The 56,157-nt window shown below is 65.9% G+C and carries 53 protein-coding genes and 1 tRNA gene (1 of these 54 only partly in view); 25 read left to right on the forward strand and 29 right to left on the reverse strand.

From position 1 onward, the window contains the following. Positions 1 to 359: 359 nt before the first annotated feature. Entirely contained in the window at positions 360 to 1,262 is a 903-nt protein-coding gene (locus tag VFG17_RS04665; RefSeq protein WP_325028307.1) for an EamA family transporter, read from the reverse strand. Positions 1,263 to 1,438: 176 nt separating this feature from the next. Here VFG17_RS04665 and VFG17_RS04670 point away from each other — a divergent pair, with 176 nt between their 5' ends. From VFG17_RS04670 to cobA, 7 genes are all read left to right on the forward strand, one after another. Continuing rightward, on the forward strand, positions 1,439 to 2,020 hold the full coding sequence (locus VFG17_RS04670) for an ANTAR domain-containing response regulator (protein WP_325028308.1): 582 nt from the start codon (positions 1,439 to 1,441) through the stop codon (positions 2,018 to 2,020). Then, positions 2,017 to 3,228 (forward strand): CmpA/NrtA family ABC transporter substrate-binding protein, encoded by a 1,212-nt coding sequence (locus tag VFG17_RS04675; protein WP_325028309.1) that lies wholly within the window; start codon positions 2,017 to 2,019, stop codon positions 3,226 to 3,228. The genes VFG17_RS04670 and VFG17_RS04675 overlap by 4 nt, the downstream gene beginning before the upstream one ends. A 256-nt stretch (positions 3,229 to 3,484) precedes the next feature. Beyond that, the gene (locus tag VFG17_RS04680) at positions 3,485 to 4,714 is read left to right on the forward strand and encodes a nitrate/nitrite transporter (protein WP_325028310.1); all 1,230 of its coding nucleotides are present in this window, start codon (positions 3,485 to 3,487) and stop codon (positions 4,712 to 4,714) included. Further along, positions 4,714 to 7,218, forward strand: a complete 2,505-nt coding sequence (nirB, locus tag VFG17_RS04685; RefSeq protein WP_414712931.1) for a nitrite reductase large subunit NirB — start codon at positions 4,714 to 4,716, stop codon at positions 7,216 to 7,218. The genes VFG17_RS04680 and nirB overlap by 1 nt, the downstream gene beginning before the upstream one ends. After that, entirely contained in the window at positions 7,215 to 7,559 is a 345-nt protein-coding gene (gene nirD, locus VFG17_RS04690; protein WP_325028311.1) for a nitrite reductase small subunit NirD, read from the forward strand. The genes nirB and nirD overlap by 4 nt, the downstream gene beginning before the upstream one ends. Beyond that, positions 7,559 to 10,156, forward strand: a complete 2,598-nt coding sequence (locus VFG17_RS04695; protein WP_325028312.1) for a molybdopterin-dependent oxidoreductase — start codon at positions 7,559 to 7,561, stop codon at positions 10,154 to 10,156. The genes nirD and VFG17_RS04695 overlap by 1 nt, the downstream gene beginning before the upstream one ends. Then, positions 10,146 to 10,931 carry a uroporphyrinogen-III C-methyltransferase gene (gene cobA, locus VFG17_RS04700; protein ID WP_325028313.1) on the forward strand — a complete coding sequence of 262 codons (786 nt, stop codon included), beginning with the start codon at positions 10,146 to 10,148 and terminating at the stop codon, positions 10,929 to 10,931. The genes VFG17_RS04695 and cobA overlap by 11 nt, the downstream gene beginning before the upstream one ends. Before the next feature lie 23 nt (positions 10,932 to 10,954). Here the strand turns inward: cobA and VFG17_RS04705 are convergent, their stop codons facing one another. From VFG17_RS04705 to VFG17_RS04725, 5 genes are all read right to left on the reverse strand, one after another. Then, positions 10,955 to 12,202: an RNA polymerase sigma factor gene (locus tag VFG17_RS04705; protein ID WP_325028314.1), complete on the reverse strand. Its 1,248-nt coding sequence runs from the start codon at positions 12,200 to 12,202 to the stop codon at positions 10,955 to 10,957. Further along, positions 12,189 to 12,590: a YciI family protein gene (locus VFG17_RS04710; protein WP_325028315.1), complete on the reverse strand. Its 402-nt coding sequence runs from the start codon at positions 12,588 to 12,590 to the stop codon at positions 12,189 to 12,191. The genes VFG17_RS04705 and VFG17_RS04710 overlap by 14 nt, the downstream gene beginning before the upstream one ends. A 57-nt stretch (positions 12,591 to 12,647) precedes the next feature. Next, positions 12,648 to 13,076, reverse strand: coding sequence for a VOC family protein (locus tag VFG17_RS04715; protein WP_325028316.1), 429 nt, complete (start codon positions 13,074 to 13,076; stop codon positions 12,648 to 12,650). Between the two features lie 164 nt (positions 13,077 to 13,240). Then, complete coding sequence (locus VFG17_RS04720) at positions 13,241 to 15,064, reverse strand: sodium:proton antiporter (protein ID WP_325028317.1); 1,824 nt, start codon at positions 15,062 to 15,064, stop codon at positions 13,241 to 13,243. Positions 15,065 to 15,175: 111 nt separating this feature from the next. Then, positions 15,176 to 18,145, reverse strand: coding sequence for a DUF2339 domain-containing protein (locus VFG17_RS04725; RefSeq protein WP_325028318.1), 2,970 nt, complete (start codon positions 18,143 to 18,145; stop codon positions 15,176 to 15,178). A gap of 431 nt (positions 18,146 to 18,576) precedes the next feature. On the opposite strand from VFG17_RS04725, the gene VFG17_RS04730 reads away from it, so the two are divergent. Together VFG17_RS04730 and VFG17_RS04735 are read left to right on the forward strand one after the other, a co-directional pair. Continuing rightward, a complete protein-coding gene (locus tag VFG17_RS04730) occupies positions 18,577 to 20,862 on the forward strand; it encodes a TonB-dependent receptor (RefSeq protein WP_325028319.1) in 2,286 nt (761 codons plus the stop codon). A gap of 73 nt (positions 20,863 to 20,935) precedes the next feature. Next, positions 20,936 to 22,651: a sulfatase-like hydrolase/transferase gene (locus tag VFG17_RS04735; RefSeq protein ID WP_325028320.1), complete on the forward strand. Its 1,716-nt coding sequence runs from the start codon at positions 20,936 to 20,938 to the stop codon at positions 22,649 to 22,651. Positions 22,652 to 22,913: 262 nt separating this feature from the next. On the opposite strand, the gene VFG17_RS04740 is transcribed toward VFG17_RS04735, so the two are convergent. The 9 genes from VFG17_RS04740 to VFG17_RS04780 all read right to left on the reverse strand — a co-directional run bounded on the left by VFG17_RS04740 (position 22,914) and on the right by VFG17_RS04780 (position 31,500). Then, a tRNA-Met gene (locus VFG17_RS04740) sits at positions 22,914 to 22,990 on the reverse strand. Between the two features lie 61 nt (positions 22,991 to 23,051). Further along, a complete protein-coding gene (locus tag VFG17_RS04745; RefSeq protein ID WP_325029075.1) occupies positions 23,052 to 23,537 on the reverse strand; it encodes a 2'-5' RNA ligase family protein in 486 nt (161 codons plus the stop codon). Positions 23,538 to 23,768: 231 nt separating this feature from the next. Continuing rightward, positions 23,769 to 24,518 (reverse strand): alpha/beta hydrolase, encoded by a 750-nt coding sequence (locus VFG17_RS04750; RefSeq protein ID WP_325028321.1) that lies wholly within the window; start codon positions 24,516 to 24,518, stop codon positions 23,769 to 23,771. 93 nt (positions 24,519 to 24,611) lie between these two features. Beyond that, positions 24,612 to 25,550, reverse strand: coding sequence for an endolytic transglycosylase MltG (gene mltG / locus VFG17_RS04755; RefSeq protein ID WP_325028322.1), 939 nt, complete (start codon positions 25,548 to 25,550; stop codon positions 24,612 to 24,614). A gap of 128 nt (positions 25,551 to 25,678) precedes the next feature. Beyond that, positions 25,679 to 26,941 (reverse strand): beta-ketoacyl-ACP synthase II, encoded by a 1,263-nt coding sequence (fabF, locus tag VFG17_RS04760; RefSeq protein WP_325028323.1) that lies wholly within the window; start codon positions 26,939 to 26,941, stop codon positions 25,679 to 25,681. A 183-nt stretch (positions 26,942 to 27,124) separates the two neighbouring features. Beyond that, complete coding sequence (locus VFG17_RS04765; RefSeq protein WP_003039428.1) at positions 27,125 to 27,361, reverse strand: acyl carrier protein; 237 nt, start codon at positions 27,359 to 27,361, stop codon at positions 27,125 to 27,127. A gap of 46 nt (positions 27,362 to 27,407) precedes the next feature. Beyond that, entirely contained in the window at positions 27,408 to 28,604 is a 1,197-nt protein-coding gene (locus VFG17_RS04770; protein ID WP_325028324.1) for a serine hydrolase domain-containing protein, read from the reverse strand. 54 nt (positions 28,605 to 28,658) lie between these two features. Beyond that, entirely contained in the window at positions 28,659 to 30,422 is a 1,764-nt protein-coding gene (locus tag VFG17_RS04775; RefSeq protein WP_325028325.1) for a tetratricopeptide repeat protein, read from the reverse strand. A gap of 571 nt (positions 30,423 to 30,993) precedes the next feature. Beyond that, a complete protein-coding gene (locus VFG17_RS04780) occupies positions 30,994 to 31,500 on the reverse strand; it encodes a DUF3617 domain-containing protein (RefSeq protein WP_325028326.1) in 507 nt (168 codons plus the stop codon). A gap of 103 nt (positions 31,501 to 31,603) precedes the next feature. On the opposite strand from VFG17_RS04780, the gene uvrB reads away from it, so the two are divergent. Both uvrB and VFG17_RS04790 read left to right on the forward strand, forming a co-directional pair. After that, positions 31,604 to 33,790 (forward strand): excinuclease ABC subunit UvrB, encoded by a 2,187-nt coding sequence (gene uvrB, locus VFG17_RS04785; RefSeq protein ID WP_325028327.1) that lies wholly within the window; start codon positions 31,604 to 31,606, stop codon positions 33,788 to 33,790. Positions 33,791 to 33,886: 96 nt separating this feature from the next. Next, the gene (locus tag VFG17_RS04790) at positions 33,887 to 35,392 is read left to right on the forward strand and encodes a S10 family peptidase (protein WP_325028328.1); all 1,506 of its coding nucleotides are present in this window, start codon (positions 33,887 to 33,889) and stop codon (positions 35,390 to 35,392) included. A gap of 173 nt (positions 35,393 to 35,565) precedes the next feature. On the opposite strand, the gene VFG17_RS04795 is transcribed toward VFG17_RS04790, so the two are convergent. From VFG17_RS04795 to VFG17_RS04805, 3 genes are read right to left on the reverse strand one after another with little or no spacing between them, the layout of a single operon-like run. Next, a complete protein-coding gene (locus VFG17_RS04795; RefSeq protein WP_325028329.1) occupies positions 35,566 to 36,003 on the reverse strand; it encodes a hypothetical protein in 438 nt (145 codons plus the stop codon). Positions 36,004 to 36,026: 23 nt separating this feature from the next. Continuing rightward, the gene (locus VFG17_RS04800; RefSeq protein WP_325028330.1) at positions 36,027 to 36,635 is read right to left on the reverse strand and encodes a TetR/AcrR family transcriptional regulator; all 609 of its coding nucleotides are present in this window, start codon (positions 36,633 to 36,635) and stop codon (positions 36,027 to 36,029) included. Between the two features lie 10 nt (positions 36,636 to 36,645). Beyond that, positions 36,646 to 37,200, reverse strand: coding sequence for a DUF4287 domain-containing protein (locus VFG17_RS04805; RefSeq protein WP_325028331.1), 555 nt, complete (start codon positions 37,198 to 37,200; stop codon positions 36,646 to 36,648). Positions 37,201 to 37,288: 88 nt separating this feature from the next. Here VFG17_RS04805 and VFG17_RS04810 point away from each other — a divergent pair, with 88 nt between their 5' ends. Continuing rightward, positions 37,289 to 37,996, forward strand: a complete 708-nt coding sequence (locus VFG17_RS04810; protein WP_325028332.1) for an NRDE family protein — start codon at positions 37,289 to 37,291, stop codon at positions 37,994 to 37,996. Between the two features lie 10 nt (positions 37,997 to 38,006). On the opposite strand, the gene infC is transcribed toward VFG17_RS04810, so the two are convergent. Then, positions 38,007 to 38,543: a translation initiation factor IF-3 gene (gene infC, locus VFG17_RS04815; protein WP_037556593.1), complete on the reverse strand. Its 537-nt coding sequence runs from the start codon at positions 38,541 to 38,543 to the stop codon at positions 38,007 to 38,009. Between the two features lie 171 nt (positions 38,544 to 38,714). After that, the gene (locus VFG17_RS04820; RefSeq protein ID WP_325029076.1) at positions 38,715 to 39,851 is read right to left on the reverse strand and encodes a penicillin-binding protein activator; all 1,137 of its coding nucleotides are present in this window, start codon (positions 39,849 to 39,851) and stop codon (positions 38,715 to 38,717) included. Between the two features lie 76 nt (positions 39,852 to 39,927). Here VFG17_RS04820 and rsmI point away from each other — a divergent pair, with 76 nt between their 5' ends. Genes rsmI through VFG17_RS04840 form a run of 4 tightly spaced genes read left to right on the forward strand, consistent with a single transcriptional unit; the run spans position 39,928 to position 42,728 of the window. Then, positions 39,928 to 40,788 (forward strand): 16S rRNA (cytidine(1402)-2'-O)-methyltransferase, encoded by an 861-nt coding sequence (gene rsmI / locus VFG17_RS04825; RefSeq protein ID WP_325028333.1) that lies wholly within the window; start codon positions 39,928 to 39,930, stop codon positions 40,786 to 40,788. Beyond that, positions 40,785 to 41,135: a YraN family protein gene (locus VFG17_RS04830; RefSeq protein WP_295319682.1), complete on the forward strand. Its 351-nt coding sequence runs from the start codon at positions 40,785 to 40,787 to the stop codon at positions 41,133 to 41,135. Before rsmI ends, VFG17_RS04830 begins: the two co-directional genes overlap by 4 nt. Positions 41,136 to 41,145: 10 nt before the next feature. Beyond that, positions 41,146 to 42,096: a glutathione synthase gene (gene gshB / locus VFG17_RS04835; protein WP_325028334.1), complete on the forward strand. Its 951-nt coding sequence runs from the start codon at positions 41,146 to 41,148 to the stop codon at positions 42,094 to 42,096. A gap of 23 nt (positions 42,097 to 42,119) precedes the next feature. Further along, entirely contained in the window at positions 42,120 to 42,728 is a 609-nt protein-coding gene (locus VFG17_RS04840) for a DedA family protein (RefSeq protein WP_325028335.1), read from the forward strand. Between the two features lie 182 nt (positions 42,729 to 42,910). Here the strand turns inward: VFG17_RS04840 and VFG17_RS04845 are convergent, their stop codons facing one another. Then, entirely contained in the window at positions 42,911 to 43,801 is an 891-nt protein-coding gene (locus VFG17_RS04845; RefSeq protein WP_325028336.1) for a tyrosine recombinase XerC, read from the reverse strand. 76 nt (positions 43,802 to 43,877) lie between these two features. Continuing rightward, complete coding sequence (gene hemW / locus VFG17_RS04850; RefSeq protein WP_325028337.1) at positions 43,878 to 45,023, reverse strand: radical SAM family heme chaperone HemW; 1,146 nt, start codon at positions 45,021 to 45,023, stop codon at positions 43,878 to 43,880. 77 nt (positions 45,024 to 45,100) lie between these two features. Here hemW and VFG17_RS04855 point away from each other — a divergent pair, with 77 nt between their 5' ends. Continuing rightward, positions 45,101 to 45,349, forward strand: a complete 249-nt coding sequence (locus VFG17_RS04855; protein ID WP_325028338.1) for a hypothetical protein — start codon at positions 45,101 to 45,103, stop codon at positions 45,347 to 45,349. 1 nt (position 45,350) lies between these two features. On the opposite strand, the gene rdgB is transcribed toward VFG17_RS04855, so the two are convergent. The 3 genes from rdgB to VFG17_RS04870 are packed head-to-tail and all read right to left on the reverse strand — an operon-like array spanning position 45,351 to position 47,539. Next, positions 45,351 to 45,974: an RdgB/HAM1 family non-canonical purine NTP pyrophosphatase gene (gene rdgB / locus VFG17_RS04860; protein WP_325028339.1), complete on the reverse strand. Its 624-nt coding sequence runs from the start codon at positions 45,972 to 45,974 to the stop codon at positions 45,351 to 45,353. Then, complete coding sequence (gene rph, locus VFG17_RS04865; RefSeq protein WP_325028340.1) at positions 45,974 to 46,690, reverse strand: ribonuclease PH; 717 nt, start codon at positions 46,688 to 46,690, stop codon at positions 45,974 to 45,976. The genes rdgB and rph overlap by 1 nt, the downstream gene beginning before the upstream one ends. A 48-nt stretch (positions 46,691 to 46,738) precedes the next feature. Beyond that, the gene (locus VFG17_RS04870) at positions 46,739 to 47,539 is read right to left on the reverse strand and encodes a dienelactone hydrolase family protein (RefSeq protein ID WP_325028341.1); all 801 of its coding nucleotides are present in this window, start codon (positions 47,537 to 47,539) and stop codon (positions 46,739 to 46,741) included. 180 nt (positions 47,540 to 47,719) lie between these two features. On the opposite strand from VFG17_RS04870, the gene hrcA reads away from it, so the two are divergent. Then, positions 47,720 to 48,763, forward strand: coding sequence for a heat-inducible transcriptional repressor HrcA (gene hrcA, locus VFG17_RS04875; protein ID WP_325028342.1), 1,044 nt, complete (start codon positions 47,720 to 47,722; stop codon positions 48,761 to 48,763). Between the two features lie 4 nt (positions 48,764 to 48,767). Continuing rightward, positions 48,768 to 49,328, forward strand: coding sequence for a nucleotide exchange factor GrpE (gene grpE / locus VFG17_RS04880; RefSeq protein WP_325028343.1), 561 nt, complete (start codon positions 48,768 to 48,770; stop codon positions 49,326 to 49,328). A 75-nt stretch (positions 49,329 to 49,403) separates the two neighbouring features. Here the strand turns inward: grpE and def are convergent, their stop codons facing one another. After that, entirely contained in the window at positions 49,404 to 49,937 is a 534-nt protein-coding gene (gene def, locus VFG17_RS04885; RefSeq protein WP_325028344.1) for a peptide deformylase, read from the reverse strand. Between the two features lie 85 nt (positions 49,938 to 50,022). On the opposite strand from def, the gene VFG17_RS04890 reads away from it, so the two are divergent. Then, positions 50,023 to 50,430, forward strand: a complete 408-nt coding sequence (locus VFG17_RS04890; protein ID WP_325028345.1) for a hypothetical protein — start codon at positions 50,023 to 50,025, stop codon at positions 50,428 to 50,430. Here VFG17_RS04890 and recR read toward each other — a convergent pair. Then, on the reverse strand, positions 50,427 to 51,023 hold the full coding sequence (gene recR, locus VFG17_RS04895) for a recombination mediator RecR (RefSeq protein ID WP_325028346.1): 597 nt from the start codon (positions 51,021 to 51,023) through the stop codon (positions 50,427 to 50,429). The two genes, VFG17_RS04890 and recR, sit on opposite strands and share 4 nt — an antisense overlap. 35 nt (positions 51,024 to 51,058) lie before the next feature. Between recR and fmt the strand changes: the two genes are divergently transcribed. Both fmt and truA read left to right on the forward strand, forming a co-directional pair. Continuing rightward, on the forward strand, positions 51,059 to 51,979 hold the full coding sequence (fmt, locus tag VFG17_RS04900; protein ID WP_325029077.1) for a methionyl-tRNA formyltransferase: 921 nt from the start codon (positions 51,059 to 51,061) through the stop codon (positions 51,977 to 51,979). Positions 51,980 to 52,184: 205 nt separating this feature from the next. After that, positions 52,185 to 52,925 carry a tRNA pseudouridine(38-40) synthase TruA gene (gene truA / locus VFG17_RS04905; RefSeq protein WP_325028347.1) on the forward strand — a complete coding sequence of 247 codons (741 nt, stop codon included), beginning with the start codon at positions 52,185 to 52,187 and terminating at the stop codon, positions 52,923 to 52,925. A gap of 157 nt (positions 52,926 to 53,082) precedes the next feature. Here the strand turns inward: truA and VFG17_RS04910 are convergent, their stop codons facing one another. After that, entirely contained in the window at positions 53,083 to 53,610 is a 528-nt protein-coding gene (locus tag VFG17_RS04910; RefSeq protein WP_062182596.1) for a CarD family transcriptional regulator, read from the reverse strand. Positions 53,611 to 53,923: 313 nt separating this feature from the next. On the opposite strand from VFG17_RS04910, the gene VFG17_RS04915 reads away from it, so the two are divergent. The 3 genes from VFG17_RS04915 to VFG17_RS04925 all read left to right on the forward strand — a co-directional run bounded on the left by VFG17_RS04915 (position 53,924) and on the right by VFG17_RS04925 (position 55,935). After that, on the forward strand, positions 53,924 to 54,736 hold the full coding sequence (locus VFG17_RS04915; RefSeq protein WP_325028348.1) for an SDR family NAD(P)-dependent oxidoreductase: 813 nt from the start codon (positions 53,924 to 53,926) through the stop codon (positions 54,734 to 54,736). A 73-nt stretch (positions 54,737 to 54,809) separates the two neighbouring features. Beyond that, a complete protein-coding gene (locus VFG17_RS04920) occupies positions 54,810 to 55,322 on the forward strand; it encodes an RNA polymerase sigma factor (protein ID WP_325028349.1) in 513 nt (170 codons plus the stop codon). Further along, positions 55,309 to 55,935: a hypothetical protein gene (locus tag VFG17_RS04925; protein WP_325028350.1), complete on the forward strand. Its 627-nt coding sequence runs from the start codon at positions 55,309 to 55,311 to the stop codon at positions 55,933 to 55,935. The genes VFG17_RS04920 and VFG17_RS04925 overlap by 14 nt, the downstream gene beginning before the upstream one ends. Positions 55,936 to 56,022: 87 nt before the next feature. Here the strand turns inward: VFG17_RS04925 and VFG17_RS04930 are convergent, their stop codons facing one another. After that, a protein-coding gene (locus VFG17_RS04930; RefSeq protein WP_325028351.1) for a sodium-translocating pyrophosphatase crosses the window boundary here: on the reverse strand, positions 56,023 to 56,157 show its final stretch. Its footprint extends 1,983 nt past the window's final position; the window shows 135 of its 2,118 coding nt (coding positions 1,984-2,118); the start codon falls outside the window, past its right edge; the stop codon is at positions 56,023 to 56,025.

Consider the following 56,157-nt stretch of genomic DNA (forward strand, 5'->3'; position numbering starts at 1 on the left):
GCCGACGGCGCCCGGCGCAGAACATAACCCGCACTCCGCCCGCCTGCCCCCCAGTCGAACGACCAGCTCTCCATGTTCGCACCGCCAGAAAGACGCGACAGGCCAGACAGCGCGCCGGGGCCGGCAAGGCGGGTCATGAAAGCCGAAACAAGATCGGAGAAATCACTCATGCGATCGGCAGCCCACGCACCGCAGGGCTCCGCCGATCTCTCGTAGATATTCCTCGCATTCCTTGCCCTCATCGCTCAGCATTTTACTTAGAATACTAACTATATGCAGCTAATTCGCTCGCGGCAAGTGGGCTTGACGACGGAGATGATGAATGTGAACCGACGCGGTGCCGGCGCGGACGCTCAGGACTAACGCCCGTCGAAGGGCGGCTCGGCGGCCGAATAATCGCCCGCCCCCTTCGCCGTGCCGATCGAGGATATGACGATCAGGCCGATCGCGATCCATTGCATGGGGGTCAGCAATTCGCCGAGCAGGAAGAAACCCATCAGCGCCCCGACCGCGGGTTCGGCGCTGAGCAGCGTGCCGAAACTGTTCGGCGGCAGGCGGCGCAGCGCCACCATTTCGAAGCCATAGGGAATCGCGCTCGAAACAAGGCCGACGACCAGCCCCAGCGCCAATATCTCCGGGCGGAGCAGATCGGCGCCGGCATGGATGATGCCGATCGGCGCCGCGACGACGGCCGCGACGATCGTGCCGCCCGCCGCCGCGGCGGGCCCATGCTGCGCGCCGGCGCGCTTGCCGAGCAATATATAGGCGGCCCAGCAGAGGCCCGCGAACAGCGCCAGCGCGACGCCCCGCCAGTCGAGATGCGCCGCTCCGTCGCGGATGGGCAGCAGAAGCAGCAGGCCGAACACCGCGATCCCGATCCAGAGAAAGTCCGCGCGGCGGCGCGAGGTTAGCACCGCGACGCTGAGCGGACCGATGAATTCGATCGCGATCGCGATGCCGAGCGGAATATAGCTCAGCGCATTATAGAAGCTGAGGTTCATCGCGCCGAGCACGACGCCATAGGCAAGGATCGATCGCCACCCCTCGCGATATTTGAGCCGCCACGGGCGCAGCACCACCGACAGCAGGATCGCGCCGAAGATCAGGCGTAGCGCCGTGGTCCCCGTCGGGCCGACCAGCGGGAACAGGCTCTTCGCCAGCGCCGCACCACCCGTCACCGACACGAGCGACAGGAATAGCGCGCCGAGCGCGAGCAAATCGATCGTTCCGCGGGCGGAAGTCCTAGTGTCGGGGAAGGTCATGGCTGCTCGTCGTTGGACAAGAGCGGGCCAATTCGCAAGATGCGATCGGCGTGCCCACCGGACACCGGCCGGACCCGCAACGAAAATGTCCCGACCGGGCCATCAAGCTATTCTTTCAGCGCCCCGAACATGATGACGCTGGAAGATTCGAATAGCCCCGCGTAAGGGCGCGGGTCATGAGGATCGCGATCATCGATACCAGCACGACGCGCGCGGCGATCATCTCCGATGGTTTGCGCGAGGCCGGACTCGACGATCTGGTGCTGATCGACCCCGCCGGCGCGCTCGCCCGCCAGATCGAGGCGGCCCAGCCCGAAGTCGTCCTAATCAACCTCGAAAACCCCAGCCGCGACCTGCTCGAGGATTATTTCGCCATGTCGCGCGCGCTCGCGCGCCCGATCGCGATGTTCGTCGACCAGAGCGACGCCGAAGCGACCGGGGCGGCGATCGACGCGGGAGTGTCGGCCTATGTCGTGGATGGCCTGTCGAAACAGCGGATCAAGCCGGTAATCGATCTTGCGGTGCGGCGTTTCCAGGCCTTTTCGCGCCTCCAGCGCGAACTCGACGAAGCGAAGAACGCGCTCGCCGAACGCGCGGTCATCGACAAGGCCAAGGCGATATTGATGAAGCGCCGGCAGGTGGACGAGCCCGCAGCCTATGCGCTGCTCCGCGGCCAGGCGATGCGCACCAACCGCCGCATCGCCGAGATCGCCGAAGCGATCGTGACAAGCGAAGCCCTGCTGGGAGACATGGAATGACCGCAGAGATCTTCCGCATCGGTTTCCTGCCGCTCGTTGACGCCGCGCTGCCCATCCTCGCGCACGAGCTGGGATTTGCGGAACGCGAGGGGATCAGGGTCGAGCTCGTCCGCGACATGACCTGGGCGACGGTGCGCGACCGCCTTCTCTACGGTCACACCGATGCCGCGCACATGATCGCGCCGTTGGCGATCGCGACCACGCTCGGCCGCGACCGACCGCCGGTGCCGCTCGGAGTGCCGTTCGTGCTCGGGCTCAACGGCAATGCCGTCACCTTCTCGAGCGCGCTCGCCGCCGAAGTCGGATTGAGCGACGGGCTCGGCGATCCGGCGGATACCGGCGCCGCGCTGCGCGCGGTCGCCGGCGCGCGCAAGGCGGCGGGCAAACCGCTGCGCTTTGGCGTGGTGCACCGCTATTCCAGCCACAATTATATGCTGCGCTATTGGCTCGCGGGCGTCGGTATTCGCCCCGACGAAGATGTCGAGATCGTCGTCACCAGCCCGCCCTTCGCCGCCGACGCGCTCGCGGCGGGAGAGGTCGACGGCATCTGCGTCGGCGAACCGTGGAACTCGATCGCGGTCGATCGCGGCGTCGGCCATATCGCGCTCGCGACCGCGCAAATCTGGCGGCGCGGCGTCGAGAAAGTGCTCGCGATGCGCGAGACGATATTGGACGAACGACGCGAGGCGGTCGAGGCGTTCGTCCGCGCGCTGCACGCTGCCGCGGCGCATTTCGTCGAGCCGGGATCGGCCGAAGCCAGTGCCGACATATTGGCGCGCCCCGAATATCTGGACGCGCCGCGCGATGCCGTGCTGCGCGCGATCACCGACCGGATTCGCGTCGCCCCGGGCGGCACGCCCCTGCACTATCCCGACTTCATGTTCCAGTATCGCGAAGCCGCAAACTTCCCCTGGCGCAGCCAGGCGGCGTGGCTTTATTCGCAGATGGTCCGCTGGGACTATATGGCGTTCGATGCGGCACAGGCGGCGGCGGCGGGCCATGTATTCCGGCCCGACGTGTACCGGCGCGCGCTCGCGGGATCGACGGCGCCGCTCCCGGGCGCCAGCTCGAAGCTGGAAGGCGGGCTCGACGAACCGATCGGCGCGGGCTCGACACAGGGCCGCTTGACGCTCGGCAGCGACCGCTTTTTCGATGGCCGCGCGTTCGACCCCGACGATATAGAGGCTTATCTCGCTGAATCTCCCTGATTTTACCCTGCCGATCAAATTTTGCTGCACCTGCGAAATAACAGGTTGCGGCGTCGGGACGAATCAGGCAGTTTAAGCGAACTCGGCAAGACTGCCGGGGCAGCATCAGGCGGCGACGGCTCCAACGAGGGGGCCGAACCGCAGGCGGACGGGGCCATCTCCCCGATATTCCACAGGCAATGAAGCCGTCAGGATGCGCCCGCATGGCCGCCGTCCTGGCGGCTTTTTTATTGCCCGCCCGCGAAAGGGACGGACGATGACGACAGCGAAGGGCGCCGCGGCGCCCAAATCGAGTTTCTGGGCGAGCGGCCACTGGCCGACGCTCGTGGCCGCCTTTCTCTATTTCGATCTCGCTTTCATGGTCTGGGTCATCCTCGGACCGCTCGCGCCCGCGATTTCCGAAGACCTTGGCCTGACCTCCGCCCAAAAGGGCCTGATGGTCGCGGTCCCGACGCTCGCCGGCGCGGTGCTGCGCGTCGTCAACGGCCTGCTCGTCGACCGCATCGGCCCGAAACGCTCGGGCGCGATCAGCCAGGTCATCGTCATCGCGGGCCTGTTCACGGCGTGGCTTGCGGGCGTGAACAGCTTCGCCGGGACGCTCGCGCTGGGGATTATCCTCGGCTTTGCGGGCGCAAGTTTCGCGATCGCGCTGCCGCTCGCGAGCCGCTGGTACCCCCCCGAGCATCAGGGCAAGGCGATGGGGCTCGCCGGCATGGGCAATTCGGGCACCGTGCTCGCAGCGCTCTTCGCCCCCGCGCTGGCGCAGATGTTCGGCTGGAACATGGTGCTCGGCCTGGCCTGCATCCCGCTGACAATCGTCTTCCTCGTCTATCTCCTCATGGCGAAGGACGCACCCGGTGCGCCTGCGCCCAAGAAGCTGACCCACTATTTCCAGCCGCTGAAGACCGCCGACGCCTGGTGGCTGATGGCCTTTTATTCGGTGACCTTCGGCGGTTTTGTCGGGCTTGCCGCCTCGCTCCCCATCTATTTCACCGACCAGTTCCACCTGACCCCGGTGATGGCGGGCACCTGCACCGCAGCGTGCGTCTTCGCCGGCTCGCTGGTCCGGCCGATGGGCGGCGCGCTCGCCGACCGGATCGGCGGCGTGAAGTCGCTGATGATGGTCTTCATCGTCGCCGCGCTCGCGCTCGCCGCGATCCCGCAGGCGGCCGCCCTCCCCGCCGCGCTCGCGCTGTTCGTCGTCGCGATGCTCGCGCTCGGTATCGGCAATGGCGCGGTGTTCCAGCTCGTACCCCAGCGCTTTTCGGCCGAGATCGGGGTGATGACCGGGCTCGTCGGCATGGCGGGCGGGGTCGGAGGCTTCTACCTCGCCTCCTCGCTCGGTTTCGCGAAGCAGTGGACGGGCAGCTTCGCCCCCGGCTTCACGATCTTCGCGGGGCTCACCGCCGTCGCGCTCGTCGCGCTGACCCTCCTCAAGGGCCACTGGCGCCGCACCTGGGGCGCCGCCGAAGGCGTGCGGATCTGATGACTGCAACCGGACTGGATATTCTGATGGAACATCGCCCCTTGAAGCCCGACGCCGACACGCGCGAACATCTCGTTGTGATCGGCAACGGCATGGCGGGATGCCGCGCGGTCGAGGAATTGCTCGCACGCGATCCCGACCGCTATCGCGTCACGATCTTCGGCGCCGAGCCGCGCGTCAACTATAACCGCATCATGCTCTCCCCCGTTCTCGCGGGCGAGAAATGCTTCGACGACATCGTGATCAACGACGCCGGCTGGTATGCCGACAATGGCATCGCGCTCGTCGCGGGCGACCCGGTGGTGGCGATCGACCGCGAAGCAAGGACGGTGACGACACGCGGCGGGGCGGCCGAAAGTTATGACCGGCTGCTGATCGCGACCGGCTCCGATCCCTTCATCATCCCCGTCCCCGGCAAGGATCTGCCCGGCGTCATCGCGTTCCGCGACATGGACGATGTCAGCGCGATGCTCACCGCGGCCGATGCCGGCGGCGATGCGGTGGTGATCGGTGGTGGCCTGCTCGGGCTCGAGGCGGCACACGGCCTGTCCTTGCGCGGCATGAAGGTCACCGTGCTGCACCTGATGCCGACACTGATGGAACGCCAGCTCGACGAAGCGGCGGGCTGGCTCTTGAAGCAAGCACTCGAAGCGCGCGGCCAGACGATCCTGACCGGCGCCGACACCGCCGAGATCGTCGGTGACGGCAAGGTCGAAGGCGTGAAGCTCAAGGACGGCACGCTCATTCCCGCCAGCCTCGTCGTCATGGCGGTCGGCATCCGTCCCTCGATCCAGCTCGCACGCGATGCCGGGCTCGCGGTCGGGCGCGGGATCCAGGTCGACGATCATATGGTCACCAGCGACCCCGCCGTGCTCGCGGTCGGCGAGTGCGTCGAGCATGACGGGCAGGTTTACGGGCTCGTCGCGCCTTTGTGGGACATGTGCCGCAGCCTCGCCGACGGGCTGGTCGAACAGCCGACCGGCTATCGCGGCTCGGTGACCTCGACCAAGCTCAAGGTGTCGGGGATCGACGTCTTTTCGGCGGGCGACTTCTCGGGCGGCGACGGGTGCGAGGATATCGTGCTGCGCGACGCGAGCCGCGGCGTCTACAAGCGCGTGATCGTCAGGGACGACCGCATCGTCGGCGCCGTCCTCTATGGCGATACCGCCGACGGCAGCTGGTATTTCGATCTGCTCAAGAAGCAGGAAGATGTCTCCGACCTCCGCGACCTGCTTATCTTCGGCCAGGCCTTCGCTGCGGGAGGCGGCGCGGCGGACCCTAAGGCGGCCGTTGCGGCGCTTTCCGACGATGCGGAAATCTGCGGCTGCAACGGCGTCACCAAGGGCCAGGTCGTCTCGTGCATCGCCAAGGGCGCGCACAGCCTCGACGCGGTGCGCGGCACGTGCAAGGCATCGGCAAGCTGCGGCAGTTGCGCCGGCCTCGTCGAGACTTTGCTCGCGCTGACGCTCGGCGACGATGTGCAGTCGGGGCCGAAGACGATGTGCAAATGCACCAGTTTCGGCCACGACGATGTCCGCCGCGAGATCGTGGCGCAGGCTATGCACTCGATCCCCGAGGTGATGCAGAAGCTGCACTGGACGACGCCCGACGGCTGCTCGTCATGCCGCCCGGCGCTCAATTACTATCTGCTCTGCGCGCTCCCCGGCGACTATGTCGACGACCAGCAGAGCCGCTTCGTCAACGAGCGGCTGCACGCCAATATCCAGAAGGACGGCACTTACTCGGTCGTCCCGCGCATGTGGGGCGGGCTCACCAATCCGACCGAGCTGCGCGCGATCGCCGACGTCGTCGAAAAATATAACGCGCCGATGGTCAAGGTGACCGGCGGCCAGAGGCTCGACATCTTCGGGATCAGGAAGGAGGATTTGCCCGCGGTCTGGGCCGACCTCAATGCCGCCGGTATGGTCTCCGGCCACGCCTATGGCAAGGCGCTGCGTACGGTAAAGACCTGCGTCGGGTCCGAATGGTGCCGCTTCGGCACGCAGGATTCGACCGGGCTCGGCGTCAAGCTCGAACGGATGAGCTGGGGCAGCTGGATGCCGCACAAGTTCAAGATCGCCGTGTCGGGCTGCCCGCGCAACTGCGCCGAGGCGACGATCAAGGATTTCGGCGTCGTCTGCGTCGACAGCGGATACGAGCTGCACGTCGGCGGCAACGGCGGCATCCATGTCCGCGCCACCGACCTCCTCTGCAAGGTCGCGACCGAAGAGGAGGCGATGGATTATTGCGCCGCCTTCATCCAGCTCTACCGCGAAGAAGCGCGCTATCTCGAGCGCACCGCGCCGTGGATCGAGCGCGTCGGGCTCGCGCATATCACGGCGCGGATCGTCGAGGATGATGCGGGCCGCGAAGCGCTGCGCGCACGCTTCCTCTTGTCGCAAAGCTTTTCGCAGGACGACCCATGGGCGCAGCGCGCCGAGGGCGCCGAGGCCGAACATCATGCGCCGATGGCGCGCTTCACCCCGCAGAAGGAAATCGCATGATGACCACCGCAGAATGGCTCGACATCGGCTGGATCGACCAGATCCCGGTGCGCGGCAGCCGCACCGTGCAGGTCGCGGGCGGCGACGACATCGCGGTATTCCGCACCGCCGAGGGCAAGGTCTTCGCCCTCCTCGATCGCTGCCCGCACAAGCATGGTCGCCTCAGCCAGGGCATCGTCCACGGCGGCGCGGTCGCCTGCCCGCTGCACAATTGGCGGATCAGCCTCTCGACGGGTGAGGCGCTCGGCGAGGACAAGGGCTGCACCCCGACCGTGCCGGTCAAGATCGACGGCGGCCGCGTCCTCATCTGCCGCGCGAGCACGTTGAAGGCCGCCGCCTGATGCACGAGGCGGTCCGCACCACCTGCGCCTATTGCGGCGTCGGCTGCGGCATCCGCGCGAGAGTGACGGGCGAGCGCATGGTCGAGATCGCGGGCGATCCCGACCATCCCGCCAACCGCGGCCGCCTTTGCTCGAAGGGCACGCACCTCGGCGAAACGGTGGGTCTCGAAGGCCGTCTCCTCCATCCGATGATCGGCGCCAAGCGCGCCAGCTGGGACAAGGCGCTCGACCTCGTCGCAAAGAAATTCCGCGAGACGATCGCGCACCACGGCCCGAACAGCGTCGCCTTCTACGTCTCGGGCCAGCTACTCACCGAGGATTATTATGTCGCGAACAAGCTGATGAAGGGGTTCATCGGCAGCGCGAACATCGACACCAATTCGCGGCTTTGCATGTCGAGCGCGGTCGCGGGGCATATGCGCGCGTTCGGCGAGGATGTCGTGCCCGCGACCTATGACGATCTCGACGCCGCCGAGTTGTTCGTCCTCGTCGGATCGAACACCGCCTGGTGCCACCCGATCGTCTATCAGCGCATCCGCGCGCGCTGCGAGGCGGGCGCGAAGCTCGTCGTGATCGACCCGCGCCGCACCGAAACCGCCGAAGAGGCCGACCTCCATCTTGCGATCCGCCCCGGCAGCGACGTCGCGCTGATGACCGGGCTGCTCCGGCATTGCCGCGAGGCGGGCGTCGTCGACGAGGCCTATCTCGCGGAGCATGTCGCGGTGCCGGAGGGTTTCTGGGACCAGCTCGAAGAGGGGAATGACCTGTGGTCGGTGGCGCGCACTTGCGACGTGCCCGCCGCCGATCTCAGGCATTTCTACGAGCTGTTCACCGCGACGGCGCGCACCGTCACGCTGTTCAGCCAGGGCATCAACCAGTCGACCGCGGGCACCGATCAGGTCAACGCGATCACCAATCTCCATCTCGCGACGGGTCGCATCGGCAAGCCCGGCGCCGCGCCCTTCTCGATCACCGGCCAGCCCAATGCGATGGGCGGGCGCGAGGTCGGCGGGCTCGCCTCGACCCTCGCCGCGCATATGGATTTCGCGCCCGGAAACCGCGACCGCGTCCAGCGCTTCTGGGCTGCGCCGGCGATCGCCGAAAAGCCCGGCCTGAAAGCCGTCGACCTGTTCCGCGCCATCGGCGAAGGACGGATCAAGGCGCTGTGGGTGATGGCGACCAACCCCGCGGTATCGATGCCCGACGCGAACCGCGTGCGCGAGGCACTCGCCGCCTGCCCCTTCGTCGTTGTCAGCGACGTAATCGAAAAAACCGACACCGGCGCCTTCGCGCATGTCCGCCTGCCCGCCGCGGCGTGGGGCGAAAAGGACGGCACCGTCACCAACAGCGACCGGACGATCAGCCGCCAGCGCGCGCTCTTTCCGCTCCCCGGCGAAGCAATGCCAGACTGGTGGATCGTCAAGGAAGTCGGGCGGCGGATGGGGTGGAAAAACGCCTTCACCTACGACCGCGCCGCCGACATCTGGCGCGAACATTGCCGGCTGTCGAATTACGACAATGGCGGCGCGCGGCGCTTCGCGCTGCCCGGCGCGGCGCAGGGCGGCAACGCCGCCTATGACGCGATGGAGCCGTTTCGCTGGGGCGGCGATCATGTCTTTTCGGACGGCCGCTTTTCGACCGAAGACCAGCGCGGGCGGCTAGTCCCCGTCGCGCAAAAACCGCTGCCCGAACCGCTCGCCAACTGGCCGCTGACGCTCAACACGGGACGCTATCGCGACCAGTGGCACAGTATGACGCGCACCGGCCTCGCTCCCAAGCTCGCGCGGCATCGCGAGGAACCGCTCGTCGAGGTCCACCCCGACGACGGCGCGCGCCTTGGCCTCACCGACGGCGGCCTCGCGCGCGTCGATACGCCGCAGGGCGACAGCCTCTACCGCGTCGCCTTCCACGCGGGCCAGCGGCCCGGCGAACTGTTCGTCCCGATCCATTGGACGGACCGCACGTCGAGCGGCGGGCGCACCGGACTGCTCCCCCGCCCGCTCGTCGACCCGCTATCGGGCCAGCCGGGCTTCAAGCGGACCCCCGCATCGATCACCGCGGTCACGCCCAAATGGCGCGGCTTCCTGCTCCTCGTGCGCGAACTGGCCGAAACCCCACGCTGCCTGTGGGCAACGCGCGTCGCGGTGCCTTCGGGCGTGATGTGGGAGGTCGCGGGCAATGGCGACCTCAAGAGCATCGAGATGCTGCTGCCGAAGGGCGAACGCATCGAGGCGCAGGACGCCGCGCGCGGAACGAAGCGCATCGCCGTCATAGCGAACGACCGCCTCGCCGGCGCGCTCTTCGTCACCGAAAGCGGCGAGCTGCCGCCGCGCGACTGGCTGATCGCGCAGCTCGCCGCGCCGGGCGTCGCGCCGACATTGCTCGCCGGCCGCGCGCCCGGCGCGCAGGCCGACCGCGGCCCGATCATCTGCGTCTGCTTCGACGTCGGGCTGAAAACGATCGTCGCGGCGATCCGCGACCAGAGCCTCGCCGATGTCGCGGCGATCGGCGGCGCGCTGGGCGCCGGCACCAATTGCGGGTCGTGCCGCCCGGCGCTTTCGCGCATATTGACCGAGGAGACGAGCGATGCGGCCTGACGATTTCGCGCCCGGCACGGTATGGCTGGTGGGCGCCGGCCCGGGCGACCCCGAATTGCTCAAGATGAAAGCGTTGCGCCTGATCGAGGGCGCCGACATCGTCTTTTACGACGCGCTGGTCGGCAGCGGCGTCCTCGACCTCATCCCCGCGCGCGCCGAGCGCGTCGGCGTCGGCAAACGATCGGGGCGCCATTCGAAGGATCAGCGGGCCATCGACACGATGCTCGTCGCGGCCGCACGGGCGGGCAAACGCGTGGTCCGGCTGAAAGGCGGCGACCCGACGCTGTTCGCCCGCGCGACCGAAGAGATCGACGCGCTCAAGGAAGCAGGCTTTCCGGTCCGCATCTGTCCCGGCATCACCGCCGCGAGCGCCGCCGCGGCATCGGCGGGGATGTCGCTCTCGCTGCGCGGCGTCGCGCGCGACGTCCGCTTCGTCACCGCGCACAGCCGCCGCGGCGCCGCGCTCGACATCGACTGGTCTTCGCTGGCGCGCGGCGGATCGACCCTCGCCTTTTACATGGGCCGCGAGGCCGCGGGCGAAATCCGGCGCGGCCTGACGCAGGCGGGGATGCCGGGCGAAATGCCGGTGTTGATCGCGTGCGAGGTCAGCGCCCCCGGCGAGCGGCGGCTCGTCACCCGGCTCGACCTGCTCGACCTCGCGACCAAATCCTTCGCCGCCGACGCTCCGACGCTCATTCTGGTCGGCGCCGCGGTGATGCTCGCCGGCGACGCGTCGGCCCTGCCCGCGAACAGGTCGCGCACCGCTCTATCTTGAACGCGAGGAACCATCCTATCCGATCACCGGACGACCCCGTGCTCGAGCAGCTCGATCTCGCGGCGGACATGGACAGCCTCGGCGGGCGTCGAGGCAAGCGACATCGCCCTCAACAAGGCGCGCCGCGCTTCCTCCTGATGCCCGATCTCCTTGAGAAAAATGCCCCGAACGCCGTGGTAATAGAAATAGCCGTCCAGCGCCTCGGACAACGGCGCGATCATTTCGAGCGCCGCGGCGGCGCCGCGGAGGCGCGCGACGGCGACCGCGCGATTAAGGGTGGTGACCGGCGACGGAGCATGCCGTTCCAGGGCCTGATATAATTGGTCGATCTGATGCCAGTCGGTATCCGCCGGGCTCTCCGCGCGCGCGTGAAGTGCCGCAATAGCAGCCTGAATCTGGTAAGGACCCGGCGCGCGGTGCCGCATCGCCTTGTCGATAAGCGCGATGCCCTCGCCGATCGCGTCACGATTCCAGAGCCGCCGGTCCTGATCGTCGAGCAAGATCGGGGAACCGCCCGCGTCGAAGCGCGCCGCGGCGCGCGAATGCTGGAGCAGCATCAGCGCAAGAAGTCCCATCAACTCCGGCTCGGCGGGAAACATCTCCAACAACAAGCGAACGAGCCGGATGGCTTCGGCACAAAGGGTTGCGCGGTCGCTGGCCGGGTCGGCGGCCGTGTAGCCCTCGTTGAACAAGAGATAGAGCATTTTGCCGACCGCAGCGAGGCGTTCGACACGTTCGAGCGCCCCTGGCGCCTCATAGGACAGTTCCGCTTTGGCAATTCGCGCCTTGGCCCGCGTGATCCGCTGCTCCATGGCCGCCTCGCTGACAAGGAACGCGCGCGAAATCTGGACGACCGACAGGCCGGAAATGACGCGCAGCGCGACCGCGATCTGCTGCGCGGGCGGAAGATCGCGATGGCAGCAAGTGAAGAGGAGGCGAAGAATATCATCACGAAAATGGCTCTGGTCCAGTCGCTCGATCATGTCTGGTTCGCCGCCGACAGCGGTGTCGGCGACGATCCCGCCTGCCTCGTTCGCGACCTTTTGCTGCCGCCGCAAGGCGTCGACCTGCGCATTGCGGCCGACCAGAATCAACCACCCCGTCGCATCGCGCGGCGGACTATTTCGGGGCCAGGCGGACAGCGCCCGAACGCATGCTTCCTGAAAGGCATCCTCGGCCCGATCGAGGTCGCGAAAATAGCGCAGCAACGCCGCCATCGCGCGCGGACGCGCCGCAGCGAACGTCGCACGATAATCGTCAGTGCGAGCCATCGCGCTGCGCGCCTTCGATCGATTGCACCGGGCCGAACGCCGCGTCGGTGATATAGGCAATCAAGGGGCGCAGCTCATAATTGGCGGTGGGATTGGCCGCGCTGAGATCCGCGACAATCGCAACCGCGTCATCGAGGCCGTCCACATCGAGCGTGTAAATGCCGAGCAGTTGCTCCTTCGTCTCGGCGAAGGGACCGTCGGTCATGACCGCTGCACCGCTTTTCATGTTCATCGCCGTGCTGGCCGGCATCAGCCGCAGGACGGGACGAAACCTGTCGCCATATTTGTCGTGGACGGCAATCAACCGATCGACGACGGCCGATTCCTCGGCCGGCGTCCACGAGCCGGTTATCGCCTCGTCGTGGTAGCATAAAACCGCATAGAGCATATTGCGTGTCCTGTACGATCGGCGACGGCCGGCAGCCGCCGGCCGTCGCGCCTGTCATTACGCCGCGCTCTCCGCCGCGTCACCCATCGCCGCGTCCGGGTTCATCCATATCAGTTCGACCACATAGCCGTTGGGATCCTCGAACGCGCGATTGTACATGAAGCCCAGATCCATCGGGGCGCGCGGATCGGTCTTGCCGCCATGTCCACCAGCCAGCTCGGCGAGACGGTCGACCTCGTCCCGGTCGCTGGCCGACAGCGCAACGAGGAGCTGACAGTCCCCATGCGCGTCGCCGACCGGTTTCGAGGTAAAGGTCTGGAAATATTCGCGCGTGAGAAGCTGGAAGGTGATCTGATCGGACCACATCATCGACGAGGCCGTTTCGTCGCTGAACTGGTCGTTCTTCGTAAAGCCCAGCGCCTTGTAGAAGGCGGTGGATGCCGCGAGATCGGCAACGGGCAGGTTCACGAAAATCATCTTGGTCATTTGAGTTCTCCTTTCGGCGAAGCAAATTCGCTTCGGCGACACAAGGACGCAGACCCGCCATCCATCCCGACACTTCAGCGAAAAAAATCTGACGCACTGGAAAACATCGGACGCACCCCGGCCTCCGATCGCCCTTCCCTCGGTTGAAGGGGAGGCAGGAAGAGCTACTCTTTCACGCGGGATTCACTATCGCGCGGCCTTGGCTTCGATATTTCGGGTGGCACGAAGGTCCATATCGTATCGCCCGCGTCGACGCTCGGCGGATGCTGAGAGGAAAAGATCACGAGGTCGCCCGAAGAGCGGACGACCGCGAGACTGTCGCCGCCCGACTGCTTCATGCGAGCGACGAAATGGGCATAGGTGAAGATTTCGGTGATCCGCGTCCGGCTGAACGTCCATCCGGCCTGCAGCCGGTCGAGCTGCTCTTCGATCGGCGTGCCGGCGAGCGTGAAGACCCGGCCGCGCCGCACATGGCCCTGGCGCGACACTCCGATCATCCGGCTGACCCGATCATGGCCGATCTCGGGCGCCAGTTCGCTGCACACCAGCGCATTGTAACTGTCGTTGTCGGTGGCGGCGATCAGCTGCTGATATTCGCCAAGATCGAGATGATCGTCGTGCGCTTCATCCAGGATGTCGCCATGATAGACGGGCAGGTCGGCGCGACGGGCATGCCGAAGCGCGACCTGGCTCGCGTCGGCGATCAGCACACGCCGCTGCTGTCGCTTGATGAAGTCGGCGAAAGCGATCGTCCAGCTGTTGGCGCCGACGAGCAGCACCCCCTCGCCCTTGCCGCGATCGAGACCCAGCCACCGCGCGAAGGGTGCGGCGGTGAAACCATGCGCGAAGATCGTCGTGATTACGACCGCGAAAGACAAGGGCACCAGAGCTTCGGCGCCCGGCACGCCATAATCGGAAAGGCGCAAGGCGAAGAGCCCGGTAACCGCGGCGGCGACGATACCGCGCGGCGCGATCCACGCTACGAACATTCGCTCCTTGAACGGGATGCGCGTGAAAAGGAGCGCGATCATGATCGTTACCGGGCGAACAACGAACAACAGCAGGATCAGGAAGAGCACGAAGCGTGCCTGGAAATTCGTCACTACTTCCCAGTCGAGCGTCGCCGACAGGATGATGAAGACGCCCGAGACGAGGAGGACGGTCAGATCCTCCTTGAAGCGTAACAACGCGCGGCTCGAATAGGTCTCGCGGTTCGCCATCACCACCCCCATCACGGTGACGGTGATCAGGCCGGTCTCGTGCATGACGAGGTCGGAGAATACGAACACCGCGATCACCGTGGTGAGCAGCACCGGGGCTTTCAGATATTCGGGCACCCAGCCGCGCGGGAAGGCCCAGGTCAGCGCAAAGCCCGCGATACTGCCGATCAGGATCGCGAGAAGGCTGGCGGCTGCGACGTCGATAACGATGCTGGCGCTGTTCGCCTCGGCGCCGCCATGGGTGATGTAGGTGAATATGCCGACCGCCAGCAACGCGCCGATCGGGTCGTTCACGATCGCTTCCCATTTCAGCATATGCTTGACCCGCGGCGTGATGTTCAGCGTGCGGAGCAGCGGAATGATGACGGTCGGGCCGGTGACGACCATAATGCCCCCGAACAGCGCGGCGAGTTCGAAGGGCAGGCCCGCACCATAATAGGCGGCCGCGGTGCCGAGGGCCCAGCCGATCGGCACGCCGAGAAATACGAGCATGAAGACCGCGATCCCGGCCTGCCGCAGTTCGCGAAACTTGAGGCTGAGGCCGCCCTCGAACAGGATGACCGCAACCGCGAGCTTGATGATCGGTTCGCGTAGCGCCCCAAAATCGCGCTCGGGATCGATCAGTCCGAGCACGGGCCCCGCGACGATGCCGGCGAGCAGCATCAGCGCGATGGCGGGCCGGCCGGTCCGCCACGCAAGCCATTGCGCCCCGATGCCGATCACGCCGATCAACGCGATCTTGATAAGCAAAGAATCGATTGCGAACATTTTTCCCGTAACTCCCGGCTGAGCGGCTCGTGTGCCTTGCCGGGTTGAAGTCATCAACCCGCCATACCCGTACCGCCCGTTATTTACCGGTCCCGCGAGGCCGACGATGCTTTAGGAAGCGGGAGTCGCGGGCGCGAGTTGCCGGCTGTACAACCAGCCGATGCCGATCAGGCTGAACCCCAGCGCGGCGAACGACCCGATGCGGAGCAGGCCTTCGAGGCCCGAGGCGTCGAAAAGAAACACTTTCCCGGCGGCCGCGAGCATCAGGACGAGCGACGCGATGCGCCAGTCGCGGCGGCCGACCCGAATTCCCCACAGCAGGAAGCCGATCGCAAGCGCAAGCAGGAGGAGCGAGCGCAAAATATTCTCGGCGGGCGCGACTCCCGTTTCGATCAGCAGGCTGCCGTGGAAGACCTGGCGAAGCGTCGCCCACGCGAAGAGCGCGACGAGCGCCATCGTTGCGATCTGAACGATGCGAACGAAAGTCCCGCTCGGCGGCGCAAAAAGTTCACCAACCAGCCGCATTCCGGCCCATGGCACAAGGAACAGCGGCAGCAGCAGATTGACGAGCGGCCATCCGCCGACGGCCTGCTCGGCCCACAACGGATTATGGAGAAGGATGCCGTACCAGAAAGCGTGCGTCGCTCCGGCTATCGCGAGCGCGCGGGCTCCATTCGGGATGCCGCGGCGCCACAGCAGCCACCCGAGCCCGATGAGCAAGACTTCCCAGACGAGACGCTGCGCAATCCCGGTAGAGACGAAGTCGGCGCCTGCCACCGCAGCGAAACCGAGGCGGTAGAGGCCATGAACCGCGATCAGGCCGATCGCCCCTGCGACGCCGAAGCCGGCGATCGACGCCCAGCGCGGCAATCTGTCGCGCAGAAGCCAGAGTTGCGTTGCGAAAAGCAGCGCCGGTAGCGCCAGGCGGCGGATCAGTTCGGCGGTCGCCAGCATCGCGCCGTCGATCTGCATCGACACGCCGCCGAGCGACAGCACCGCTTTCGTCGTCCACAGCGCCGCCGGCATCGCGGCCCAGGCGAGGCTGATGGCGGCGAACGTCGCGGCGCCGGCATCGATCCGCGCAAGGGGGATCCGTCGCGCCGCGAGAAGCAGGACCGCCCCTCCGATCGCCGGAACGAGCACGAGCATGGCGGCCGGAAGCAATTGCGCCGCGGTGCCGTAGGCGAGCGCCGCTGCAAAGCCTTGTCCTATGCGGCGAACCACCGGGCGCTCGGCGCGCAGCGCGAGGAAGAGCGCGGCGAGCGCGACCGCCGCCCAGCGCAGCGCGGCATATCCCGAGCCCTCGGCCGCCCCGTCCACGAGCCGCGGAACTTCATCGAGCGCCCGCGGCGTTGCGATCAGCGCGAACAGTGCGGCGCCGAAAAACCCGGTCGCCACCCATTCGATCCGCTTGTCATCGGCGATCCGGCCGAACGGCAACAGCGCCGCAGCGACGCCCGCAATCGCCGCCGGGGCGAGCCACAGGGGGAGCAGAAGGACCAGCGCGAGCGAGACCAGCGCCGCCGCGGTCGCCGCCAACCAGGCGAAGCGATTGTCCGCGCCGCGGCCCTCGATACGCCAGCCCCGTGCGATACCCGCCGCCGGCAGGCCCGCGGCGCCAAGAGCAATGATAGCTAGGCCTACGTCCGACATTTCCCACAGCTGCCACTTCGTCAGCGGAACGATCGAGAGCGCGAGCACGCAAAGCTCGATCGTCCGGCGCAAGTCGCGCGGATCGGTCCACAGGCGGGCGAGCAGGGGCAGCGCATGGATCGACAGCAAGGCGATGCCGACCGACGCGAACCAGAAAGCCGAGGCATCGGGCCATAACACAATCAGCAGGACCGAGAGTGCGAGGCTGGTGGTCGGGACGATCGCGAGGCGGCGCTCGCGCCACGCGAGCCACTGTCCCGCCGCCGCGAGCAGCGCGAAAAGCCCCCACTGCAGCGGCGTATAACCCGCCTGCGCGACGAGCAGCGCGAGTTGCAGCGCGCCGACGACCGCCGCCGCCGCGCGCAGCAGCGTGGCGCGCGACCCCTCATAGGCGAAAAGCGGGATGGCGACGCCGAGCAGCAGGACATAGGCGCCGATCGAAAGCGATCCGAGCGTATCGAGCGCGCCGCCGACGAAGATCATCCAGACGCTCCAGCCCGCGCCACCTGCGAGCGCCGCCAGCGCGAGCCACGGCCAACGGCGCATCCGTGCAATCCCGGCCATCGCCGCGATCGTCAGCGCCAGATAGATCGCGAGCAGCGGCACATTGGGTTCGAGCGCGCCGACGAGTGCCGGCGCCGCGAGACCGCCCGCGAGCCCGAGGAACGCGCTCGGCGGGCCGAAACGGAGCGACAGCGCGAGCGCCGACGCGGTCACCAGCGCGAGCGCCACGAAGGCGAACAGCGGCCCGATCAACCCATAGACGTTGGCCGCGACCATGATTGCGGCGTAGAGCGTGGCGATGCCGGCGCCCGACAGCGCCTGCGGCACGCGAACGTCACGCAGTCTGGCTTCATTGCGCCACGCATATTCGGCACCGCCGATCAGCGCGAGACCGAACAAAATCCCGGCGATCACCTGAACCCCCGGCGTAAAAACGCGCGCGAAGAAGCCGAGATCGATCGCATAGAGGACGATGAGAACGCCCGCGATCGCCAGCGTGATCCCGCCGGCCCAGATCGGCAGCGTCTTGCCGAACAGATTTTCGAAACGCGCCGACAGGTTGGCGGCAACAGGAGGCGCGGTGCTGGCCGGCGCAGGCTTTGGACCGGCCGCCTTCTCCGCATCCGTTCCCACGACCTTTTGTATCAGTGCCGGGGCGGGTGTACTCGCCGATGCCGCGGCGCGCGCGGGCTCAGGTGCCGGGCTGGTTTCGGGGACCGCGGCGGGCGTCGTGGGCGAAGGGGGAGACGCCGTTGCGGCCGCCGGTACGCCCGCTTCGGGAACGGGGGCGCCGATATGACGCTGAAGCGCAGCAATCTGTTTCGCCGCTTCGGCGAGATTTGTCTCAGCCCGTTTGAGCCGGCTCCTCACGTCCGCGAGCAGGACGCCGAGAATAAGGACCGCCAAGAAGGCGATAGATTCCAACACCAAGGTCCTTTCGCGACACCCAGACGATCTGGTGCGCCAGAACGGTCGGCAACGCAAGGGCGCGCCAAAGCGATTGCATTGCCGCCCCCTTAGAAATTTACGGCCGATTTGCGGTTCGCCGCGCCGAGCGCCAGGTGGGACAATAGCCCCGGTCGGTCCGAACACTTCGTCGCGACGTTCGCTGCATCGTGTGAAAATATACTTAGCACTTGAAGTATTTTTTTGAGATGGTAATCGGGGGTTCGGGAACGGAGGATACAAGCCTACGAACGCGCCGAGGATCGAAGATGTCCCGCGCCGACGGACGAAAAGGCATTCGCCAAATACACCCCGTCCCAACAATTAAGGCCGGATGCGCGAGCCGCATTTCCGCAGCGCTGTCGCGTGCGGAGAAGCGATGTCTTGCATCCGGAATTTGGGAGGATGTGATGAAGACTGCGACCCTTTTGCTTTCGACCGCGGCCATGGCCCTTTGCGCTGCGCCGGCCTATGCGCAGACGGCCGCGCCGGCGGATGACGCCAGCGCCGCCGAGCCGGCGCCCGCGCAGGAAGCTGCCGCCGACGAAGCCTTCGGCGAGATATTGGTCACCGCGCAGCGCCGCTCCGAAAGCGTGCAGGATGTGCCGATCGCCATTTCGGCGTTCAACAGCGAGATGGTCGAGGCGAGCGGCACCACCAATATCACCAGCCTCAACGGCCTCGCGCCCAACGTCGTGCTCCAGACGCAGGGCCTGGTCGCCAACGTGCCGATGATCTCGATCCGCGGCATGAGCACCGCCGATCCCGATCCCAATGCCGACCCGAAGGTCAGCACGATCATCGACGGCGTCTATATCCCCTTCGTGTCGAGCACGATGCTCGACCTGTTCGACGTCGAGCGCATCGAGGTGCTCAAGGGTCCGCAGGGCGTGCTGTTCGGCAAGAACAACCTCGCCGGCACGATCAACGTCATCACCGCGCGCCCGACCGACGATTTCGGCGGCGAGGTGCGGCTGACCGCGGGCTCGTTCGGGCTTCGGCAGGTCCGCGGCAAGATCAACAGCGGCCGCTTTGCGGGCGACGCGCTTGCCGCCAAGATCGCGGTCAATTTCCGCGATTATGACGGCTACAGCCGCAACGTCATCACCGGCAACCGGCTCAATGGCGCCAACGTCAAATCGGTGCGCGGCGCGCTCGATTTCGATCGCGGCGGCGCCTTCACCTCAACCCTCGTCGCCGACTGGCTGAAGCAGAAGACGACCGGCCCGGCGCCGCACGTCCTCGACAATGGCGATCCCAATTGGGACCTGCTGCCCGACGAAGTAAAAACCGACGTCCGCGAGGCCGCGGTGCCCTTCGATCCCTATGCCCGAACCGAAAGCTATGGCGGGTCGTGGACCGCGAACCTCGACGTCGGCTACGGCACGATCACCTCGGTGCTCGGCTATCGCCACCTGGATTATGTGACGCGCGGCGATTTCGACGGACTGATCACCCCGGCGCCGCAGCTTGATGTCACCCGCGACTTCTCCGGCGAATCGAAGAGCGGCGAGCTGCGCTACGTCTCGCCAGCCGGCGAACCGGTCGATTTCGTCGTCGGCGCCTATTATCAGACCGACAAGTGGCGCCAGTTCAACACGGTGCTCGCGAACCCGACCACGACGACGCTCGCGCAGCTTCGTCAGGATACCGAAAGCTATGCGCTCTTCGCGCTGGTCAACGCGCACCCGACCGACAGCCTGACGCTGTCGATCGGTGGCCGCTACAGCCACGACCGCAAGAAATACGACATCGCCTCGCAGGTGCTGGTGAACGGCGTCCAGCGATCGTCGTTCCAGAGCAGCCTCGAGGCAAGCTGGGCCGAGTTCACCCCGCGCCTGACGGTCGAATATGAGATCGGCCCTTCGGCGATGATCTACGCCAATTATTCGCAGGGCTATAAGGCCGGCGGCTACAACTCGCGCGGCACGATCCCCGAAAATGTCGGCCCCTATGACCCCGAGCGCGTCAACGCGTTCGAGATCGGCGCAAAGACCGACCTGTTCGACCGCCTGCTCCGCTTCAACGTCGCGGGCTTCGTCAACAATTATCGCGACCTGCAAAGCTCGGTGACGAAGATGGGTTCGGTGCGGCCGGAGAATATCACCACCAACGTCGCCGCCGCGAAAATCTATGGCTTCGAGGTCGAAACGCTGCTGCGCCCGTCGGACAATTTCACGCTGGGGGCGAACATCGCCTATCTCCACGCGCGCTATACCGATTTCTGCGCCGACACCGACGGCGTCTTCACCGACGGCTCGCCCGAGCCCGGCCAGTGCGGCCCCGCGGTGCCGGTCCTGCTGGGCGGGGTTCCGAACGGCACCTTCGCGGTGCCGACCGATTCGACGGGGCTCGACCTCGCCAACGCGCCGAAGTGGAGCGGCAGCCTCTCGGCCGACTATGTGATCCCGGTCTCGTTCGGCGAGATCAAGCTCCACAGCGACGCGCGCTATTCGGCGCGCTTCAACACCTGGGGCCGCGACAACGACCCCGGCTATTACCGCAAGGAAGTCGTGCTGCTGAACGCCAGCATCGCGGTCGCGGGCGAGGACGACAAGTGGAAGGTCACGCTTTACGGATCGAACCTGACCGATCAGGACGTGATCTCGGGCGCGATCTCGGCGGGCGCGACGCCGATCCAGCAATTCTACCAACCGCCGCGCGAGTTCGGAGTCGACGTCGCGTTCAAATTCTGACGCGACTCGCGCCCGCGGCGCCAGTCCCCGCGCCGCGGGCCTTCACCGCCAACGATAGGATCGGGAGAGAAAAATGGGTTGGGATGTGAATCGCCGGACATTCGTCGGCGGCATGGGCGCGCTCGCCGCCACCGGATTGGCGCTGCCGACCTATGCGAAGAACGGCAAGAAGCTGAACGTGCTGATGATCGTCACCGATCAGGAACAGGGCATCGCCAGCTACCCCAAGGGCCTGCTCGAAAAGCTGCCGGCGCACCGCGAACTGATGGAACGCGGGATGCTCGTCGAAAATTACCATGTCCACACGACGCCCTGCACCCCGTCGCGCTCGACGATCTTTCAGGGGCACCACACCCAGCAGACCGGGCTGTTCCTCAACAGCGACAATGCCCCCAACCCCGTCGCGGCCGAGGATATGCCGACGCTCGGCCACATGATGCAGGCGGCGGGCTATTACACGAGCTACAAGGGCAAGTGGCACCTCAGCCGGATGAATTTCGAACGCGACTGGAACCGCGTGCCGGGCGGCATCTATCCCAGCACCGAGCGCGCGATGGAGAAATACGGCTTCCACGACTATGGCTTCGACGGCGAAGAGCTGGGGCTGACCTGGGACGGCTACCGCGCCGACATGTATGTCGCGGGCGACGCCGCGCGCAGCATCTTCGACTTCGTGCGCCGCGACAAGGCGGAGGGAAAACCGTGGTTCATGGTCGTCGGGCTGATCAACCCGCACGACATCATGTTCTATGACGCGACGGGCGAGCAGGCGAAGCACCGCGTCCATCCCGACATCCTCGCGCCGCTGCGCCGCGAGCCGGGCGACCCGATCTACGAGGTCGACAACAAGTTCGACCTGCCCGAAAGCTTCTACAAGGACGATCTTTCCACCAAGCCCGAGGCGCATCGCGCGATCGTGCGGCTCAATGACCTCTTCTATGGCCCGATTCCACATGACGACGAGGCGTCGTGGCACCGCTTCAACAATTATTACTATAACTGCCTGCGCGACGTCGACCGGCGGCTCGGGCAATTGCTCTGGGCGCTCAAGGAAAGCGGGCAGATCGACAACACGATCATCATCTATACCAGCGACCATGGCGAACGCGCCGGCGCGCACGGGATGCGGCAAAAGGCGGGTACGATGTACCGCGAGGAAACCAATATCCCGATGATCATCGCCCATCCCGACGTGAAGGGCGGACAGGTGACCAAGGGCCTGATGGGCGCGATCGACATCGCGCCGACCTTGATGTCGCTCGCCGGGCTGTCGGCCGACGAAGGGCGCAATCGCTTTCCCGGCCTGCCGGGGGTCGACGTATCGGCGCTGCTGTCGTCGCCGACCGCGCCCACCGAACGCGACCGGCGCGGGCATTTCTTCAACTATGCCGTCGCGCATATGTGGGAGCCGGCGTCGAAGAGAACCGTCGGCCCGCGTCCGCCGGGCGAGAAAATTCCCGACTATGGCGCGATCTACGACCTGTCGAAGCGGCGGCTGCACCGCGGCGTCCACGACGGACGCTGGAAGTTCGCGCGCTATTTCGCGCCGGCGCATCATCACATGCCGCGCGACTGGAAGACGCTCAATGCGCGCAACGATCTCGAACTTTATGACACCCACGCCGACCCGGGCGAGCTGGTCAATCTGGCGAACGACCCCAAACACCGGAAGACGGTGATGCGGCTCAACGCGATGGTCAACGCGCTGTCGGAGCGCGAGATCGGCAAGGGCCTCGACGACGGGCGCGAATATCCCGGACCGACCGAGATGTACAATCAGCCTGGGTGATCGAACGCCGGATCATCCGGAGTTTCGGCCGTCGAACCGGACCCATGACCGAAGAAAGGTCTATGGGCCACTGGACGACGGGCGGCATTCCGCAACATCGGCACCGTGGGGCGCAGCACGCCACTTTCGATCATTGACCAACTGATCGTGGTGCTCGGCGCGCTGCCAAGCTCGGGAGTAAACCGTGGAAGCGGGGCGACGTTGCGATGGTACAGCAAGCACCGTGACCGGCTCCGGCGACGAACGCTAAGTCATTGATTTCTGGTAGCGGAGGAGGGACTCGAACCCCCGACACGCGGATTATGATTCCGCTGCTCTAACCTGCTGAGCTACTCCGCCCCGAAAGGCCGCCGCATCGGGCGAGCAGCGCCTATAGGCAGGCTCGTCGCGCCGGTCAATATCATCTGCGCACCCCGCGAAAACTGCGCGCGAAGGCGGGCTCCCACGGGCCGCCGCGATAGTGATGCGCCGCGAGTCCGGTGATCGCGAGCGGGCGCGGGCGGAAATCGGATGCCAGTGCCGCGAGCAGCGCGCGCGCCTCGGCCGCGGCGACCTTGTTCTGCACGGTGATGTGGAGCCGCGGCACTCCCCGGTCCTGCGCGGTCAGCATGCCCGCGAAATGGTCGGCGATGCGTGCGCGGACCGCGAGCAAATCGGCGCTCTCGATACGAAAGGCGACGCCCTGCCCCAGCGAATAGACCTCGCGCAGCGTCGCGGCGGGCGGCGGCGTGTCGGCGGCGATACGGCGGAACAGGCGGTCGAGCTCGTCGAGGCACGACGGCGGCAGCTGGTGAAAGAGCGTTATATGCGCGGCGAGATGATTGCGTTCGGGCGGGAAATGCTCGGCGCGCAGCGCGTCGAAAAAGCGCTGGTCCGCCGCACCCATCGTCGCGGTCGCGATGATGGGCACGGCGCCAGTGGTCCGGTCGGGAGGGGGGAGGTCCGGGCCATCTGCTTCGAGTGGGGATGGGCGAGGCAGTTCAGGGGGAGATTTGCCGTCGTCCACGGGACGCCCTTTCTCGATGTCCATTTCAATGCGCCGGATCGACCCGGCGTTCCAATCGATTTATTGCGTCACAATAATCGTGCAAACCGATGAAATAATATTATCCGCGCTTTACAGCCCGTTCCAGAAGGCGCGGAGCGCGGCGGCGACCTCGGTGGGGCGTTCGGCGATCGCCCAATGCCCTGCCCCTTCGATCACCGTCAGCGGCGTGCCGGTGTTCGCGACATAGCGCCGCGCGACCGACAGCTCGACATAGGGATCGCCCTCGCCCCAGATCAGCGCGCCGTTGGCGGGCAGCTTCGGGATGTCCAGCGCCCAGTCGTGCGCGAAGCTCAGCCCCTTGGCCGAACGATAGAGTTTGAGGATCGCGCGGCGCTTGTCCCGGTTCTTCCACTGCTCGGCCTCTTCGCGCGCGATGTCGGCGGGCATGCCCTGCGCCGCGAGCCCCTCGGCGAGCTTGTCGGCCTTGCTCAGCGCCATGAAGATTTCGCCGAGGATCGGCGTGTTCCAGATGCGCGCGATGCGGTGGCCGCGATAATCGGGCTCGATCACCGCGTTCGAGATCGCCCAGCTGCCGATCAGGTCGGGGCGCAGCATCGCGATGCGCTGGGCGATCAGCGCGCCCCAATCGTGGCCGACGATGTCGATCGGGCCGTGCGCGGCGACCAATGTCTCGGCCTGACCAATCGCCCAATCGACATAGGCCTCCTTGGTCGCGGCGAAGCCGGGGGGCAGCGGTGCGGTAAAGCCGGGCAGCGCGGGAACCGCGACGGGCGTGTCGCCAAGCTCAAGCGCGGCGAGCAAGGGTCGCCAGATCGCCGGGCTGTCGGGAACGCCGTGGATGAAGAGTTTGGCGGTCATATGCACTCTCCCGTCGCCCCCGCGCAGGCGGGGGCCGTTGTCGGCCTTGCGCTGCCCCTCCAGCGGCCCCCGCCTGCGCGGGGGCGACGAATATTACTCCATCTCCCCCCGCTCGCGGCGGAGCGCATACCATTTCTGGACATTGGCATTATGCTCGGACAGCGTCCGCGCAAACACATGGCTGCCGTCGCCCTGCGCGACGAAGAAGAGATAGTCGTTCGCCTCGGGGTCGAGCACGGCGGCGATCGACGCCTTGCCGGGATTCGCGATCGGCCCCTTGGGCAGCCCCGCCATGCTGTAAGTGTTATAGCCGTTCACCGCCTGGATTTCGGAGCGCAGGATGCGGCGGCCGAGCGGCTTGCCCTTGGTAACCGGATAGATGATCGTCGGATCGGCCTGGAGCCGCATCCCGACGCCGAGACGATTGGTATAGACGCCAGCGACGGTGCGGCGCTCGGCCGCGACGGCGGTTTCCTTCTCGACGATCGACGCGAGCGTGATCGCTTCGTTGCGGTTCTTGACCGCGGTGCGCGGGGTGCGCTTGGCCCAAAGTTCGTTAAACGCCTTGTCCATCGCCGCCTGCATCCGCTTCACGACCGCGGCGCGGGTCTCACCAGTGGTGAAGGCATAGCTGTCGGGCAATATGCTGCCCTCGGCGGGCACGGGGATTTCGCCCTTGAGGCGCGGCTCGGCCATCAGCCGTTCCCACACCATGATCGAGGGCATGCCTTCGGGGATCATCACGAGCCGCTGGATCGTCTTGCCCGACTGGAACAGCGCGAGGATGTCGCCCGCGTCCATCCCCTTTTCGATTCTATATTCGCCGGGCTTGATCGGCTCGTCCGAGCCGAAGAAGCGCGCCTGATTGCGAAAGCTCGACGCCGAGACGAGCCCGGCGTCCTCGAGAATCTCGCCCGCCTTCGCGATGCTCGCGCCTTGCGGGATCACGACCTCGGCATCCTTCGGCGCGCCCGAGCAGGCTGCGAGGAGGAGAGCGAGCAAGCTGGCCAGCAGGAGGCGCCCGATGGTCATGGAGCTGTCATCCCAATCCGTTTGTGCTGAGCTTGTCGAAGCACTGTTCTTTCTTTCCACGCCAGAGAAGAGCAGGACGGCCCTTCGACAAGCTCAGGGCGAACGGAAGGTTGGCGGGCGGCCGAGCGTCAGTCCTCGACCGCTTTCACGATCAGGCTGGCGTTGGTGCCGCCAAAGCCGAAGCTGTTGTTGAGCGCGGCCTTCACTTTGCGCTTCTTGGCGACCTTCGGGACGAGGTCGGCGCCTTCGGTGCCTTCGTCGGGATTGTCGAGGTTGAGCGTCGGGGGCACCACCTGATCGCGGATCGCGAGGATGCAGAAGATCGTCTCGACCGCGCCCGCGCCGCCGAGCAGATGGCCGATCGCCGACTTGGTCGAACTCATCGACACATTGCCCATCGCGTCGCCGAACAGGCGCTTGACCGCGCCGAGTTCGATCGTGTCGGCCATCGTCGAAGTGCCATGCGCGTTGATATAGTCGATGTCGGCGGGGGTCATGCCCGCCTTCTTGAGCGCCGCCGCCATCGAACGGTACGCGCCGTCCATTTCGGGATCGGGCGCGGTGACGTGATAGGCATCGCCCGACAGGCCATAGCCCACGACCTCGGCATAGATTTTCGCGCCGCGCGCCTTGGCATGCTCATATTCCTCGAGCACGACGACGCCCGCACCCTCGCCCATCACAAAGCCGTCGCGGTCCTTGTCATAGGGGCGGCTCGCCTGTTCGGGGCGGTCGTTGTAGGTCATGTTGAGCGCGCGCGCCTGCGCGAAGCCGGCGATGCCGATCGGGCAGATCGTCGCTTCAGCGCCGCCCGCGAGCATGATGTCGGCGTCATCGTCGCGGATCATCCGCGCGGCGTCGCCGATCGAATGCGCGCCGGTCGAGCAGGCGGTAACGACGGCATGGTTCGGGCCTTTCAGGCCATATTTGATGCTGACCTGGCCCGAGATCAGGTTGATCAGGCGGCCGTGGACGAAGTGCGGGCTCACGCGGCCCGGGCCCTTCTCGGCGAGCAGCAGGCTTTCGCTCTCGATGCCCGGCAGGCCGCCGATGCCCGAACCGATCGAACAGCCGGCGCGCACCTTCTGCTCCTCGGTCATGTCGGTGAGGCCGGCGTCCTCGAGCGCCTGTCCGGCGGCGTCGATGCCGAAAATGATGAAGGGATCGACCTGGCGCTGGACCTTGTGGTCGACACGCTTGCCGGGGTCGAAGCCATATTCGTGATCAGGACCCTTCACCTCGCACGCGATCGTGCATTTCTGGTCCGACGCGTCGAAATGGGTGATCGTGCCGGCACCCGATTTGCCCGCGATCAGATTCTTCCAGCTGGTTTCGACATCGCCGCCCAGCGGCGTTACCAAACCCAGACCCGTCACCACAACCCGGCGCATAATCATTCCTTTCATCGGCCCCCGCCCCCGCGGGGTGCCGCGTCATTACCGTCGGCGCGCTTCTAGAGGAGCCGCGCGCATAAAAAAAGCTCCCCGGTCGCTGCGCGCGGGCGCTCGAGACCGGGGAGCCGGAAATGCGTGGACGGCGTCGCCGCCGCATCCGGCAACGCCGGACAGGCTGAATCAGCCCTTGTTCGCTTCGATATAGTCGATCGCGTCCTTGACGGTGGCGATCTTTTCCGCCGCGTCGTCGGGGATTTCGACGCCAAATTCTTCTTCGAACGCCATCACCAGTTCGACGATATCCAGGCTGTCGGCGCCCAGATCGTCGATGAAGCTCGCTTCCTCGGTAACCTTGTCGGCTTCGACGCCCAGATGTTCGACGACGATCTTTTTAACCTTTTCGGCCGAATCGCTCATGCACAGTTCCTTTTTTCTGACTATGTCGTGAATGTTGAAAATTGCCCTAGTGCCCGTGGGCGGGGCTGGCAAGGGGGCTGGCATCGGCCGATCGGCGAAGCGCCGTGTCGACCAGACTTTCCTCCGCAGCGCTATATGCCGACCGTGTCCCTTTCTGCCCCTCCGGCACCTGCGTGACGAAATAGGCAATGCCATCGCCGGCTTCAAGGTCGAACCACAGACCCGACCGCAATCCATAAGCGTCGCCCGAATGCCCGAACCGCAAGCGTCCGTCGCCGAACAGATCGTCGCGGCAGGCCGGATCGCGCAGCGCCGGGCCGCCGGTGCTGTGCATGGCCATGCCATATTCGCAGAAGAAACCGCCCGTCCCCTCGCCGCTTGTCGGCCGGACGGGTGCCATCGCTTCCAGCCGGGCCAGGCTTTCGGCTTTCAGAAAGCCGTCGCCGCGGCGCAGCAGCATCACGCCGATGCGCGCGAGCCCGTTCGCCGAAATACGCAGTCCGCCCTGCGGGCTGAACCCCGCGCCATGCCGGCCGAGCCGGTAGCTCGCGACGTCGCAGCTGTCGTCGGTGGCGGGCACGACGGGACAGGCTGGCCGCGCACCTTTCAAATCGTCGCGCACGACGCTGCCGTCGGCGCCATAGAGCACGACGGCGCGCGCGACAGCGGCGTCGCTGCACGCCGGCCAGTTGAAACAGGCATCGAGGGCGAGCGGACGAAAAACCAGCCGCGCCATCGCCGCGTCGAACCGCTCGCCGGTTGTCGCCTCGATCACCGCCGCGACGACCGGATAGTTGAAATTGGCGTAGGCGAAATCGCCCCCCGGCGCGCGCGCCTTGTCCCACGCCGTGGGATCGCGGAGCGCGGTTTCGAGGTCGGCGTCGAGCGGCAGCGCATAATCGGTGTCGTCGTTCAGCCCCGAACGATGGCCGAGCAGCTGCGCGAGGCTGATCGGCCGATCGGGATAGCCGGGATGCCGCAGCCGCCAGCCAAGATAGTCCGATACATCGCGGTCGAGGTCGAGACGCCCCGCCTCGACGAGCCGCAGCACGCCCAATGCCACGATCAGTTTGGAAATCGACGCGATGCGCACCGGATCGTCGGGCCCGACCGGCCTGCCGCCCGCACGATCGGCGAGGCCGTCGGCGACGCGCGTTTCGACCTTTCCATCGCGGTCGAAATGCACCGCGACCGCCGCGGGCGGCGGCGGTGCGGCGAGGGCCAGAGCAAGCGCGGACAACATGGCGCCACCCTGCGCGGCATCCCCTATCCGGTCAAGCGCGCGATCGCCGGACGCTCAGGGCGCCGCCTTGGCGACGACGACGCCCGACTCGCGCAGCGCCGCCGAGGCGGCCTGGATCACCGCGGGGGTGATCATGAAGCGGCCGAGCACGGTTTCGGGCGCCGCGTCGGCCGGCTGGCGCGTATAGGCGAGCAGGCGCTTCCACTGCGCGCGCGCCGCGTCCAGATCGCCCTGCCGCGCGAGAACGATCGCGCGCACCATCATATATTGCGGCTCCATATTGCTCGGCGAAGGCATTTGATCGAGGATCCGCTGCGCCTCTTCCTGCTCGCCTCGCTGCGAGACGACAAAGGCCAGCGTGACCCCCGGAACCCCGGGATAGGATGCGTCGAGCTGCAGCGACCGGCGGAGCAGCGCCTCGCCTTGCTCCGCATGCCCGCACGCGAGCTTGAACAGGCCGAGGAAGCCCGACATGTCGGCGTCATAGGGGTTGAGCGCGATCGCCGCGTCGCCCATCGCATTGCCGCCGGCGCAATTGCCCGAATAGAAATTGGCGCGCGCCATCGCGAACAGGCCGGCCGCCGAATTGGGGCTGCTTTCATAGGAGCGCAGCGCGAGCGCGCGCGCTTCGCCCAAGGCTTCGCGGCCCGCCGGCGTCAGCCGCTGCGGTTGCCAATCGCCATATCGCACGAGCGACAGCGCGGTCAGCGCGACCGGATCGCGCGGATTCGCCTCGATCGTCGCGCGCAGGCAGGCGCCAACCCGCGCCGCCGACGCCGCATTGCGCATCTGGCGCATGCGGTTGAACTGCGCGAGGCAGGGATAGCCCGCCGCGAAATTCTCGGGCTGTCGCTGGACCTGGTCGCGCACGATTACGCCATAATCGCCGGCGAGCTGGGCGATCAGCGGTTCGATCGCGGTGAATTCGGGGGTTTGGTCGCTGGTCAGGCGCATCTGTTGCGACCAGATCGCGCGCTGGTCGGCGACGCGATTGAGGACGAGCGTGACATCGGTGTCGCCTTCGACCGTGCGCACCAGCGAGGTATCGAGCCGGTAATCCCCCGTTCGCGCCGTCGCGCCACCCGGCGCTTTCGCGCTCAGCAGGTCGACCAGTTCGAAGCGCCGGAGCCCGTCGCGCAGCTTGCCGTCGAGCGCGCGCGCCAGCGCCCGCGACTGCGCCGAATTGCCTGCGACCGGCGACCTGACTTCGAGCAACGGAACGGGAACCGGATCGCCGACGAATAGCCGGGTGGAGCCTCCACGAAGCGTCCACAAGGTAAAGAGCGCGAGCGCGAGGAGGATGAGCACGACGATCCACCGGCCGAGCCGCGAACCGCGACCGCCGGGGCGCGACGGCCGCGCATGCGCGGTCGTGCGGGCGGAGCCCGATTGGACGGTTGCGGCCTTGACGTCATCGTCTTCCGACGGATCGTCGGCCGATCGCGCCGACGGCGGCGCCGAGCGATATTGGACGACGACCTCATAGCTGCCCTGCGGCACCCGCAGGCGGTGGACCCAGGGGGTGTCGGCATAATAGCGGTCGAGCAGGCTGCGCAAGCGGCCGACCATGACGCGCGGATAGCTGTCGACGGCGGGATCGAAATCTTCGCTGCGCCCCAGCGCCTCGGTGGCGATCGCGTAGGCCTTGGGCGAGCTGCGGCCGCCGCGCAGACGATGTTCGACAAGGAATTGCAGCAGCCGCGACAGCACCGGCGAGCGGGTGAACATCGGGGAATCGAGCAGCGCCCCGAGCTCTTCGGCGATGATCCGGTCGACCTCGCCCGGATCCTGTGTCTCGTTCGCTTTCGCCTGGTCCATGCTACCCTCGAATACCCCTGACGGGCGGTGCGGTAGATACGCCAATCAGCCAGCGCGGCCACCCGTTGTTACTTTGACGTAACGGTAACACGGCAACCTTGTGCCATATCAGAAGAAAATCGCCGCGCCAATCCGCAAGGAAAAACGCGAAATCAGGTTAAGAATTGGTTATCAAATGGCAACATCGCGCTTTGTGACCCCTTGTAACTGCCGCAAACACGAAACTCTGGCATCCTTTTCGACGTCGCGGCATTCCTACGATGACGCGGTGTGAAGCCAAAAGGCGAATGGTGCGAGCTGGTCCCTGGCACCTTTCGATCCCCCTCAGGCTTCATTCAAGACTTCGCCGGGCGGCCCGACAGCCCCACCTGTTCTGTCGCCCGGCAAGTCGACATCCTCTCAATCACCACTTGCTTGTCCTGCCGCCCTGAGCGCCGCGCGCGTTGCCGCCCTCTTCGGACATTCGGGCGCGATGGGCGCAGCCGGACATTCCATCGCCTGACGGGTCTCAACGAGAAGGGGCGCCAGTTTCCACTGACGCCCCTGTCGTTCATTTGAGAAGGAGCGACGCTCAGGTCGTCGTCGCAGCCTTGCACGGCCCGGTATGCGTCTGGGTCATCTGCATGACCATTTCCATGTCGCCGCCGGTCGGCATCTTGCCATTGGTCGTGATCGTCACATCGGTCTTCTTCGCCGCCATCGTGCCCACCATCGCCATGTCGACGGTCTGGCCGTTCTGCGAGCAGGTGCCGGCGACGTCGATCTTGCCGCCTGCGACTTCCTTCTTCGACCAGGTGCATTGGCCGCCGCCCTTGGCAAGCTCGGCCGCGACATCTTCCTTGTCGACCTGCTCCTGCGTGAGGCACTGGTCCATGCCGCTCGCGCCTTCCATCATCTTCGTCATGCCATCCTTCATTTCGGGCGGCATGCCGGGGACTTCGAACTTCACCAGCTTGACGTCGGTTTTCCAGTTGCCGGCCTCGCGCTTCACCGGGCCGGCGGAATTTTCGCCCTTGTCGCTGCAGCCCGCCACCGCGACCAGCGCGCCGATGGCCGCTACCGTCAGAATCTTCTTCATAAAATCATCCTCCTGTTGAGCAAATGGGCGAACCCAGATGCGACCATTTGGTTGCGAACCATTATGTTTGTCGTTGCCCGCAATCGATACCATATTGGCAGCGATGGCAATCCAGATTCGCACCTCGCTCGACGAAATCGACACAGCCGAAGGCTATGTCCCTCACCGCCCCGCCCGTCCCGACAAGGTCGAAGGCGGCAAAAGATTTGAACTGGTTAGCGACTATCAGCCCGCAGGCGACCAGCCGACCGCGATCAAGGAGCTGGTCGACACGGCGCTGGCGGGCGAGCGTGACCAGGTGCTGCTCGGCGTCACCGGATCGGGCAAGACCTTCACCATGGCGAAGGTCATCGACGAGCTGCAGCGCCCCGCGCTGATCCTCGCGCCGAACAAGATCCTCGCAGCGCAGCTCTACGGCGAGTTCAAGAGCTTCTTTCCGAACAATGCGGTCGAATATTTCGTCAGCTATTACGACTATTACCAGCCCGAGGCCTATGTGCCGCGGTCGGACACCTATATCGAGAAGGAAAGCTCGGTAAACGAGGCGATCGACCGCATGCGCCACTCGGCGACGCGCGCTTTGCTCGAACGCGACGACGTGATCATCGTCGCGTCGGTATCATGCCTCTACGGCATCGGGTCGGTCGAGACCTATTCGGCAATGATCTTCGATTTGAAGAAGGGCCAGGTCGCTGACAGCCGCGAGATCATCCGCAAGCTCGTCGCGCTGCAATACAAGCGCAACGACCAGGCCTTCGCTCGCGGCAATTTCCGCGTGCGCGGGGATTCTCTGGAAATCTTCCCCTCGCACTATGAGGATATGGCGTGGCGCGTCAGCTTCTTCGGCGACGAGATCGAGGAGATCACCGAGTTCGATCCGCTGACCGGCAAGAAGATCGCGACCCTCAACTATGTCCGCGTCTTTGCGAACTCGCACTATGTGACCCCCGGCCCGACGCTGAAGCAGGCAAGCGAAGCGATCCGCCACGAACTCGCCGAGCGCCTCAAGGAGCTCGAGGCCGAGGGCCGCCTGCTCGAAGCGCAGCGGCTCGAACAGCGCACCAATTTCGACCTCGAAATGATCGCCGCGACCGGAAGCTGCGCGGGGATCGAGAATTACAGCCGCTTCCTCACCGGCCGCCTCCCCGGCGAGCCGCCGCCGACCCTGTTCGAATATCTCCCCGACAACGCCTTGCTCTTTGTCGACGAAAGCCACCAAACGATCCCGCAGATCGGCGCGATGTCGAAGGGCGACCATCGCCGCAAGATCACACTCGCCGAATATGGCTTCCGCCTGCCGAGCTGCATCGACAACCGGCCGCTGCGTTTTGCCGAATGGGACATGATGCGCCCGCAGACGGTGAGCGTCTCGGCGACCCCCGGCACATGGGAAATGGACCGCACGCAGGGCGTCTTCGCCGAACAGGTGATCCGCCCTACCGGCCTCATCGACCCGCCGGTCGAGATCAAGCCGGTCGAGGAGCAGGTCGACGACCTGATCGCCGAGGCGAAGAAGACCGCCGCCGCGGGCTACCGCACGCTGGTGACGACGCTGACCAAGCGCATGGCCGAGGATCTGACCGAATTCCTCCACGAAGCGGGGCTCAAGGTCCGCTACATGCACTCGGACGTCGAGACATTGGAGCGCATCGAGATCATCCGCGACCTGCGGCTCGGGGTGTTCGACGTGCTCGTCGGGATCAACCTGCTGCGCGAGGGGCTCGACATCCCCGAATGCGGGCTCGTCGCGATCCTCGATGCCGACAAGGAAGGTTTCCTGCGCAGCGAGACCAGCCTCGTCCAGACGATCGGCCGCGCCGCGCGCAACGTCGACGGCCGCGTCATCCTCTACGCCGATCGCATCACCGGCAGCATGGAGCGCGCGATGCGCGAAACCGACCGCCGCCGTGAAAAGCAGGAGGCCTATAACGCCGAGCACGGCATCACCCCGACGACGATCAAGCGCAACATCGGCGACATCATCGCGCATGTCGCATCGAAGGATCAGGTGACGATCGACATCGGCGAGGACAAACCGGCGCACATGGTCGGCCACAACCTCCGCGCCTATATCGCCGAACTCGAAAAGAAGATGCGCGACGCCGCCGCCGACCTCGAATTCGAGGAAGCCGGCCGCCTGCGCGACGAAATCCGCAAGCTCGAAGCCGACGAACTCGGCCTGCCCCCCGACGAACAGGTCGCCCCGCGCGTCGGGCGCAGCAACGAGGGCAAACCCGGCACGCGCAAGGGCCGCTTCGGCAAGCAGAGCAAGACGAAGTGGGGGCGATAGGGGCCCCTTCGACGAACCTCCGGCTGTAACCGACAAGTAACCTTGCCGCCCCCGCGCGCGCTGCATAGGGTCGCCCCGCAATCGGGGAGATTATCTATGAAATCGGGTCTTTCGCTCATCGCCTTGGCGCTTGCCGTCGCCGCGCCCGCCGCGCTCCATGCCGAGGACAAGGCCGAGGACAAGGCGAAGGCCGAAAAGCCCGCCGACTACGAACCCCAGATTCGCACGACCAAGCTGTCGGGCACCTTCGGCGGCCAGCGGATCAATTACGCTGCGACGATCGGCGAGACGATCATCAAGAACAAGGAGGGCGTGCCCGAGGTCGCGGTCGTCACCACCGCCTATGTCAAGGAACCGCGCGACCCGAGCCGGCCGGTGACCTTCCTGTTCAACGGCGGCCCGGGGTCGGGCACCGTCTGGTTGATGATGGGCGCCTTCGGGCCGAAGCGCGTCGCGATTCCCGGCAACGGCACCGACGACGGCGCGCCGCCCTACCCGATCGTCGACAATCCCGACGCGCTGCTCGACGTCACCGACATCGTCTTCATCGACCCGCCGGGCACGGGATTTTCGCACCTGATCGGCAAGGCCGACCCCGAGGATTATTACGGCGTCACGCAGGACGCGAAGCTGGTCGCCGAGGTGATCCGCCGCTGGCTGAACGACAATGGCCGCTGGAACAGCCCCAAATTCCTCGGCGGCGAAAGCTATGGCACGACGCGTTCGGCCGCGGTCGCCAACCAGTTGATGAACGAGACGTACAATGACGTCGCGCTCAATGGCATCATCCTGATCTCGACCGTGCTCGACTTCGCGGCGGGCGCCGACACGCCGGGCAACGAGCTGTCGCCGATCACCAACCTGCCCTCGATGGCCGCGACCGCGCTCTATCACGGCAAGGCGACCGCGCCGTCGGTGGAGGCGTTCGTCGAGGAAGCGCGGCAATGGGCGATCGGCCCCTATGCCTCGGCGCTGCTCAAGGGGCAGAAATTGCAGGGTGAGGAACGCGCCCAAATCCGCCGTGAACTCGCGCGCTTCACCGGCCTTAGCGAAACCTATCTCGAAAGCGCCGACCTGCGCGTCACGCCGAGCCGTTTCTACAAGGAGCTGCTGCGCGACCGGGAGCTCACCGTCGGCCGCCTCGACAGCCGCTACACGGGCAAGGATTATGACAGCGCGGGCGAAAGCCCCGACAACGACCCGAGCTTCTATGGCATCGACGCGGGCTATACCGCCGCGATCAACAGCTGGAGCCGCGACACGCTCGGTTTCAAGACAACCCGTGAATATCAGTCGATCGGGCGGATCGGCGGCCAATGGGACTGGCGCATCGGCGGCCGCGACAGCAATTCCTATCTCAACGTCGCGCCCTATATCGGACAGGCGCTGCGCGAGAATTCGGGGCTGCGGGTGCTCGTCGCGCAGGGCTATTATGACTTCGCGACGCCCTTTTTCGCCGCCGAATATGCGCTGTCGCGCACCGGCATCCCGCAGGACCGCATCCACTACACCTATTATGAGGCGGGCCACATGATGTATATCCGCGACGAGGACCGGCATAAATTGTCGGCCGACGTGCGGGCGTTCATCCGGGGGCGGTAGGAAGGCGGCTAACGGCCGGTAGCGACCATGCCCTTTATCGTCACCCCGGGCTTGACCCGGGGCCTGCCTTGCCTTTTCGCCGTCGTCAGGAAGAAAAGGCGGGTCCCGGGTCAAGCCCGGGATGACGAAGCTGGAGAAAGCAGTGGCAGCTCCCCACCCCAAAGCAGGCTTTCTTACCGCAGCACGCCCCTCGCCGCCTGCGCCCGCGCATAAAGGAACAGCGCGATCAGCACGACCCAGATCACCGCGGTGAAGATCATCGGAAAGGTGCCGAACATGCGCATCAGGTCGGCATAGTGCATGCCGAACTGGTAAATACAGCTGATCGCCAGTCCGAGGATCGAGACGATGAAGGCCGTCACCGCGTGGCGACTGCGCACGAGTAGCAGCAAAGAGCCGAGGAGCGATCCCCAGACGCCGAGCGCCCAACCGACATTCGCCCACATCGGGAAGCTGGTGAACCAGGCCTGCTGTTCGGGCGTGAAGGCGGCCAGATATTCGGCATTGCCCATCTTGGTCATTGTATAGTCCATCGCGCCAAAGGCGTTCCAGACCAGCGACACGATCCCTACCACCCATAGGTGCCAGGGCGTTTTGACGGCTTCGGTCATATTCGTCTCCCCCTCCAGAAAGATCAGGCGAAATTACCAGATTTTTCCGTTGCCAGCAATATAGTGATATAGTCGCGCAATACAGCGATGTTGCGGTCGAAATAACCGATGTCGCGATAGGTGCGCGCCTGCATCACCGCGCCCTCCATCACCGTCAGCACGAACTCGCCGAGCGCCTTGCGGTCGGTGCCTTTCGGCAGGCGGTCGGCCGCCGCCTCGAAGCAGCCCGCGATCGCCGCCGACCAGTTCGAAAAATTCGCCGCCATCAGCTCGCGCACCACCGGGTCGGGCTCGTGGATTTCGAGCGCGAGACTGCCGATCGGGCAGCCATAAGTGCAGTCGGTGACGATCAGATGCGTGCGATAGCCCGCGAGCAGCGCGAAAACCTTGTCGATCGGATCGTCGACGCCGTCCCAATTGGGCGCGAGCAGCATCTCATCGATCCCGTCGCGATAAAGTTCGAGCACCCCGACGAGCACGTCCTGCTTGCCCGGAAAGAAATGATAGAGGCTGCCCGAATGGACCTGGCTGCGCGACAAGATGTCGGAGACCGAGGTCGAGAGATAGCCCTTCTCCCAGAACAGCTCCATCGCGGTCATCAGGATGCGCTGGCGGGTGTCGGCGGCGTTCATGGCGTTCCCTTCAGCCCGCCCGGTCATAGGCGGCGCGGAGCCAGCCCGCGACGTCACCGCCCGCATCCTCGCCCGCCGCGATCCGCACGCGGTGCGACACCATCGCGTTCCAGCTGCCCGCGAGTTCGAGCTTCCCGGCCGGCTCCTCGCCCTTCAGCGCGAGGCCAATGTCGAAGCGGTCCTTGGTCGAAGGCATTAGCAGCGCGAACTGCTTCTTGCGGCGCAGGCTGACATAGCCCTTTTTCGGCGACAGCTCGACGTCATCGCCGAAACCCTGCACGAGCAGGGTCAGCCGGTCATAGAGCGGGCGCCAATGCGCCTTCGCCCCGTCGAACGCCGCTTCGACGAGCGCGTCGTCGTCCTGCGACAGCGACGAGGAGGCGTTCGCCGCATGGACGATCATATTGGCGTAGCCGTGGCCGAGCCCATGTTCGGATTTGAGGTGGTTCACCAGCGCCATATGGCCGGCGATCCCGGTCGCGCGCGCGGTGGCGACCCATTCGTCGAGCCCCTTGCCGGTCTTGGCCCGCAGCGTCTCGCCCATCTTCTCGAATTCGTCGGCCATCGGCGTCCTCCCTCGTCAAGATGAGTTGATTGAACATTCAACCAAGCAATTTGTCAAGAGGCTTGGCAAGCGCGGGCGAACTCCCGATATGCGCGGCATGTGTGTCGTCGCCCTTGCCCACCGCGTCCACCCCGACTGGCCGCTCATCCTGATCGGAAATCGCGACGAGTTCCACGCGCGCGCCGCCGCGCCGCTTCACGAGTGGGACGACGGCAGCGGCCTCGTCGCCGGGCGCGACCTGCAGGCGGGCGGCACCTGGCTCGGCGTCCATCGCCCGAGCGGCCGCGTCGTCGTCGTGACCAATGTGCGCGGCGCAATGCCCGACCCTGCGAAGGAATCGCGCGGGGCACTCGTGTCCGACCTGCTGCGCGGCGAAGGGCGCTTCGCCGACCCGGCGGCGGAGGATCTGCCGCGCTTCAACGCCTTCAACCTGTTCGCGGTGGGTGGCGACGCGGCGCGGTTGCTGACCAATCGGCCTGTCCCGCTGATCATGCCGCTGGAGGCTGGCGTCCACGCGCTCGCCAACGAGCCCGTCGACGCCCCCTGCCCCCGCGCCGAACGGCTGCGCGTCGCGCTCGAAGCTACCGTCGGGGCGGGCGCCGATCCCGCCGGCCTGCTCGACACGCTGGTGGCCGAGGACGACCCCGCGCTCTTCCTGCGCGGCGACGCCTATGGCACGCGCGCCTCCACGCTCGTCCTGATCTCGGCCGACGGCCGGGCCCGAATGACCGAGCGCCGATACGAAGCGGGCGGCCGCCCCATCGGAACGACCGCCCTCGAATTTCAACTCGGCTGAGCCGGCGAACTTATTTCGGCGCGAGCACCATCAGCATCTGGCGGCCTTCGGTGCGCGGGTGCGCTTCGACCTTCGCGACTTCGGCGGTCATCTCGGCGACGCGCTGGAGCACGTTGAGGCCGAGCTGGGTGTGGCTCATCTCGCGGCCGCGGAAGCGCATGGTCATCTTGACCTTGTCGCCTTCCTCGAGGAAGTCGAAGACCTTCTTCATCTTCACGTCGAAGTCATGATCGTCGATGTTCGGACGCATCTTGATCTCTTTGATTTCCTGCGTCTTCTGGCTCTTGCGCGCGAGGTTCGCCTTTTTCTGCGCCTCGTATTTGAACTTGCCGACGTCGAGGAATTTGCACACCGGCGGATCGGCGTTGGGAGATACTTCCACCAGGTCGAGCCCGACCTCGGCCGCCTGCTCGATCGCCTCGGCTGTTAGCATGACGCCCAGATTTTCGCCTTCCTCGTCGATCACGCGGACTTTGGGGGAGGCGATGAATTCATTGTAACGCGGGCCGTTCTTGGGCGGCATCGGTGCCATCGGGCGACGGGTCATGGGCGGTGGTATAGCTGTATCTCCTGAAACATATAAAACGCGCGTGCGGAATCGACGCCGGAACACGCGCGATTGTCATATAGTGATCGCGCGGCGGGCGTAAAGGCCGCCGCGCTTTTCCGATAGCGGTTTTCGGCCAACTGTGGCCGGTCTGCCACGCTCAATCGCGGCTCACCATTTGGTCGGCGCGGGGTCGATCACGCGGAAGCCGCCGGCGCCGATTTCGCTGACCTCGAGCGCGCGCTCGGCGATGCCGCGATTGTTGAAGCGGAAAATGCCGTCGATTCCGCCGAAGCCGTCGGCGGCGAGCAGGCGGTTCGCCGGGAAGTTGCTCCCCGGCTTCCAGTCGCGCGCGATGCGCACCGTCAGCAGCACCGAATCATAGCCGAGGCTGGCGAGCCGGTACGGCGGCCGGCCGAAGCGGGTGCGATATTTGGTCGCGAGCTGGCCGTAGAGCCCGTCGGAGACGCTGGCGAACCATGCCCCGCGCATCGCGGCGTTGCTGCCGAGCGCCGCGTCGGTGTTCCACAGCTCGGTGCCGAGGATCTGCTTGCTCCCCGTGCCCTTGATCACCGGGACGGCGCGAATGGCATTGCCGCCGCTGTCGGCGATCAGCACCGCGTCGATCGCGCCCGCGTTGGCGAGCCGCCGCGCCGCGCCCGACAGCGCGGTCGCGCTGCGGTCATAGCTTTCGACCGCGACCAACGTGCCGCCCGCCTTGGCGACCGCGGCGCGGAACGAGGCGGCCGAACGGTCGCCATAGACATTCTTGGGCACGAGCGCGCCAAAGCGCTGATGGCCTTTCGATCGCGAAAAGGCGACGATACGCTCGACCGACTGGCCGGGGACGAAGCCCATGATGAAGACGCCGTTGCCCGCGACGCTGCTGTCGTTCGAAAAGCTCAGCACCGGAACCTTGGCGGCGCGCGCGACCGGCGCGACCGCCGAAACATCCTCGCTGAGCAGCGGCCCGAGGATCAGCTTGTTGCCGTCGGCGACCGCCTGCCGCGCCGCGGCGGCGGCGCCGAGCGCGGTGTCATAGGTGGTGATGCGCACGCGCTCGGTGCGCGTATCGAGCAGCGCCAGCGTCGTCGCATTGGCGATCGCGTTGCCGACGTCGGCATTGGCGCCCGTCTGCGGCACGAGCAGCGCAACGCGGTGACGATCGGTATCGGTGGGCAGCCCGGGGCCGACATTGTCGGTCGGGTCGGTCGGCGGCGGCGGAGTCGCCGGGCCGCCGGTCTTCGGCACGACCTGGCACGCCGCGAGCAGCCCCGCCATCGCCATCATGCCGAGCCCGCGCAGCATCGCGCGGCGCGGCGACGCATTATTTTGGCGCGCGCCTTGATGGCAATCGGAGGCAGTCTCTGCCATTTTCGGCGTCATGCCAGATTCGAACATCTCAGATTCTCCCTTGCCCGGTCTCTATATCGTCGCGACGCCCATCGGCAACCTCGGCGACATCGGCGCGCGCGCGGCCAGGACGCTCGCCTCCGCCGACGTGATCGCCGCGGAGGACACGCGCGTGACCGCGAAACTGCTGTCGCATCTGGGTTTGCGTGTGCCGATGACCCCCTATCATGATCATAGCGACGAACGCACCCGCGCCGCGCTGGTTGCGCGCATGGAGAGCGAAACCGTCGTTTTGGTGTCGGACGCCGGAACCCCGCTGATTTCGGACCCCGGCTACAAGCTCGTCCGCGATGCACGCGCGGCGGGACGCCATGTCACCACCCTGCCCGGCCCCTGCGCCGCGATCGCCGGCATCACCCTCTCGGGCCTGCCGAGCGACCGTTTTCTCTTCGCGGGATTCCTGCCGAACAAGGCGAAGGCGCGCGCCGACACGATCGCCGAATTCGCCGCCTTGCGCGCAACACTGGTCTTCTACGAAAGCGGCCCGCGCCTCGCCGCCGCGCTCGCCGCGCTCGCCGAGGGGCTCGGCGACCGCGAGGCGGCGGTCGCGCGCGAGATCAGCAAGATGTTCGAGGAATGCGTCACCGGCACGCTAACCGAGCTGTCCGCACGCTATGCCGACGCGCCGCCCAAGGGCGAGATCGTCGTCATCGTCGGCCCGCCCGGCGAAGCGAAGGCCGAGGAAGCCGACGACGCCACGCTCGACGCCGCGCTGCGCGAGGCGATGGCCGACAAGCCCGTCGCGCAGGCGGCAAAGGCGGTCGCCAAACGCTTCGGCCTCGACCGGCACGACATCTACGCCCGCGCGCTCGCGCTCAAGGAGCGGGCTTGAACCGCGCCGCAGCCGAGGCGCGCGGGCGCAAGGCCGAACGCCGCGCCGCCTGGTGGCTGCGCCTCCACGGCTGGCGCATATTGGGCGAGCGGCTGCGCGTCCCCGTCGGCGAAGTCGACCTCGTCGCGCGGCGCGGACGGATGATCGCCTTCGTCGAGGTCAAGTGGCGCGACCGGCCCGAAGACCTCGATCTCGCGATCGACCCGTATCGCCTCCGCCGCGTCGCCGCGGCCGCCGAAATGCTCGCCCCGCGCTTCGCGGGCCCGCGCGACGACATCCGGATCGACGTGATGCTCCTTGCGCCGCGCCGCCTGCCACGCCATCTGGTCCACGTCTGGCAACCCTGAGGAAGAAATAATGACCCTGCGCGCCGCGGTACAAATGGACCCGATGGACAATATCAACATCGGGGGCGACAGCAGCTTCCACCTGATCCTGAAGGCGCTCGAACGCGGCTACGAGCTCTATCATTACGACGTTCGCGGGCTGACGTGGGAGGCCGGGCGGCTGACCACCAAAGCGCACCGCATCGTCGAGGCGCAGCGCGAGGCGGGCGCGCATTACAAGTTCGGCGACGAAGTGCTGCTCGACCTCGGGCGCGACGTCGACGCCGTGCTGATGCGGCAGGACCCGCCCTTCGACCTCGGCTATTTGACCGGCACCTGGCTGCTCGAACGCATCGGACACGAGACGCTGGTGGTCAACGATCCCGTCTCGGTCCGCAACGCGCCCGAAAAGGTCTTCGTGCTCGACTTTCCCGAGTTCATGCCGCCGACGATGGTGACGCGCGACTTGGACGCGGTGAAGGATTTTCAGGCGCGCCACGGCGCGGTCGTGATCAAGCCGCTCCACGGCAACGGCGGCAAGGCGGTGTTCAAGATCGACGCCGACGGCGGCAATCTGGGCGCGCTGGTCGAACTGTTCGGACAGGTGTGGCCCGAACCCTTCATGGTCCAACAATTCCTGCCGAGCGTTGCCCAAGGCGACAAGCGCATCGTGCTCGTCGACGGCGAGGTCGCGGGCGCGATCAACCGCAAGCCAGGCGAAGGCGAATTCCGCTCGAACCTCGCGGTCGGCGGCTATGCCGAGGCGGCCGATCTCACCCCGCGCGAGCAGGAGATTTGCGACGTTCTCGGCCCCGCCTTGCGCGAACGCGGGCTGGTATTCGTCGGGATCGACGTGATCGGCGGCGAATGGCTCACCGAAATCAACGTCACCTCGCCGACCGGAATCGTCGCGATCGACCGCTTCAACGACAGCGATACGGCGGGCATGATCTGGGATGCGATCAAGCGACGCATCGGCTGACACAGGGAAGGCGTTACTCCCCCATGACCGATTTCATCCTGAACCTGATCCAGAGCTGGGGTTATGCGGGGATTTTCATCCTCATGTTCCTCGAAAATGTGTTTCCGCCGATCCCGTCCGAAGTGATCATGGGATTGGGCGGGATCGCCGTCGCGCAGGGGCGCTTCGATTTCTGGATGCTCGTCGCGGTTGCGGTCGCTGGGACGACCGCGGGCAACTGGATCTGGTACGCGATCGGGCGCTGGATCGGCTATGAGCGGCTCAAACCCTTCATCGACCGCCACGGCCGCTGGCTGACGCTCGACTGGGACGAGGTCGAGCGGCTGCACGACCTCTTCCTGAAATATGGCCCGGCGATCGTCTTCATCGCGCGCTTCATGCCCGTCGCGCGGACGATGGTCTCGCTGCCCGCGGGCATGGTGCAGATGAACCAGCTCAAATTCCTGATCTGGACCGCCGCCGGCTCGACGATCTGGATCGCCGCGCTCGCCGGCGCGGGCAGCTGGTTCGGCAAGCAATTCGCCAACCTCGACGCCTTCGTCGGACCGGTGGCGCTCGTCGCGATCGGTTCGCTGGTCGCGCTCTACATCTACCGCGTCATCACCTGGAAGCCGAAGACAAAGGGCGAATGATCCGATCTGCCACGGCGACGATGGCCCGTTTCGAACGGTCGCGGACATCGCATTACTCGTCACCCCGGGCTTGACCCGGGGCCTGCCTTATCCTTTTCGACGTTGGGCAGGGCGAAGGCGGGTCTCGGGTCAAGCCCGGGATGACGAACAGAGAGCGTCCGCTCCCCACCCCAAAGCGGCCCTCACGCCCGCGGATGCGCGCTGCGATAAATGTCGAGCAAATGCGCGGCATCGACCGCTGTATAGACCTGCGTCGAAGCAAGGCTCGCATGGCCGAGCAATTCCTGCAGACTGCGCAAATCGGCGCCGCCCGCGAGCAGGTGCGTCGCGAAGCTGTGGCGCAGCGCGTGCGGTGTCGTGCGTTCGGGCAGGCCCAGCGCGCGCCGCGCCGCGCGCACGCTCGCCCGCACCACCCCCGGCTGGAGCGGCCCGCCGCGCGCACCGAGGAACAGCGGCGTCTCCTTCGCGATCGGCCACGGGCAAGCCGCGACATAGCGCGACACCGCATTCGCCACCGCCGGCAGAATCGGCACGATCCGCGTCTTCGCCCGTTTGCCGGTCACGCGCAGCGTATCGCCCAGCGGCAACGCCGCGCCGGTCAGCGACAGCGCCTCGCCGATGCGCAGCCCAGCGCCGTAAAGCAGCAGCAACAGCGCGAAATCGCGCGCACCGACCCAGCCCTCGCGCGCATTGTCCTCGACATCCTGCGCCAGCGCCAGCGCCTCTGCGGGCGCCACCGGCCGCGGTAGGCCCTTCTTGACCCGCGGCCCGCGCATCTGCGGCACGCTGGCGTTCGATCCGCCGACGAAGCGCAGGAATGTGCGCAGCGCCGAAAGCTCGCGCGCCGCCGACGCATTGCCAAGGCCTTCGGCGCGGCGCTCGGCGAGATAGGCACGCAAATCGTTCGGCGTCAGCGCCTGCAGCATACGCGCATCGACCGCCCCGCCGCGATGGCGCGACAGGAAAGCGCAAAACCGCTCGGCCGTCGCGATATAGGCGCGCCGCGTATGCTCCGACCGGCGCTTTTCGTGCGCCAGATGGGCATCCCAGTCGCGGATCAAGTCTTGCGCCACCAAAGCTCCCTCTAGTCCCGTTCGTGTCGAGCGAAGTCGAGACACGCTGGCGCCCCATGCCAACGGTGGACAAAGGTTAGTGGGTTTTCACCACCTCGGAAAGGATCGAGTCGAGCAGCAATATACCCTCGTCGGTCACCGCCAGCCGGTCGCTGTCGGCGCGCATCAGCCCGTGCCCCGCCAGCCGCGCCACCGCCGCCGCATCGACGAACGCCGCGCGCGGCAACCCGCTCCGCGCCTCGATCCGCGCCAGGTCGATGCCTTCGGTCAGCCGCAGCCCCATCAGCATCGCCTCGGTCGCGCGTTCGTGCGGCGGCAGATCGGCCTCGACTTTCAGGCCATGGCCGTTGCGCGCCACCGCCGCGATGAAATTCTCGGGCTTCTTGTGCCGCTCGGTCGCCTGCCCCAGCCGCCGCCCATGCGCCCCGGGTCCGACCCCGGCATAATCGGCGTAACTCCAATAGGCGAGATTGTGCCGGCTCTCCTGCCCGACGCGCGCATGGTTCGACACTTCGTAGCGCGGCAGCCCGGCGGCGCGCGTCATCGCCTGCGTCGCGTCGAACAGATCGGCCGCCTCATCGCCATCGGGGATGGTGAGGTCGCCTTTCGCCGCCAGCGTGGCGAAACGCGTGCCGGGCTCGATGGTGAGCTGATAGAGCGAGAGATGATCGGTGCCGAACGCCAGCGCACCCGCCAACTCGCTTTCCCAGCCGGCGAGCGACTGGCCCGGCCGCGCATAGATCAGGTCGAAGCTGACGCGGTCGAAACTGGCCTGTGCCGCCGCGATCGCGCGCCGCGCCTCGTCCTCGCTGTGCGCGCGCCCCAGAAATTCAAGCACTTCGGCATCAAAGCTCTGAACACCTATCGAGACGCGATTGACCCCCGCGGCGGCGAGATCGGCGAAATTGGCGACTTCGACCGAATTGGGATTGGCCTCGAGCGTGATCTCGACATCGTCCGCGAGGCCCCACAGCGCGTCCGCCTCGGCGATCACCGCCGCGACGGTTGCGGGCGGCATCAGGCTCGGTGTGCCGCCGCCGAAGAAGATCGAGCCGACCGTGCGGCCGGGCAGCAACGCCGCCTCGTGCCGCAAATCCGCGAGCAAGGCCGCGCGCCATGCCGCCTGATCGACGCTTTCGCGCACATGGCTGTTGAAGTCGCAATAAGGGCATTTCGACACGCAAAACGGCCAATGGACATAGAGGGCGAGCGGTTCGGCCATGGGGGGCGATATAGTCACTTTTCAGCGATTGTCTGCAGGAGTAGGCTTATCTCCGGAACGCGATGCCGGAGGAACCTATGGATATTGGCAATCGGGATTTCGCTCAGCTCGTCAAACGAACCCGCGAGAAATTTGGCGTCAACATCGACGGCGCCCACGACCTGATCTTTGCCGATGAAGAAATGCGCAGGCTCGTCGCCCGTCGTATCAACCATGATCCCGAATGCCACAAACAGGCGGCGTGGGACATGCGGGAAAAAGGCGATCGGTCGCGCTTCATCGAGGTCGATGGGAAAATCAGGTTTCGCCCCCGACAGGACGACTGATTCAAAACGCCCCCACCACCAGCTTGGCAAAGGCATCGGCCCGATGGCTGATCGCATGTTTCTCCGCCGGATCGATCTCCGCATAAGTCAGCGTGTTACCGGCCGGAACGAAGACTGGATCATAACCGAAACCGAGTTTCCCGCGCGGCGGCCAGGTCATGCTGCCCTGGGCCCGACCTTCGAACACTTCGGCATGGCCATCGGGCCAGGCGAGCGCGAGAGTGCAGATGAAGCGCGCGCTGCGGTCGACATCCGGGCCCTGTTCGGCAAGCAGCCCTTCGACCTTGCCCATCGCCATATACCAGTCGCGCCCCGGATTGCCCTCGAACCATTGGCGCTCGGCCCAGTCGGCGGTGTAGACCCCCGGCCGCCCGCCGAGCGCCGCAACCTCGAGCCCGCTGTCATCGGCGAGCGCCGGAAGCCCCGCCGCCGACGCGCTCGCATGCGCCTTGAGCAGCGCATTCTGGCGGAACGTCTTGCCCGTCTCCTCGGGCTCGGCGAGCCCGAGATCGCTCGCCGACACCGCTTCGATCCCAAAGGGTTCGAGCAGCGCGCGAATCTCGCGCACCTTGCCCGCATTGTGGCTGGCGATGACGAGCCTGCCGGGGGCGAGCTTGCGCGTCATCAGCGCCCCGTCGCCCGATCCTGTGCCGCGAAAATCTCGCCGCAGCCAATGCGCGCGAGGCGGAGCAAGCGAAGCAGGCCTTCCTCGTCATAGGTCGCGCCCTCGGCGCTCGCCTGCACCTCAACGATCTGACCCTTGCCGGTCAGCACGAAATTGCCGTCGGCCTCGGCGACCGAATCCTCGTCGTAATCGAGATCGAGCACCGGCGTGCCACGATATATGCCGCAGGAAATCGCGCCGACCTTGTCCTCGATCGGGTCCTCGGCCAGCGTCTTCGCCGCGAGCAGCTTGTCGACCGCGAGCCGCATCGCGACCCACGCGCCCGAGATCGAGGCGGTCCGCGTGCCGCCGTCAGCCTGGATCACGTCGCAATCGATGATGATCTGGCGCTCGCCGAGCTTCTTCATGTCGACGACGGCGCGCAAGGAGCGGCCGATAAGCCGCTGGATTTCCTGCGTGCGGCCCGACTGCTTGCCCTTCGCCGCTTCGCGGCTGCCGCGCGTGTGCGTCGCGCGGGGCAGCATGCCATATTCGGCCGTCACCCAGCCCGCGCCCTTGCCGCGCATCCACGATGGCACCTTTTCGTCGACGCTGGCGGTCACGAGCACCTTGGTATTGCCGAAGCTGACGAGGACGCTGCCCTCGGCATGGATGGTGAATTCGGTTTCGATCGCGATGGGGCGCATCTGATCGGGCGCGCGGCCTGAGGGGCGCATAGAATATCCTTTCGATTGGTGATTGCGGTGGCCCTTAGGCCGCCGGCCTCATTCGCTCAACCGCATCTTGAAGAAATCGAGGATTTCGTCGCGCGCCCGCACCGTCGGCTGCCCAGCTTCGTCGATCAGGTGGATGGTGACGACGCTGTGCGGGTTCTTCATCGGGCTGTCGGGGTTTGCCGCGCTATCGGGTAGCACCTTGCCGATGAAGCGATCCCCTAGCGCGTCCTCATAGGCCGCGAAGCGCGCCGCCCCGCAATATTTGTCGCCGTCGAAGCGATAGGCGAGCACGGTCAGATCCTCAACCTCCATCCGCGCCTTGACCTCCGCAAGCTCGTGGGGCGCGATGTGCATGCCCGCCGGATCGTTGAGTGGCAGCGACGGCTGCGCCAGCACGGGCGCAAGCACCGCGGGTTCGAGCATCATCGACAATGCGAAATTGCCGGTGAAGCACATGCCGATCGCGCCGACGCCCTTGCCGCCGCATTCCCGGTGGGCGTGCGCCGCGAGCGAGCGCAGCCACTGCGTCGCGGGCGAGCTTTCATTGGACTGGAAGGCGCGGAACTGGCGGCTGATGCAGCCGCCGATCATCGTGAACAACATGCGCGGCGCTCGCGGCACCGCGCCGTCTTTACCGAAGATATGCGGCATATAGACGGTGAAACCCGCATCGCGGACCCAGCGCGCGAAACGCGCGACATGCGGGCTGATCCCGGGCATTTCGGTCATCACGATGACGGCGGGACCGCTGCCCATTGTGTAGACGCGGTGCTTGCGGCCGAGGAGGACGATGTCGCGGTGATCGAAATCGTCGAGCGGGTCGTCCTGATTAAGCGGGCGTGTCGTCATGATTTTCTCCCCCGGGGACGAGGCTAGGCACAAGCCCCGCCGATTGCACCCCCATTTCGTCATTCCCGCGAAAGCGGGAACCCAGTTGCAACGCCGGCTCGCTGGGTTCCCGCTTTCGCGGGAATGACGAGGTTGGCGCCAGGCTTGCCCCTCGCCCTTCCCGTCCCTAAATCCACCCTCATGACCACCCCGCCGATCACCGAACTCACCACGCGCGCGCGCGACGTGTTCCGACTGGTCGTCGACGCCTATCTCGAAACCGGGCAGCCGGTCGGGTCGCGCACGCTGTCGAAGCTCGCGGCGCTCAACCTGTCGCCCGCCTCGATCCGCAACGTGATGCAGGATCTTGAGGAATATGGCTTGCTCGCGAGCCCGCACACCAGCGCGGGACGCCTGCCGACCGAACAGGGCCTGCGCCTTTTCGTCGACGGGATGATGCAGGTCGCCGAACCATCGGCCGAAGACCGCGCCCAGATCGAGGCGAGCCTGTCCGACGCCGGTCCGATCGAAAGCGCACTCGCGCAGGCGACGTCGGCACTGTCGGGGCTGTCGGCGTGCGCGGGCCTCGTCCTCGTCCCAAAGCATGAGCGGGTGCTGAAACAGCTCGCCTTCGTGCCGCTGTCGGCGAACCAGTCGCTCGTCGTGCTCGTCGCAGGCGACGGGACGGTCGAGAACCGCGTTATCGATATCCCCCCCGGGCTCAACCCGTCGGCGCTCGTCGAGGCTGGCAATTATATCTCGGCGACGCTGTCGGGCCTGACGCTGACCGAAGCGATGGCGCGCGTGCGCCGCGAGATCGAGGCCGAACGCATCGCGATCGACCGCGCCGCGCAGGACCTTGTCAGCCGCGGGCTCGCGATCTGGTCGTCGGACGGTGCCGACCGCCCGGTGCTGATCGTGCGCGGACAGGCCAATTTGCTCGACGACAGCGCGGTCGGCGACCTCGACCGCGTGCGTCAGCTACTCGACGAACTCGAAACCAAACAGGATATCGCACAGCTGCTCGACAGCGCGCGCGAAGGCGCCGCCACCCGCATTTTCATCGGCTCGGAGAATAAATTATTCTCGCTTTCGGGCTCGTCCGTGATAGCGGCGCCCTATCGCGGATCGGACGGGCGCGTGGTGGGTGTCGTGGGCGTGATCGGCCCGACGCGCTTGAACTATGCCCGCATCGTTCCCATGGTGGATTTCACCGCACAATCGCTCTCCAGACTGATACGATAGGTTTATGACGAACATCGAAAACGACACGCCGATCGACGACGGCCCCATTCCCGAAACCAACGGCTCCGAAACCGCCGAAACGGCAGCGCCCGAAAGCGCGAACGACGAAGTCGCGCAACTCGCCGAACAGGTCGCCGCGCTCCAGCAGGACCTGCTCTATGCGCGCGCCGAGACGCAGAATGTCACGCGCCGCAAGGACAAGGAAATCGCCGACGCGCACGCCTATGCGTCGACCAAGTTCGCGCGCGATATCTTGTCGGTCGCCGACAATCTCGGCCGTGCGCTCGCGGCGCTCAGCGAAGAGCAGCGCGCCGACGAGGGCATCAAGCCGTTGATCACCGGCCTCGAAGCCACCGAGCGCGAACTGCTCAGCGTCTTCGAACGCAACGGCATCACGCGCATCGCCGCGATCGGCCTGCCGCTCGACCCCAACCAGCATCAGGCGATGCTCGAAATCCCGAGCGACAAGACGCCCGGCACGATCGTGCAGGAAATGCAGGCGGGCTATATGATGAAGGACCGGCTGCTGCGCCCCGCGATGGTGGGCGTCGCAAAAGCTGGCTAAGCGCCGCCGCGACATCGCAGACAAAAAGAAACCCCGGTGAAAGCCGGGGTTTCTTTTTTGTCGGTTATCGGTCGGTCAGGCCGCTTTCCGCATCTTTGCCAGCTTTTTCAGCACCATTTCGCGCTTTAGCCGCGACAGATGGTCGATGAAGAGAATGCCTTCCAGATGGTCGTGCTCGTGCTGGATGCACGTCGCCATCAGGCCGGTCATCCGTTCCTGATGATGCTTGCCGTCCTCGTCCTGCCAGTCGACAGTGACCTCGGCGGGGCGCGTCACATCGGCATATTGTTCGGGGACTGACAGGCAGCCCTCCTGATAGACGCTATGCTCCTCGCTCTCGTCGGAAAAGACGGGGTTGATGAACACGCGCGGCTCGCGGATCACCTTCTTGCCTTCTTCGTCGTCGGGGTCGGGTTCCTGCAGGTCGATGACGAGGATGCGCTTCGCCACCCCGACTTGAATCGCGGCGAGCCCGATGCCGGGCGCGTCGTACATCGTCTCGAACATGTCGGCGACCAGCGTCTTCAGCTCGGCGTCGAAGGTTTCGACGGGCTTCGAAATGACGCGCAGCCGGGGATCGGGGGTCTCTATGATGGGTAGGATGGCCATGGGTGGCAGGTATGATCGCGCGGGCGCGGGGTCAAGGGGCCGTTGGCTCGTTGACTTGGGCGATGCGTTAGGGAAGTCCTACAGCATGACCGACGATGACATACCGACTTGGACCCTCTCTGAACATCTCGATGCAGGCGAAACCGCGTTGCACGAGATTCTAGCAGATGCCGAACGTGCTGCGTCTGCCCAGCCAATTTGCCACCATTTTGATGAAGCCGAGCCAACGGACATCCTGTTGGTTGATCGCGAAGATATCTACACGGAGGTTTCTCGGCGACTTTCCGATCTCGGGGTCAACTTCGCGGCTGACCGGCTGGAAGGCTGGGAAACATATCAACCGAGCGTCGACTGGTTGCGCCAGCGCATCCCCGACCTCTTCCATTTCGCGAATTCGGCGGGGTTGATTTACTGCGGTTGGACTTGGGAACCGAGGGATCGACAACCTGTCAGCGCGTCCACCGTGACGGTCGTAAACAACCGATCCGACTAACCCACCGGCCGCCTTGCCCTCAGCGCCTGAGCCAGTGTCCCCTCATCGAGATAATCGAGTTCGCCGCCCACGGGCAGACCGTGCGCCAATTGCGTCAACCGCACCGGATAGCCCTCCAGCCGCTCCGCCAGATAATGTGCGGTCGTCTGCCCTTCCAGCGTCGCGTTCATCGCGAGCACGACCTCATCGATCCCGCCCGCGGCGACGCGCGCCACCAAAGCGTCGATGCTGAGATCCTGCGGCCGCACGCCTTCCAGCGCCGACAGCCGCCCACCGAGCACATGATATTTGCCGGGAAAGAGCCGCGACTTGTCGAGCGCCCACAGGTCCGACACTTCCTCGACGACGCACAGGCTACGGTCGTCGCGGCGCGGGTCGGCGCAGATCGCGCACGGGTCCTGCGTGTCGACATTGCCGCAGATGGTGCAGGTGACGAGCCGTTCGGACACCGTCTGGAGCGCTGCGAGCAGCGACGCGAACGCGCTCTCGCGCTTCTTCATCAGATGCAGCACCGCGCGCCGCGCGGAACGCGGACCGAGCCCCGGCAGGCGGGCGAGTTGCTGGACGAGCGCTTCAATCTCTTGCGATGCCATGACGGATGGTCTTAAGCGGCGCACGAGAAATGACAATGCGCATCGCCTTCATGGGAACGCCGCCCTTTGCGGTGCCGACGCTCGCCGCACTCCACGCGGCGGGGCACGACATCACGGCGGTCTATACCCAGCCCCCGCGCCCCGCGCAGCGCGGCAAGAAGTTGCAGAAAAGCCCGGTGCAGGTCTGGGCCGAGGAGCAGGGCCTGCCCGTCCGCACGCCGAAGAGCCTGAAGAGCGAAGTAGCGCAGGCCGAATTCGCCGCGCTCGACCTCGATGTCGCGGTGGTCGCGGCCTATGGCCTGATCCTGCCGCAGGCGGTGCTCGACGCACCGCGCGAAGGCTGCCTCAACGTCCATGGCTCGATCCTGCCGCGCTGGCGCGGCGCGGCGCCGGTGCAGCGCGCGATCCTCGCGGGCGACGCCGAAACGGGGGTGACGATCATGCAGATGGACGCCGGGCTCGACACCGGCGCGATGCGGCTGGTCGAAACGACGCCAGTCGGGCGCAAGAGCGCGGGCGTGCTGACGCATGAACTCGCCGAGATGGGGGCGCTGATGATGCGCCGCGTGCTGAGCGAGCTCCACGCCTTTCCCCCCGAACCGCAGCCAGATAACGGCGTCACTTACGCGGCGAAGATCGACAAGAGCGAGGCGCGGCTCGATTTCCTGACCAGCGCGGTGCAGGTCGAGCGGCAGGTGCGCGCGTTCAATCCGGTGCCCGGCGCTTTTTTCGAACTCGAAGGAGAACGATACAAGATGCTGGCGGCCGAAGTCGTCCATCCCGCCGACACGATCGCGGGCGCGACGCCCGGCGTCGCGCTCGACGATGCGCTCACCATCGCCTGCAATCCCGGTGCCATCCGCGTGGGCCGCGTCCAGCGCGCGGGAAAACCCGCGATGGAGGCCGCCGAACTGCTGCGCGGCCGCGCGATTCCGGCGGGCACGCGGCTAGCGTAAGGACGAACCACTCAATCTCCTTGCCGTTCGTGCTGAGCTTGTCGAAGCACCGTTCTTACTTTGGGCGTCGGGAAAAAGAACGGCCCCCTTCGACTGCCTGCCAAGGCAGGCGCTCAGGACAGGCTTCGACAAGCTCAGGGCGAACGGAATTTAGGTCGTGGCGGCATCTCGACTTCGCTCGATGCGAACGGCTAAGGGGGCGGCGATGACAAGATTTTCCCTCACCATCGAATATGACGGCCGCCCCTATATGGGCTGGCAGCGGCAGGCGCATGGTCCCAGCGTCCAGCAAGTCATCGAGGAAGCGATCCACCGCTTCACCGCCGAGAGTGTGCAGGTGTTCAGCGCCGGGCGCACCGACGCGGGCGTCCATGCGATCGCGATGCGCGCGCATGTCGACATCGAAAAGCCGCTGACCCCGTTCAAGCTGACAGAGGCGCTCAACGCGCAGCTCCGGCCCGCGCCGATCGCGATCGTCGGATGCGAAATCGTCGCCGACGACTGGCATGCGCGCTTCGCCTGCATCGGGCGCGCTTATGAATATCGCATCGTCAACCGCCGCGCGCCGCTGACGTGGGACAAGGGGCTGTCGTGGCAAGTTGCGCGGCCGCTAGACAGTGATGCGATGCACGCCGCTGCGCAGCAGCTCATCGGGCTCCACGACTTCACGACCTTCCGCTCGGCGCATTGCCAGTCGCAAAGCCCGGTGAAAACGCTCGACAAGCTGACGGTCAGCCGTCACGGCGAGGAAGTGATCATCGAGGCCGCGGCGCGCAGCTTCCTCCACCATCAGGTGCGCTCGATGGTCGGCAGCCTGACCTTGGTCGGGCACGGCAAATGGTCGGCGCGCGACCTGAAGGCCGCACTCGACGCCGCCGATCGCAACGCGCTCGGCCTCAACGCGCCCCCCGACGGGCTCTATTTCGTGGCGGCAACCTATCCCTGAAGCTCCCCATCATTCGTCACCCCGGACTTGATCCGGGATCCATGACTTCAGTGCTGCGATGGATGCCGGATCAGTCCGGCATGACGAAAGAAAATGGCGGGCAACGAAAAAGGGCGGCCCTACCAGACCGCCCTTTCCTTCATCGCTGTGGACGCGATTACACTTTTTCGGCGTAATAGAGCGGCGCATGCTCGTTGAGGATCTGGAGGATCTTCGCCTGCGCGGTCTTTTCGTCGCTTTCTTCCATCGCGCCGAGTTCGCGCGCGAGGCGGCTCGATGCCGCTTCGAAAATCTGGCGCTCCGAATAGCTCTGCTCGGGCTGGTCGTCGGCGCGGAACAGGTCGCGGGTCACTTCGGCGATCGACACCAGGTCGCCCGAGTTGATCTTCGCTTCATATTCCTGTGCGCGGCGCGACCACATGGTGCGCTTGACCTTCGGCTTGGTGGTCAGGACCTGCAGTGCTTCCTTCAGCGTCTTGTCCGACGACAGCTTGCGCATGCCGACGCCTTCGGCCTTGTTCGTCGGAACGCGAAGGGTCATCTTTTCCTTTTCGAAACGGAGAACATAAAGTTCCAGCTGCATGCCGGCGATTTCGGATTTCTGCAGCTCGATGACGCGCCCCACGCCATGTTTCGGATAAACGACATAGTCACCGACTTCGAAAACGGGAGTGCTTGCGGACATTCAAGTTCCTTTCAGTGGCCTTGTCGGGGACGGGGAAGCGCGTGAACAGCTTTGTATCCGGCCCTCTATCGGAGGGGGATCGGGCTGATAGGGCGGCGCTAGCCAGTCAAAGTGACAAGGAATGGGCTCCATCGGAAACGCCAAGCGTGCCCCAGCCCGGCGGCGGGAAGAGGCACAATGTCGGCGTGTTGATATTAATTATAACAGATTCGCAACAAAATTGCCACCCCTGCACGGAAATGCGCGGGTCGGCGCCTTGACGGCTCCTCGTACCCGTTTCAGGTTGAAACGAAAACATAGATGGAGAGCCGGTATGAAGGATCAAGTCTGGTGGGTCACGGGGGCGTCGTCGGGCATCGGCGCGGCGCTGGCCAAGGCGCTGTCGGCACGCGGCGCGAAGCTGATTTTGTCGGGGCGCAATGTCGCCGCGCTCGACGGCGTCGCGGCCGAATGCGCGACCGAGACGCTGGTCCTGCCATTCGAGGCGACCGACTATCCCGCCCTCCCCGCCATCGCCGAACAAGCTTGGGCGTGGCGCGGCCGCGTTGACGGCCTCGTCAACAATGCCGGAATCTCGCAGCGCAGTCTTGCAATCGAAACCGACTTTTCGGTTTATGAACGGATCATCGCGGTCGACCTGCTCGCCCCCATCGCGCTCACCCAGCAATTGCTGCCGCGCATGGTCGGCGCGGGTGGCGGACAGATCATCGCCATATCGAGCGTCGCGGGCATCGCGGGCGTGCCGCTGCGCAGCGCCTATTCGGCGGCGAAGCATGGCATCATCGGCTATCACGACGCAGTGCGCGCCGAGAATGAACATCTGGGGCTGAAAGTCCTCGTCGTCGCGCCGGGATCGGTGCGCACCAACGTCAGCCGCAACGCGCTCAACGCCGACGGCAGCACACGAGGGGAAAGCGATGCCGCGATCGAGAACGGCCTGTCGCCGGGCGATGCGGTGGCGCAGATGCTCGCCGCGGTCGATGCGGGCACGCGCGAGTTGATCGTCGCCGAGGGCGCCGAAGCGGCGATAGCCGGGCTGCGCCGCGACGATCCCGACGCGCTGTTCGACCGGATGAGCGCGATGGTGCAGGCGGGCTATGCCGCGCAAATGAACGCTGAACGCTAACATCGCGCGGCATTCTTTTGGATCCGGTGTAAGAAACTCCACCCCGGCCGCGACTAACGGCATGAGGGTGGACATGACGGATATCGAACGCAACACGATTTTCCAGGATTGGATGGCGGCGCACAAAACGATCCTGTTCAAGGTGGCGCGTGCCTATGGAGCCACCCATTCGGATCGCGAGGATCTGTTCCAGGAAATCGCGCTGCAACTGTGGCATTCGATCGACGCATTTCGCGGCGATTCGGCCGCGGCCACCTGGATATACAGCGTCGCGCTCAACACAGCGATCGCTTGGGGCCGCAAGCAGGGCCGGCACGGTCGCGGTCGCGAGGATTTCGCGGCCGCGACCGCGCTGCTCGTCGCGCCGCCCGCCCGCGATCACCGGCTGGAGTGGATCTATGAGCGGATCAGCGAACTCGACGAAGTGAACCGCTCGCTCACGCTGCTGATCCTCGACGGATTCAGCTACCGCGACATTTCTCAGATCCTCGGTCTCAGCGAAAGCAATGTCGGGGTCAAGATCAAACGCGTCAAGGCAAGGCTCGCCGGTCAACTCGCGAAGGAGGAAGATGATGGATTTCGATGAGATGCTGAAAAGCTGGAAAGAGCAGGAGGACAAGCCGCTCTACGACGTCAACCGCGATCTGCTCCAGCTGGTGATCCGAAACGAACAGGCCGGCATGCGGCGAGCACTGCGCTGGGACCAGTGGACCACCTATATCGTCGGGACCGCGATGACGGCGCTCGCCGGCGCCGTCCTGTGGTGGTTTCTCGATCATGGCGGGGCGGGGTCCTACGCCATCCTCGCCGTCGTCGGCATCGCAGCCTTTGCGCTGTGGATCGGCGCGTTGTGGCTGAGTAGAAGGCGCCAGGCGGAGCGCGAGCGTGTCTTCGGCAATACGCTGGAGGAGGAACTTCGCCGCAACCTGTCGCTGATCGATTACCGGCTCTCGCAGGTCGGGCGATGGAGCAATCTCATGCTTTGGTCGGCGCCTATCGTGGCGGGCTCGGTACTGATTTTCTGGCTCATCCTGAAGATCAACGACGCCACCGGTTTCTGGTTCAATGCCGGGTTCGTCATCTTCATGGTGGGATCGGTCGCATACACCACATGGGAATCGAGCCGCGCGGCAAGGGAGGAACTCCTGCCCCGCCGTCGGCGGTTGAGCGGGCTGCTCGACACGTTGACCAGCGCATAGAAACCGGGCGACCAACATTGGCCCCAACCAAAAGCCCCGCCGGATCGCTCCGGCGGGGCCTTTGTTTGTCCGCAAGGACGGTGCAGCCTAGGCCGCGCCGTGCGCCAGCGCCGCGAGGAGCAGGATCGCCACGATGTTGGTGATCTTGATCATCGGATTCACGGCGGGTCCCGCGGTATCCTTGTACGGATCGCCGACGGTGTCACCGGTCACCGCGGCCTT

Source organism: Sphingopyxis sp. (assembly GCF_035686825.1).
Lineage (GTDB): Bacteria > Pseudomonadota > Alphaproteobacteria > Sphingomonadales > Sphingomonadaceae > Sphingopyxis.

Excerpts from the sequence above, each read along its gene's own strand:
- VFG17_RS04665 (WP_325028307.1), bottom strand. The coding sequence starts at position 1,262 with ATGACCTTCCCCGACACTAGGACTTCCGCCCGCGGAACGATCGATTTG.
- VFG17_RS04670 (WP_325028308.1), top strand. The coding sequence starts at position 1,439 with ATGAGGATCGCGATCATCGATACCAGCACGACGCGCGCGGCGATCATC.
- VFG17_RS04675 (WP_325028309.1), top strand. The coding sequence starts at position 2,017 with ATGACCGCAGAGATCTTCCGCATCGGTTTCCTGCCGCTCGTTGACGCC.
- VFG17_RS04680 (WP_325028310.1), top strand. The coding sequence starts at position 3,485 with ATGACGACAGCGAAGGGCGCCGCGGCGCCCAAATCGAGTTTCTGGGCG.
- nirB (WP_414712931.1), top strand. The coding sequence starts at position 4,714 with ATGACTGCAACCGGACTGGATATTCTGATGGAACATCGCCCCTTGAAG.
- nirD (WP_325028311.1), top strand. The coding sequence starts at position 7,215 with ATGATGACCACCGCAGAATGGCTCGACATCGGCTGGATCGACCAGATC.
- VFG17_RS04695 (WP_325028312.1), top strand. The coding sequence starts at position 7,559 with ATGCACGAGGCGGTCCGCACCACCTGCGCCTATTGCGGCGTCGGCTGC.
- cobA (WP_325028313.1), top strand. The coding sequence starts at position 10,146 with ATGCGGCCTGACGATTTCGCGCCCGGCACGGTATGGCTGGTGGGCGCC.
- VFG17_RS04705 (WP_325028314.1), bottom strand. The coding sequence starts at position 12,202 with ATGGCTCGCACTGACGATTATCGTGCGACGTTCGCTGCGGCGCGTCCG.
- VFG17_RS04710 (WP_325028315.1), bottom strand. The coding sequence starts at position 12,590 with ATGCTCTATGCGGTTTTATGCTACCACGACGAGGCGATAACCGGCTCG.
- VFG17_RS04715 (WP_325028316.1), bottom strand. The coding sequence starts at position 13,076 with ATGACCAAGATGATTTTCGTGAACCTGCCCGTTGCCGATCTCGCGGCA.
- VFG17_RS04720 (WP_325028317.1), bottom strand. The coding sequence starts at position 15,064 with ATGTTCGCAATCGATTCTTTGCTTATCAAGATCGCGTTGATCGGCGTG.
- VFG17_RS04730 (WP_325028319.1), top strand. The coding sequence starts at position 18,577 with ATGAAGACTGCGACCCTTTTGCTTTCGACCGCGGCCATGGCCCTTTGC.
- VFG17_RS04735 (WP_325028320.1), top strand. The coding sequence starts at position 20,936 with ATGGGTTGGGATGTGAATCGCCGGACATTCGTCGGCGGCATGGGCGCG.
- VFG17_RS04745 (WP_325029075.1), bottom strand. The coding sequence starts at position 23,537 with ATGGGTGCGGCGGACCAGCGCTTTTTCGACGCGCTGCGCGCCGAGCAT.
- VFG17_RS04750 (WP_325028321.1), bottom strand. The coding sequence starts at position 24,518 with ATGACCGCCAAACTCTTCATCCACGGCGTTCCCGACAGCCCGGCGATC.
- mltG (WP_325028322.1), bottom strand. The coding sequence starts at position 25,550 with ATGACCATCGGGCGCCTCCTGCTGGCCAGCTTGCTCGCTCTCCTCCTC.
- fabF (WP_325028323.1), bottom strand. The coding sequence starts at position 26,941 with ATGCGCCGGGTTGTGGTGACGGGTCTGGGTTTGGTAACGCCGCTGGGC.
- VFG17_RS04765 (WP_003039428.1), bottom strand. The coding sequence starts at position 27,361 with ATGAGCGATTCGGCCGAAAAGGTTAAAAAGATCGTCGTCGAACATCTG.
- VFG17_RS04770 (WP_325028324.1), bottom strand. The coding sequence starts at position 28,604 with ATGTTGTCCGCGCTTGCTCTGGCCCTCGCCGCACCGCCGCCGCCCGCG.
- VFG17_RS04775 (WP_325028325.1), bottom strand. The coding sequence starts at position 30,422 with ATGGACCAGGCGAAAGCGAACGAGACACAGGATCCGGGCGAGGTCGAC.
- VFG17_RS04780 (WP_325028326.1), bottom strand. The coding sequence starts at position 31,500 with ATGAAGAAGATTCTGACGGTAGCGGCCATCGGCGCGCTGGTCGCGGTG.
- uvrB (WP_325028327.1), top strand. The coding sequence starts at position 31,604 with ATGGCAATCCAGATTCGCACCTCGCTCGACGAAATCGACACAGCCGAA.
- VFG17_RS04790 (WP_325028328.1), top strand. The coding sequence starts at position 33,887 with ATGAAATCGGGTCTTTCGCTCATCGCCTTGGCGCTTGCCGTCGCCGCG.
- VFG17_RS04795 (WP_325028329.1), bottom strand. The coding sequence starts at position 36,003 with ATGACCGAAGCCGTCAAAACGCCCTGGCACCTATGGGTGGTAGGGATC.
- VFG17_RS04800 (WP_325028330.1), bottom strand. The coding sequence starts at position 36,635 with ATGAACGCCGCCGACACCCGCCAGCGCATCCTGATGACCGCGATGGAG.
- VFG17_RS04805 (WP_325028331.1), bottom strand. The coding sequence starts at position 37,200 with ATGGCCGACGAATTCGAGAAGATGGGCGAGACGCTGCGGGCCAAGACC.
- VFG17_RS04810 (WP_325028332.1), top strand. The coding sequence starts at position 37,289 with ATGCGCGGCATGTGTGTCGTCGCCCTTGCCCACCGCGTCCACCCCGAC.
- infC (WP_037556593.1), bottom strand. The coding sequence starts at position 38,543 with ATGACCCGTCGCCCGATGGCACCGATGCCGCCCAAGAACGGCCCGCGT.
- VFG17_RS04820 (WP_325029076.1), bottom strand. The coding sequence starts at position 39,851 with ATGCTGCGCGGGCTCGGCATGATGGCGATGGCGGGGCTGCTCGCGGCG.
- rsmI (WP_325028333.1), top strand. The coding sequence starts at position 39,928 with ATGCCAGATTCGAACATCTCAGATTCTCCCTTGCCCGGTCTCTATATC.
- gshB (WP_325028334.1), top strand. The coding sequence starts at position 41,146 with ATGACCCTGCGCGCCGCGGTACAAATGGACCCGATGGACAATATCAAC.
- VFG17_RS04840 (WP_325028335.1), top strand. The coding sequence starts at position 42,120 with ATGACCGATTTCATCCTGAACCTGATCCAGAGCTGGGGTTATGCGGGG.
- hemW (WP_325028337.1), bottom strand. The coding sequence starts at position 45,023 with ATGGCCGAACCGCTCGCCCTCTATGTCCATTGGCCGTTTTGCGTGTCG.
- VFG17_RS04855 (WP_325028338.1), top strand. The coding sequence starts at position 45,101 with ATGGATATTGGCAATCGGGATTTCGCTCAGCTCGTCAAACGAACCCGC.
- rdgB (WP_325028339.1), bottom strand. The coding sequence starts at position 45,974 with ATGACGCGCAAGCTCGCCCCCGGCAGGCTCGTCATCGCCAGCCACAAT.
- rph (WP_325028340.1), bottom strand. The coding sequence starts at position 46,690 with ATGCGCCCCTCAGGCCGCGCGCCCGATCAGATGCGCCCCATCGCGATC.
- VFG17_RS04870 (WP_325028341.1), bottom strand. The coding sequence starts at position 47,539 with ATGACGACACGCCCGCTTAATCAGGACGACCCGCTCGACGATTTCGAT.
- hrcA (WP_325028342.1), top strand. The coding sequence starts at position 47,720 with ATGACCACCCCGCCGATCACCGAACTCACCACGCGCGCGCGCGACGTG.
- grpE (WP_325028343.1), top strand. The coding sequence starts at position 48,768 with ATGACGAACATCGAAAACGACACGCCGATCGACGACGGCCCCATTCCC.
- def (WP_325028344.1), bottom strand. The coding sequence starts at position 49,937 with ATGGCCATCCTACCCATCATAGAGACCCCCGATCCCCGGCTGCGCGTC.
- VFG17_RS04890 (WP_325028345.1), top strand. The coding sequence starts at position 50,023 with ATGACCGACGATGACATACCGACTTGGACCCTCTCTGAACATCTCGAT.
- recR (WP_325028346.1), bottom strand. The coding sequence starts at position 51,023 with ATGGCATCGCAAGAGATTGAAGCGCTCGTCCAGCAACTCGCCCGCCTG.
- fmt (WP_325029077.1), top strand. The coding sequence starts at position 51,059 with ATGCGCATCGCCTTCATGGGAACGCCGCCCTTTGCGGTGCCGACGCTC.
- truA (WP_325028347.1), top strand. The coding sequence starts at position 52,185 with ATGACAAGATTTTCCCTCACCATCGAATATGACGGCCGCCCCTATATG.
- VFG17_RS04910 (WP_062182596.1), bottom strand. The coding sequence starts at position 53,610 with ATGTCCGCAAGCACTCCCGTTTTCGAAGTCGGTGACTATGTCGTTTAT.
- VFG17_RS04915 (WP_325028348.1), top strand. The coding sequence starts at position 53,924 with ATGAAGGATCAAGTCTGGTGGGTCACGGGGGCGTCGTCGGGCATCGGC.
- VFG17_RS04920 (WP_325028349.1), top strand. The coding sequence starts at position 54,810 with ATGACGGATATCGAACGCAACACGATTTTCCAGGATTGGATGGCGGCG.
- VFG17_RS04925 (WP_325028350.1), top strand. The coding sequence starts at position 55,309 with ATGGATTTCGATGAGATGCTGAAAAGCTGGAAAGAGCAGGAGGACAAG.